General features: G+C 32.8%; 56 protein-coding genes and 1 other RNA gene (2 of these 57 cut by a window edge). 33 read left to right on the forward strand and 24 right to left on the reverse strand.

The window, feature by feature from the left end; genetic code table 11:
* The 4 genes from ACFFGA_RS15555 to ACFFGA_RS15570 form a co-directional block, all read right to left on the reverse strand.
* Positions 1 to 878, reverse strand: partial view of a DegT/DnrJ/EryC1/StrS family aminotransferase gene (locus ACFFGA_RS15555; protein WP_386065459.1) — the 5' portion only. The gene continues 247 nt to the left of window position 1, outside the view; only the first 878 of its 1,125 coding nucleotides appear in the window; the start codon lies at positions 876 to 878; the stop codon falls past the left edge of the window.
* Entirely contained in the window at positions 875 to 1,747 is an 873-nt protein-coding gene (locus ACFFGA_RS15560) for a GNAT family N-acetyltransferase (RefSeq protein WP_386065461.1), read from the reverse strand. The genes ACFFGA_RS15555 and ACFFGA_RS15560 overlap by 4 nt, the downstream gene beginning before the upstream one ends.
* A 183-nt stretch (positions 1,748 to 1,930) precedes the next feature.
* Complete coding sequence (locus tag ACFFGA_RS15565) at positions 1,931 to 2,872, reverse strand: glycosyltransferase family 2 protein (RefSeq protein ID WP_386065463.1); 942 nt, start codon at positions 2,870 to 2,872, stop codon at positions 1,931 to 1,933.
* A gap of 53 nt (positions 2,873 to 2,925) precedes the next feature.
* On the reverse strand, positions 2,926 to 4,629 hold the full coding sequence (locus ACFFGA_RS15570) for a hypothetical protein (protein WP_386065465.1): 1,704 nt from the start codon (positions 4,627 to 4,629) through the stop codon (positions 2,926 to 2,928).
* A 161-nt stretch (positions 4,630 to 4,790) separates the two neighbouring features.
* Between ACFFGA_RS15570 and ACFFGA_RS15575 the strand changes: the two genes are divergently transcribed.
* Together ACFFGA_RS15575 and ACFFGA_RS15580 are read left to right on the forward strand one after the other, a co-directional pair.
* Positions 4,791 to 6,092 (forward strand): hypothetical protein, encoded by a 1,302-nt coding sequence (locus ACFFGA_RS15575; RefSeq protein WP_386065467.1) that lies wholly within the window; start codon positions 4,791 to 4,793, stop codon positions 6,090 to 6,092.
* Positions 6,085 to 7,236, forward strand: a complete 1,152-nt coding sequence (locus tag ACFFGA_RS15580) for a glycosyltransferase family 2 protein (protein WP_386065469.1) — start codon at positions 6,085 to 6,087, stop codon at positions 7,234 to 7,236. The genes ACFFGA_RS15575 and ACFFGA_RS15580 overlap by 8 nt, the downstream gene beginning before the upstream one ends.
* Before the next feature lie 5 nt (positions 7,237 to 7,241).
* On the opposite strand, the gene ACFFGA_RS15585 is transcribed toward ACFFGA_RS15580, so the two are convergent.
* Entirely contained in the window at positions 7,242 to 7,796 is a 555-nt protein-coding gene (locus tag ACFFGA_RS15585; RefSeq protein ID WP_386065471.1) for a methyltransferase domain-containing protein, read from the reverse strand.
* Positions 7,797 to 7,890: 94 nt separating this feature from the next.
* Positions 7,891 to 9,690, reverse strand: a complete 1,800-nt coding sequence (gene typA / locus ACFFGA_RS15590) for a translational GTPase TypA (protein ID WP_386065473.1) — start codon at positions 9,688 to 9,690, stop codon at positions 7,891 to 7,893.
* 193 nt (positions 9,691 to 9,883) lie between these two features.
* On the opposite strand from typA, the gene ACFFGA_RS15595 reads away from it, so the two are divergent.
* The 3 genes from ACFFGA_RS15595 to ACFFGA_RS15605 are packed head-to-tail and all read left to right on the forward strand — an operon-like array spanning position 9,884 to position 11,625.
* Positions 9,884 to 10,243, forward strand: a complete 360-nt coding sequence (locus ACFFGA_RS15595; RefSeq protein WP_386065475.1) for a hypothetical protein — start codon at positions 9,884 to 9,886, stop codon at positions 10,241 to 10,243.
* 45 nt (positions 10,244 to 10,288) lie between these two features.
* The gene (gene kdsA, locus ACFFGA_RS15600; protein ID WP_386065681.1) at positions 10,289 to 11,092 is read left to right on the forward strand and encodes a 3-deoxy-8-phosphooctulonate synthase; all 804 of its coding nucleotides are present in this window, start codon (positions 10,289 to 10,291) and stop codon (positions 11,090 to 11,092) included.
* A complete protein-coding gene (locus ACFFGA_RS15605) occupies positions 11,092 to 11,625 on the forward strand; it encodes a hypothetical protein (protein ID WP_386065477.1) in 534 nt (177 codons plus the stop codon). Before kdsA ends, ACFFGA_RS15605 begins: the two co-directional genes overlap by 1 nt.
* A 2-nt stretch (positions 11,626 to 11,627) precedes the next feature.
* Here ACFFGA_RS15605 and ACFFGA_RS15610 read toward each other — a convergent pair whose 3' ends face one another.
* Together ACFFGA_RS15610 and ACFFGA_RS15615 are read right to left on the reverse strand one after the other, a co-directional pair.
* Positions 11,628 to 12,005, reverse strand: a complete 378-nt coding sequence (locus ACFFGA_RS15610; RefSeq protein ID WP_386065479.1) for a DUF1801 domain-containing protein — start codon at positions 12,003 to 12,005, stop codon at positions 11,628 to 11,630.
* Positions 12,006 to 12,012: 7 nt separating this feature from the next.
* A complete protein-coding gene (locus tag ACFFGA_RS15615; protein WP_386065481.1) occupies positions 12,013 to 12,366 on the reverse strand; it encodes a hypothetical protein in 354 nt (117 codons plus the stop codon).
* 110 nt (positions 12,367 to 12,476) lie between these two features.
* Between ACFFGA_RS15615 and ACFFGA_RS15620 the strand changes: the two genes are divergently transcribed.
* From ACFFGA_RS15620 to ACFFGA_RS15670, 11 genes are all read left to right on the forward strand, one after another.
* Complete coding sequence (locus ACFFGA_RS15620; RefSeq protein ID WP_386065483.1) at positions 12,477 to 13,088, forward strand: hypothetical protein; 612 nt, start codon at positions 12,477 to 12,479, stop codon at positions 13,086 to 13,088.
* Between the two features lie 12 nt (positions 13,089 to 13,100).
* Positions 13,101 to 13,358 carry a hypothetical protein gene (locus ACFFGA_RS15625; RefSeq protein ID WP_386065485.1) on the forward strand — a complete coding sequence of 86 codons (258 nt, stop codon included), beginning with the start codon at positions 13,101 to 13,103 and terminating at the stop codon, positions 13,356 to 13,358.
* Between the two features lie 25 nt (positions 13,359 to 13,383).
* Positions 13,384 to 13,677: a winged helix-turn-helix domain-containing protein gene (locus ACFFGA_RS15630; protein WP_386065487.1), complete on the forward strand. Its 294-nt coding sequence runs from the start codon at positions 13,384 to 13,386 to the stop codon at positions 13,675 to 13,677.
* A 73-nt stretch (positions 13,678 to 13,750) separates the two neighbouring features.
* On the forward strand, positions 13,751 to 14,428 hold the full coding sequence (locus ACFFGA_RS15635) for a DoxX family protein (RefSeq protein WP_386065489.1): 678 nt from the start codon (positions 13,751 to 13,753) through the stop codon (positions 14,426 to 14,428).
* Between the two features lie 3 nt (positions 14,429 to 14,431).
* Positions 14,432 to 15,190, forward strand: coding sequence for an oxygenase MpaB family protein (locus tag ACFFGA_RS15640; protein WP_386065491.1), 759 nt, complete (start codon positions 14,432 to 14,434; stop codon positions 15,188 to 15,190).
* A gap of 60 nt (positions 15,191 to 15,250) precedes the next feature.
* Positions 15,251 to 16,636, forward strand: a complete 1,386-nt coding sequence (locus tag ACFFGA_RS15645) for a DUF4153 domain-containing protein (protein WP_386065493.1) — start codon at positions 15,251 to 15,253, stop codon at positions 16,634 to 16,636.
* A 59-nt stretch (positions 16,637 to 16,695) separates the two neighbouring features.
* Positions 16,696 to 16,956: a hypothetical protein gene (locus tag ACFFGA_RS15650; RefSeq protein ID WP_386065495.1), complete on the forward strand. Its 261-nt coding sequence runs from the start codon at positions 16,696 to 16,698 to the stop codon at positions 16,954 to 16,956.
* A gap of 26 nt (positions 16,957 to 16,982) precedes the next feature.
* Positions 16,983 to 17,471, forward strand: a complete 489-nt coding sequence (locus ACFFGA_RS15655; protein ID WP_386065497.1) for a Coq4 family protein — start codon at positions 16,983 to 16,985, stop codon at positions 17,469 to 17,471.
* The gene (locus ACFFGA_RS15660) at positions 17,468 to 18,082 is read left to right on the forward strand and encodes a SanA/YdcF family protein (protein ID WP_386065499.1); all 615 of its coding nucleotides are present in this window, start codon (positions 17,468 to 17,470) and stop codon (positions 18,080 to 18,082) included. Before ACFFGA_RS15655 ends, ACFFGA_RS15660 begins: the two co-directional genes overlap by 4 nt.
* 4 nt (positions 18,083 to 18,086) lie before the next feature.
* Positions 18,087 to 18,485 carry a ribosomal maturation YjgA family protein gene (locus tag ACFFGA_RS15665; RefSeq protein ID WP_386065501.1) on the forward strand — a complete coding sequence of 133 codons (399 nt, stop codon included), beginning with the start codon at positions 18,087 to 18,089 and terminating at the stop codon, positions 18,483 to 18,485.
* Positions 18,448 to 19,110, forward strand: a complete 663-nt coding sequence (locus ACFFGA_RS15670; protein ID WP_386065503.1) for a DUF1361 domain-containing protein — start codon at positions 18,448 to 18,450, stop codon at positions 19,108 to 19,110. Before ACFFGA_RS15665 ends, ACFFGA_RS15670 begins: the two co-directional genes overlap by 38 nt.
* On the opposite strand, the gene ACFFGA_RS15675 is transcribed toward ACFFGA_RS15670, so the two are convergent.
* Positions 19,107 to 19,901, reverse strand: coding sequence for an SDR family NAD(P)-dependent oxidoreductase (locus ACFFGA_RS15675; protein ID WP_386065505.1), 795 nt, complete (start codon positions 19,899 to 19,901; stop codon positions 19,107 to 19,109). The genes ACFFGA_RS15670 and ACFFGA_RS15675 overlap by 4 nt on opposite strands.
* Positions 19,888 to 21,096, reverse strand: coding sequence for an NAD(P)-dependent oxidoreductase (locus ACFFGA_RS15680; RefSeq protein ID WP_386065507.1), 1,209 nt, complete (start codon positions 21,094 to 21,096; stop codon positions 19,888 to 19,890). The genes ACFFGA_RS15675 and ACFFGA_RS15680 overlap by 14 nt, the downstream gene beginning before the upstream one ends.
* A 323-nt stretch (positions 21,097 to 21,419) precedes the next feature.
* Here ACFFGA_RS15680 and ssrA point away from each other — a divergent pair.
* Positions 21,420 to 21,815, forward strand: a transfer-messenger RNA (tmRNA) gene (gene ssrA, locus ACFFGA_RS15685).
* Positions 21,816 to 21,873: 58 nt separating this feature from the next.
* Here the strand turns inward: ssrA and bglX are convergent.
* The 9 genes from bglX to ACFFGA_RS15730 form a co-directional block, all read right to left on the reverse strand.
* A complete protein-coding gene (bglX, locus tag ACFFGA_RS15690) occupies positions 21,874 to 24,234 on the reverse strand; it encodes a beta-glucosidase BglX (RefSeq protein ID WP_386065509.1) in 2,361 nt (786 codons plus the stop codon).
* Positions 24,235 to 24,247: 13 nt separating this feature from the next.
* Entirely contained in the window at positions 24,248 to 25,141 is an 894-nt protein-coding gene (locus ACFFGA_RS15695) for an endonuclease/exonuclease/phosphatase family protein (RefSeq protein WP_386065511.1), read from the reverse strand.
* A complete protein-coding gene (locus ACFFGA_RS15700) occupies positions 25,138 to 26,718 on the reverse strand; it encodes a family 16 glycosylhydrolase (protein WP_386065513.1) in 1,581 nt (526 codons plus the stop codon). Before ACFFGA_RS15700 ends, ACFFGA_RS15695 begins: the two co-directional genes overlap by 4 nt.
* Before the next feature lie 86 nt (positions 26,719 to 26,804).
* The gene (locus ACFFGA_RS15705) at positions 26,805 to 28,406 is read right to left on the reverse strand and encodes a RagB/SusD family nutrient uptake outer membrane protein (RefSeq protein WP_386065515.1); all 1,602 of its coding nucleotides are present in this window, start codon (positions 28,404 to 28,406) and stop codon (positions 26,805 to 26,807) included.
* A gap of 11 nt (positions 28,407 to 28,417) precedes the next feature.
* Positions 28,418 to 31,486 (reverse strand): SusC/RagA family TonB-linked outer membrane protein, encoded by a 3,069-nt coding sequence (locus ACFFGA_RS15710; RefSeq protein ID WP_386065517.1) that lies wholly within the window; start codon positions 31,484 to 31,486, stop codon positions 28,418 to 28,420.
* A 305-nt stretch (positions 31,487 to 31,791) separates the two neighbouring features.
* On the reverse strand, positions 31,792 to 34,554 hold the full coding sequence (locus ACFFGA_RS15715; protein WP_386065519.1) for a helix-turn-helix and ligand-binding sensor domain-containing protein: 2,763 nt from the start codon (positions 34,552 to 34,554) through the stop codon (positions 31,792 to 31,794).
* Between the two features lie 127 nt (positions 34,555 to 34,681).
* Positions 34,682 to 35,410: an MIP/aquaporin family protein gene (locus tag ACFFGA_RS15720; protein ID WP_386065521.1), complete on the reverse strand. Its 729-nt coding sequence runs from the start codon at positions 35,408 to 35,410 to the stop codon at positions 34,682 to 34,684.
* Between the two features lie 8 nt (positions 35,411 to 35,418).
* On the reverse strand, positions 35,419 to 36,921 hold the full coding sequence (glpK, locus tag ACFFGA_RS15725; protein WP_386065523.1) for a glycerol kinase GlpK: 1,503 nt from the start codon (positions 36,919 to 36,921) through the stop codon (positions 35,419 to 35,421).
* A 52-nt stretch (positions 36,922 to 36,973) separates the two neighbouring features.
* A complete protein-coding gene (locus tag ACFFGA_RS15730) occupies positions 36,974 to 38,539 on the reverse strand; it encodes a glycerol-3-phosphate dehydrogenase/oxidase (RefSeq protein WP_386065525.1) in 1,566 nt (521 codons plus the stop codon).
* Positions 38,540 to 38,684: 145 nt separating this feature from the next.
* On the opposite strand from ACFFGA_RS15730, the gene ACFFGA_RS15735 reads away from it, so the two are divergent.
* The 4 genes from ACFFGA_RS15735 (at position 38,685) to msrA (ending at position 42,165) form a co-directional block, all read left to right on the forward strand.
* Positions 38,685 to 39,440 carry a DeoR/GlpR family DNA-binding transcription regulator gene (locus tag ACFFGA_RS15735; protein ID WP_386065527.1) on the forward strand — a complete coding sequence of 252 codons (756 nt, stop codon included), beginning with the start codon at positions 38,685 to 38,687 and terminating at the stop codon, positions 39,438 to 39,440.
* An 8-nt stretch (positions 39,441 to 39,448) separates the two neighbouring features.
* On the forward strand, positions 39,449 to 40,933 hold the full coding sequence (locus tag ACFFGA_RS15740; protein WP_386065529.1) for a sulfatase family protein: 1,485 nt from the start codon (positions 39,449 to 39,451) through the stop codon (positions 40,931 to 40,933).
* 234 nt (positions 40,934 to 41,167) lie between these two features.
* The gene (gene msrB / locus ACFFGA_RS15745) at positions 41,168 to 41,620 is read left to right on the forward strand and encodes a peptide-methionine (R)-S-oxide reductase MsrB (protein ID WP_386065531.1); all 453 of its coding nucleotides are present in this window, start codon (positions 41,168 to 41,170) and stop codon (positions 41,618 to 41,620) included.
* On the forward strand, positions 41,620 to 42,165 hold the full coding sequence (gene msrA, locus ACFFGA_RS15750; protein ID WP_386065533.1) for a peptide-methionine (S)-S-oxide reductase MsrA: 546 nt from the start codon (positions 41,620 to 41,622) through the stop codon (positions 42,163 to 42,165). The genes msrB and msrA overlap by 1 nt, the downstream gene beginning before the upstream one ends.
* Here msrA and ACFFGA_RS15755 read toward each other — a convergent pair.
* From ACFFGA_RS15755 to ACFFGA_RS15775, 5 genes are all read right to left on the reverse strand, one after another.
* Entirely contained in the window at positions 42,158 to 44,158 is a 2,001-nt protein-coding gene (locus ACFFGA_RS15755) for a protein-disulfide reductase DsbD family protein (RefSeq protein ID WP_386065535.1), read from the reverse strand. The genes msrA and ACFFGA_RS15755 overlap by 8 nt on opposite strands.
* A 142-nt stretch (positions 44,159 to 44,300) precedes the next feature.
* Positions 44,301 to 44,708 carry a rhodanese-like domain-containing protein gene (locus tag ACFFGA_RS15760; protein ID WP_386065537.1) on the reverse strand — a complete coding sequence of 136 codons (408 nt, stop codon included), beginning with the start codon at positions 44,706 to 44,708 and terminating at the stop codon, positions 44,301 to 44,303.
* 11 nt (positions 44,709 to 44,719) lie between these two features.
* Complete coding sequence (locus tag ACFFGA_RS15765) at positions 44,720 to 45,034, reverse strand: rhodanese-like domain-containing protein (RefSeq protein ID WP_386065539.1); 315 nt, start codon at positions 45,032 to 45,034, stop codon at positions 44,720 to 44,722.
* Positions 45,035 to 45,161: 127 nt separating this feature from the next.
* Positions 45,162 to 45,773, reverse strand: a complete 612-nt coding sequence (locus ACFFGA_RS15770; RefSeq protein WP_386065541.1) for a thioredoxin family protein — start codon at positions 45,771 to 45,773, stop codon at positions 45,162 to 45,164.
* 33 nt (positions 45,774 to 45,806) lie between these two features.
* Positions 45,807 to 46,340, reverse strand: coding sequence for a TlpA family protein disulfide reductase (locus tag ACFFGA_RS15775; RefSeq protein WP_386065543.1), 534 nt, complete (start codon positions 46,338 to 46,340; stop codon positions 45,807 to 45,809).
* A gap of 102 nt (positions 46,341 to 46,442) precedes the next feature.
* Between ACFFGA_RS15775 and ACFFGA_RS15780 the strand changes: the two genes are divergently transcribed.
* The 12 genes from ACFFGA_RS15780 to ACFFGA_RS15835 all read left to right on the forward strand — a co-directional run.
* Complete coding sequence (locus ACFFGA_RS15780) at positions 46,443 to 46,898, forward strand: MarR family winged helix-turn-helix transcriptional regulator (protein WP_386065545.1); 456 nt, start codon at positions 46,443 to 46,445, stop codon at positions 46,896 to 46,898.
* A 5-nt stretch (positions 46,899 to 46,903) separates the two neighbouring features.
* The gene (locus ACFFGA_RS15785; protein ID WP_386065547.1) at positions 46,904 to 47,473 is read left to right on the forward strand and encodes a YceI family protein; all 570 of its coding nucleotides are present in this window, start codon (positions 46,904 to 46,906) and stop codon (positions 47,471 to 47,473) included.
* Positions 47,474 to 47,812: 339 nt separating this feature from the next.
* Positions 47,813 to 49,213: an anthranilate synthase component I family protein gene (locus ACFFGA_RS15790; protein ID WP_386065549.1), complete on the forward strand. Its 1,401-nt coding sequence runs from the start codon at positions 47,813 to 47,815 to the stop codon at positions 49,211 to 49,213.
* Positions 49,214 to 49,414: 201 nt separating this feature from the next.
* The gene (locus tag ACFFGA_RS15795; protein ID WP_386065551.1) at positions 49,415 to 49,984 is read left to right on the forward strand and encodes an anthranilate synthase component II; all 570 of its coding nucleotides are present in this window, start codon (positions 49,415 to 49,417) and stop codon (positions 49,982 to 49,984) included.
* 90 nt (positions 49,985 to 50,074) lie between these two features.
* On the forward strand, positions 50,075 to 51,070 hold the full coding sequence (gene trpD / locus ACFFGA_RS15800; RefSeq protein WP_386065553.1) for an anthranilate phosphoribosyltransferase: 996 nt from the start codon (positions 50,075 to 50,077) through the stop codon (positions 51,068 to 51,070).
* A gap of 308 nt (positions 51,071 to 51,378) precedes the next feature.
* Positions 51,379 to 52,167, forward strand: a complete 789-nt coding sequence (gene trpC, locus ACFFGA_RS15805) for an indole-3-glycerol phosphate synthase TrpC (protein WP_386065555.1) — start codon at positions 51,379 to 51,381, stop codon at positions 52,165 to 52,167.
* Between the two features lie 322 nt (positions 52,168 to 52,489).
* Positions 52,490 to 53,104 (forward strand): phosphoribosylanthranilate isomerase, encoded by a 615-nt coding sequence (locus ACFFGA_RS15810; RefSeq protein WP_386065557.1) that lies wholly within the window; start codon positions 52,490 to 52,492, stop codon positions 53,102 to 53,104.
* A 305-nt stretch (positions 53,105 to 53,409) separates the two neighbouring features.
* A complete protein-coding gene (gene trpB, locus ACFFGA_RS15815) occupies positions 53,410 to 54,591 on the forward strand; it encodes a tryptophan synthase subunit beta (RefSeq protein ID WP_386065559.1) in 1,182 nt (393 codons plus the stop codon).
* A gap of 84 nt (positions 54,592 to 54,675) precedes the next feature.
* Positions 54,676 to 55,437, forward strand: coding sequence for a tryptophan synthase subunit alpha (gene trpA, locus ACFFGA_RS15820; protein ID WP_386065561.1), 762 nt, complete (start codon positions 54,676 to 54,678; stop codon positions 55,435 to 55,437).
* 397 nt (positions 55,438 to 55,834) lie between these two features.
* Entirely contained in the window at positions 55,835 to 56,287 is a 453-nt protein-coding gene (locus ACFFGA_RS15825) for a tRNA (cytidine(34)-2'-O)-methyltransferase (RefSeq protein WP_386065563.1), read from the forward strand.
* A gap of 86 nt (positions 56,288 to 56,373) precedes the next feature.
* A complete protein-coding gene (locus ACFFGA_RS15830) occupies positions 56,374 to 56,802 on the forward strand; it encodes an EF-hand domain-containing protein (protein WP_386065565.1) in 429 nt (142 codons plus the stop codon).
* 101 nt (positions 56,803 to 56,903) lie between these two features.
* On the forward strand, positions 56,904 to 57,671 hold the 5' portion of the coding sequence (locus ACFFGA_RS15835; RefSeq protein WP_386065567.1) for a YitT family protein. It continues 123 nt past the right edge of the window; 768 of the gene's 891 nt are visible here — the first part of the coding sequence; the start codon lies at positions 56,904 to 56,906; its stop codon lies beyond the right edge, outside the window.

Raw genomic sequence — 57,671 nt, forward strand, 5'->3', positions numbered from 1 at the left:
ACATGATTATCTGACCCGTCATAAAAAGGTAACTTTAGTTTTGGGTTTGTTATACCTTCTAAATAATGTTGTGCAATGGCTCTTCTTTTTTGATTATCCGCATCTAAAGCTTTTAATTTAATCCTTAAAAACGCAGCTTGTACATCATCTAGCCTACTATTAAAGCCTATAATTTCGTGCTTGTATTTTTCTTTACTACCATAATTTCTCAACATTGAAATCGCTTCGAACAATTCCGAATCACTAGTAGTTACTGCACCACCATCACCTAAAGCTCCTAAATTTTTACTTGGATAAAAGCTAAATGCCGCAGCGTACCCTATGCTACCAACTTTTGCCGGATATGAAATTGGTCTCTCAATATTTAAAGTTGTTTCTGCTCCATGTGCCTGTGCGGCATCTTCAATCAGTAACAAATCATTATCTTTCGCAAACTGTAACAAATTTTCTACATCAGCCAGTTGACCATAAAGATGCACCATGATAATGGCTTTTACATCTTCGGTCGTTGCATTCTTCACCTCATCAATTGAAAGGTTGTATGTTTCTGGATTCGGCTCTACAAAGACAGGCTCTAAATCGGCATGCAATACTGATAAAATCGTCGCGATAAACGTATTTGCTGGTACAATAACCTTATCCCCTTTTTTTAATTTATCTAGTTGAATAAATCCTTTTAGAATTAATGTTAACGCATCCAAACCATTAGCTGTACCAACACAATGTTTAGTGCCGCAAAATTGGGCAAACTCATTTTCAAATTTTAAGCTATTAGAACCTAAAATATAATTTGAAGCATCCAAAGATTTACTAAAGGAATCCTCTAACTCCTTTCGGAATCTATTATTTATTTTATGAAGGTCTAAAAACTTAATCATATAAAGATATCTTCTAAAAGTTCATAGTTCTTTGTCTTTATAGTATAAAACCCTTGGGCTATGGAACGTGCACCAAAACCTTCTTTCCAGAATTGCAATCCTTGATTTATCTTTTGGCCAGCTTCAACATTAGATGTCCCAAAACTGAAATACAGTTTATTACTAAACACATTTTCTAATAAATAGATATGTAAAAAATCTAAACTCCCTAATTCATTCTTATCTGCATTTCCTGATATATACTGACAGTGTGCTACGTTATCGGTTTCAAAAATAGTTGTACCACCAACAATTTTGTCATTAAAATACACATTAAACTGTCTTATATTTTTTGGAAATCTAGACTTTAAAAGCGTTATTTCTTTTAAACTATGCACTGGCTCCACACCATGTTTAGATTTCAGGTTCGGAATCAAAATATGGTTCCAGAAGAGGTCAAAACTATCGGATTCCTCTACATTTAAGTTGTGTTTTTGCCCTCTTTTTAAACCTTCCTTTCTACTGCTAGAATAGGATTTAAAATTTAAATCTACTACAGAATGCATATCTGTTCTCACTAATTCTGCATTGGTTTTAAAATACAAATAAACCAATGGATTATTAGTTGCGTTATGCAGGTAAATACTTGGTAATTCTTTTATCCTAATAATAGAAATACCTTTTTCGTTAAGGTACTTTAAAATAGCTTTAAAAGCCTCAATTACATCTTCAGATTTTAAATTTTTAGCATAGATAAGCCCACCATAACTTAAACCTTGATGAGAATACACTTCATTATTAACTTTATTGGCTGGTAACAATGCTAATAATTTATCATTCTTATATACCATCAACGAGCAATCTACAAATCTATCGCTATGATAGTCCATAAAATCTCTTTGAAACAGAAAGGTGTCTTGGTTGCTTGTTAAGGTAAAGTCACTCCAAGAATTCTTATCACTACATGTATATAATTTAACTAGATAAATGAGTTGAAAAATTTAGAATTTGATTGGTGTGAAAGTACAAATTTTAAAGTATTTTTCTAAAACTCAAAAGACTTAGTCGATACTTTAATTTTCTTTGGAAAGATTTGTAGAGTCTAAAATATAAAGTGGTCTGTTTTTTACATTAGTATTTATTCTACTGATATATTCACCTATTACACCTATTGAAAGCAATTGAATACCACCTATAAATGCTGCGCTAATAATTAATGACGTCCATCCTGTAATGGTTTCTTTAAGTACATAATGTGAAAATATAGCATAAACAATAACCATAAATGAAAAGATAGAAATTACAAAACCTAATCGACTGACATATAGCAAAGGTTTATCAGAAAAACTGGTTATTCCATCAAAGGCTAGACGAAACATCTTACCATAAGAATAGCCACTTTTACCATGTTTTCTTACATCTCTATTGTATAATACATATGTTTGTTTAAAGCCCAACCAAGCTATTTGACCTCTCAAAAATTTATTTTGTTCAGGCATTGCATTAATAGCTTTAACTACCTTTTTTGACAATAACCTAAAATCACCAGCATCTAGCGGAATTTCAAACGACACCCAACGTTTTAAAAGTCTATAATAAAGTTTAGCCGTTAGCTTTTTCAGAAATGATTCACCTTTACGCTTTCTTCGTTTCGCATAAACCACATCAAACCCTTCTTTATGCTTGGCGTATAATTCTGAAATTAATTCTGGTGGATCTTGCAAATCAGAATCTATAATAACCGTACACTTAGCATTACAATGCTCTAATCCTGCTGAAACAGCTATTTGGTGTCCAAAATTTCTACTAAGATTCAGGTAAAATACTTTAGAATTTTCAGTAGAAAATTTCAAAATTCTGGTTAGAGAATCATCTTTGCTTCCGTCATTTACAAAGATAATTTGATATTTTTCTGAAATAGATTCAAGTGTTTTTATTGTTCTACTATAAAGCTCTGTAAGATTATCAGCTTCATTATAAACAGGTATAACCACTGAAATGTCATTTATTAACATATAACTTTCTATTTTAGGCTCTACTAATATAAGTGAAACTGATTGATCATACTTTATTTTTTTGATGCATAAATATTAAAGTAATCGTTACTCCATACTACTTCATAGTTATTTCGCTCTAAAAAACCATTCATTAAAGCATTGCGTTCATTACTATGAAAATCAGAATTTTCTTTCTTTGTAGACATATAATCATCTATTGGCTCAGAAAATTTATAGATGGTTTCAAACTTTTGCTGAACTACTATTGGCATTTCATTTATTTCATTCTCTGCTTTATTTAGCTTCTTTTCAAAGGAATTATAGTCATATATCCAAACCCAAGGGTTATACATATATGGTTTTGTTTCCGTTAAAAAATGCACCATAGGTATTTTATCGTAAGCCATTAAATAATCATTTGGCTCTACATATTTTTCTAAATTAACGAGTAATTCATTTATAATTTTCGCACGTTTCTCAGTAGTATAAATCCCTTTAGCTTTATCACTTTTAATAGCAAACTTCTTATCAAGCCTGCTACCCAAATCAAAATAAGTTTGTTGCGGAATATTATAAGCTTTAAGTGCTAAGAAAGAAATTATAATACACCACAAATATGCACTAGTATTTAAGTTTTCTGCTTTTTTTGTAAGAATAAGCTTTTGATTTATCAAATAGAAAAACAGTGGTAAACCAACCCATATTGCCATAAAACCACTATTATTTATACCTCCAGCCGATCCTAGCGATATTGTAATCAGCGTTAAAAAAGACATGAAGCTTATTACTTTAACTTCAAAAGAAACTCGTTTTTTTATAATAAGAAAAATACTTCCAAATAAACATAAGCTATAAACTGGATATATATTACCTGTATCAAACCAAACAAAAAATAAAATAGAAGCAATAAACATTGTGATTATTAACTTATTCTTTTTACTAACAGGAATATATTGGATTAAAACTATTACCAGTGATATTAAAATCAATTTCAAAAATGCTATAAAAATTGATATGTAATTGTAGACTGGCGCTCTAAAAATATCTATAAAATTATGAGAACTACCTTCAGTATTGCCAAGATCTACAATAGTTAATAGAGCATTCTTCATAATCTCTACCTGGCCTAAACTCAATAAAATTACATATATAGTTAAGTAGCCTAAAACTGAACCAATCAAAAAGAAACCTACAGGTTTTATAGCCTTTACAATTGGTTGCTTCTTTAGATAATAAGCAAATGGTATTGCTAAAATAAGAATATACAGTACAGCATTGGGAACTCTAGATAATACCGTAAAACTGAGAATAAAACCCGCTAAAATAAACTGATATATACTATTCTTTATAATCGCTTTATTTAAAATGTAAATTATAACAACTGTTAATAATGCAGTTAGTTGGTTGTGATAAAATGTTAGGTAACCATAATCATTAACAAACAAAACCATTACTAATGAAAACAACAGAAAATCTTTATTGATATGGTTTTTTAGTAATTTATAAGTCAATAGAAATGAGGAAGTATTAACAATTATAGCTAATATCCGAAACCATAAAATCCCTCCTTCTTCAAATAGTTGATACCATAATCCTCCAACAAAACCAGAAAACCAATACAAAAAATTATACTCCACACTTTCTGGGTTAGAAAAAATCTGCTGATAGAAGGTTAAAACAAATCCATCGTCACAAACATCAAAACCTTGAAAAGCCATTATCAGTTGTATGACAACTACAACTATTAAAATAATTTTAAATTTTGATATTTTCAAGATACTTCAATTTTTTCGCGGATGAAGATAATTAATCGGTTAATATTTCAACTCCAGAATCCATATAAAATTAGCGATAATTAATTCAGCATAGTTTTAATACTGAATAACATTGTAGAAAATAGTTTTGTTATTTTTACATCAACTGCCTAAAGACACATATGCTTAACATCAACTTTAAAAACCTAAGTACAGCAACATACATTTTGTTTATAGCTTATTTAAGCGTCTTCCTATTTTGCATATTCACAGAATCTATTTACTCACCAGACACCTATAGCTATTTAAGAGCAATGCCTTACAGACAGATGGGTTACGTGATTTTTTTAAAAATTTTCACTATTGTTTTTGGGTCGTATTTTGATATAGCAGTCGTTTTTACGCATACAGTATTTAGCCTCTTTGCTGTAAATTACTTTTTTAAAAAGGTAACTTCAATATTTAACCTCAATAGTATTTATAAGCTGATACTTATCTTAATATTATTATTTCCTTTTTTTCCACCACTATATATTGCTAATAACATATGCTCCGAAGGTCTTGGATATGGTTTGTACTTACTATTTGTGGCCATTGGATTAGACATACTCTTTAATAATAAAAGAGAAAATTTAATCTATTATCTTATAATATATCTTGTATTAGTCTTTATACGAAGTCAATTTATTTTTTCAACTTTAATTTTCGCTGGAGTTTACTTTTTAATATACAGAAAGTCTATTCTCAATCGAAAACACCTTATAAATATTATTGCGTTTTGTTGTATTATTATTGTTGCAAGTTTAACTGAACGTACCTACCACAAGCTAAAGGATGGCTTTTTTAAACCAACTCCGTTAGGGTTTATTAGTGCTTCTACTGCACCTATTTATGTTTCAGACAGAACGGATTATTCGCTTATAGACCAAAGAGAGTATAGAGAAATTCTTCAAATAAGCTATGATACATTAGCTAAAAAGGACTTACTCTTAAAGCTTAATGAAACACCAAAAGAGCACTATCGGTTTTTTCATGAAAATTTGCCAAAGATTTGCAATCAAACTGTTCTTGAACAAGCCGTAAAGTATTTTTCTTCAAAAAGCCCACCAATAGGTTTTACAGAGAAACAAGTATTGTCCTATCCTTTTTTTGAGGCTGAAGCAGCATGTAAAGTATATACTACAGTACTAATTAAGGACAACTTTAAAAAATGGATTCAACTGTATTATACTAACATTACTTATGGATTTTACGCGCCTATTATTTTTTACTTTGTTGTACTTATTTTTCTTTACAGCCTAATAAAAACCGTGCTTACCTATCAAAAAAAGTATGCTATTTTATTTTTGCTTTCATCATTAATCTTATCAAATGCACTTTTTATTGCATTTGCTAGCCATTCTATAATGCGTTATCTCTTTTATAATTATGCTTTGTTATTTTTGCTATTAATTAATACTCTCAAACTTCTAAAACGTGAATAATAATCCAGAGCTTTCTATAGTAATGCCATGCCTTAATGAGGCTGAAACATTAGCAATTTGTATTACAAAAGCAAAGTCGTTTTTGGATTTAAACCAAGTTAGTGGGGAAATTATAATTGCCGATAATGGTAGTACTGACAGCTCTATCGCTATTTCCAAAGCACATAATGTAACAATTATAAATGTAGAACAAAAAGGCTATGGAAGTGCCTTAAAGGCAGGCATCGATGTCGCAAATGGTAAATACATTATTATGGGAGACGCTGACGACAGTTACGATTTTTCCAATCTTATGCCCTACTTATCTGAACTTAGAAAAGGAAACGATTTAGTAATGGGAAACCGTTTTAAAGGAGGAATTGAAAAGGATGCTATGCCCTTTTTACATAAATACCTAGGTAATCCTGTATTATCTTTCATTGGACGTTTGTTTTTTAAGATTAAAATAGGTGATTTTCATTGTGGCTTAAGAGGGTTCTCCAAAAACGGTTATAATAAAATGAATCTGCAGACTTCAGGAATGGAGTTTGCTTCAGAAATGGTTGTAAAGTCCAAGTTAAATAATTTGTCAATTGTTGAAGTTCCAACAAAGCTTCATAAAGATGGTAGAACAAGAGCTCCTCATCTTAAAACATGGAGTGATGGCTGGAGACATCTACGTTTTTTAATGCTTTATGCACCTAATTGGTTATTTCTTTATCCCGGAATTTTATTAGGATTAGCTGGATTGGTCTTATCGATTTTATTAATCATAAATCCTATAAAAATTGCCGGACTTACTTTAGATGTACATACATTATTGTACGCTTCTGCATTTCTACTGGTTGGTTTTCAATTTATGATTTTTTATGGATTAACTAAGATTTTTGCCGTTGAAAATGAACTACTACCAAAATCTAATCGCTACCGAAAACTCTTTAAATTCATTAACCTTGAGAAAGGGCTTGTTATTGGTTTTGTATTGGTTTGTCTAGGATTATTTCTAAGTCTTAAAAGCTTATCTATTTGGCAAACCAAAGACTTCGGAAGTTTAGATACTAGCACAACTTTAAGATATGTAATTCCTGCAACCACTTCCCTTCAACTTGGTATTCAAACGATATTGTTCAGCTTCTTTTTTAGCGTGTTAGGTCTTAAGAAGTAACTTTTTTAACCCAATTTTTCAAAAACAAATAAATTATTTAATCCTAACTGAAATTTTTTATGTTTTATTAGTCTGAATTGTTTTGAATTAAAAATAATTGGTACGTCGGCAACTTTAAACCCATAATGCTCTTCTAAAGACATACCATCGATTAATCTCAGTTTAGAAAGTACCCATAAGATATGATCTACAAAAGGCGAAGGTACAGTAATAATAACACGTCCTGATGGTTCTAAGTATTTATAACAATCATTACTAAGTTGAAGTTGTTCTTTTTTTGGTATATGTTCTAAAACAGCAAGCATTGTAATACAATTAAACTTTTTATCCAGAGGAAGGTTATTAGGAAATTTGCCTGGTAACAAAGTATAATTTTCAGTTTCAATAGTTCTATTTAATAATGGATCTAAACCAATGCTGTGACTTATGGGCTTTGATGATAATTTATTAAATAAAGTATCGTCAAAACAGCCTATATCTAAAACTTTGTCATTCGCTTTAATATATGGAGCACAAACTTTAATCCGCCAATCCCTTAAAAATCTATCTAAAAACTTCATTGAAATTATTTGTCAAAATTATTGGAAGATATAAAAAAAGAGAAACCCATTTCTGAATTTCTCTTTTTATATAAAATAAATTAGTCTAAGCTAATTAAATCGTCTTATTACGTTTACGATCTACTTCTTTCAAATATATCTTACGTAATCTTAAGTGGTTTGGTGTTACCTCAACATACTCATCTTTCTGAATATATTCCAAAGCTTCTTCTAACGAAAACTTAATTGCTGGTACAATCTTAGCTTTATCATCTGCACCAGACGAACGCACGTTACTTAATTTTTTAGTTTTAGTGACGTTAACCGTCATATCATCTCCACGCGAGTTTTCACCAATTACTTGACCTTCGTAAATATCCTCACCTGGATCGATAAAGAATTTACCTCTATCTTGTAATTTATCAATAGAATAAGGAATTGCTTGACCATTTTCCATAGATACCAAAGATCCATTTTGACGTTCTGGAATACCTCCTTTTAAAGGCATATATTCTTTAAAACGGTGTGCCATGATAGCCTCACCAGCAGTTGCGGTTAATAACTGATTTCTAAGTCCAATAATTCCACGAGATGGCACTAAAAATTCGCATACCATACGCTCACCTTTAGCTTCCATGCTCAGCATTTCACCCTTACGCATTGTTACCATTTCAATAGCTTTACCTGATACACTTTCTGGTAAATCAATCGTCATTTCTTCAAAAGGTTCGCACTTTACACCATCAATTTCTTTGATGATTACTTGTGGCTGTCCAATTTGAAGTTCGTAACCTTCACGACGCATGGTTTCAATTAAAACAGATAAATGCAATACTCCACGACCGTAAACCATAAACTTATCTGCACTATCAGTTTCCTCAACTCTAAGTGCTAAGTTTTTTTCTAGTTCTTTAGTTAAACGGTCTTTAATATGACGAGAGGTTACATACTTTCCATCCTTACCAAAGAAAGGCGAATCGTTAATAGTGAATAACATACTCATTGTAGGCTCATCTATAGCAATGGTTTTTAAACCTTGTGGATTTTCAAAATCAGCAACAGTATCGCCAATTTCAAAACCTTCTAAACCTACAATAGCACAAATATCACCAGTTTGTACTTCTTCTACCTTTTTACGACCTAAACCTTCAAAGGTGTGTAATTCTTTAATTTTATTCTTAACAATAGAACCATCTCTTTTTACCAAAGAAATTTGTTGTCCTACTTTTAAACTTCCACGAGTTAAACGACCAATAGCAATACGTCCTGTAAACGAAGAAAAGTCTAACGATGTAATTAACATCTGTGTAGTGCCTTCTTCAATTTTTGGTTCTGGTATATGCTCAATAACCATATCTAATAATGGTTCTATATTGTCTGTTTCATTCTGCCAGTCATCACTCATCCAGTTGTTCTTTGCAGAACCATAAACCGTAGGAAAATCTAACTGCCATTCCTCGGCACCAAGTTCAAACATTAAATCGAATACTTTCTCGTGTACTTCATCTGGCGTACAGTTTTCTTTATCAACTTTATTGATAACCACACATGGTTTTAAACCTAAGTCAATAGCTTTTTGAAGTACAAAACGTGTTTGTGGCATTGGTCCTTCAAAAGCATCTACTAATAGTAAAACACCATCAGCCATGTTTAATACACGCTCTACTTCTCCACCAAAATCGGCGTGACCAGGTGTATCAATGATATTGATTTTTGTGTCTTTATAAATTACCGAAACATTTTTTGAGGTAATGGTAATACCACGCTCACGTTCTAGATCGTTGTTATCTAGAATTAAGTCTCCTGTATTCTCGTTCTCACGAAATAATTGACAGTGGTACATAATTTTATCCACCAAAGTTGTTTTTCCGTGGTCAACGTGCGCAATAATTGCAATATTTTTAATCTTAGCCATAACTATGCTGATTTTAAGCGCGCAAAGGTACGTCTAATTCTTCTCATTTCGTTAATTATATGTTATATTTTAATAAATCAACAATTTGAGTTCGTATCTTTCGTTATATAATTGATTAATAGTAAAAAGCCTTCCCTTAAAAAATCAACCGCTAATTGGGCTATTTACATCTGAACCCTAAAAATAACAACAGATGAATGCAATTAGTAAATACACCAAATTTATACCCTACCTCTATTTTTTATCGGTAATCATTTATTGGTTTACTCATATTAATAGAAGCGAAGGTATTTCAGCATATCCAATATTATTATTTGGTATTCCGTTTTTGTGGCAGTTGATTAAGCCAAACAGCAAGTTGAATTTCTCACTGGGAATTGTCTTTGTATGCTTGTCTTCGTACCTTATACTAGCGTACCTATCTAACATACTCAATATAGTTAATTGGTCTGAGTCATCTCAACGTTTATTATTTTATGGTGGTGCCTTAGTCGTTGGAAATTTTATTATGTCGCTTTGGATTATTAGAAACAGTATAAAAAAGGTATTTTAATACTATCTTTGCGACTTAATATTTAAGTCTTAAGCTTTGATAACAATTCCAAAATTAAAACACACCCAATCTGATAATTTCTTTTTGCTTTGTGGACCTTGTGCCATTGAAGGTGAAGATATGGCCTTGCGTATTGCTGAAAAGGTGATTTCTATTACTGATAAACTTGAAATTCCTTATGTTTTTAAAGGTAGTTTTAAAAAAGCTAATCGCAGTAGAATTGATAGTTTTACTGGTATTGGTGATGAAAAGGCTTTAAAAATACTAAAAAAGGTTTCCGATACTTTTGATGTACCAACAGTTACTGATATTCACGAAGTTTCTGACGCTACAATGGCTGCTGAATATGTGGATGTGTTACAAATTCCTGCATTTTTGGTAAGACAAACAGATTTAGTGGTAGCTGCTGCTAAAACAGGAAAAGTTGTCAACCTTAAAAAAGGACAGTTTATGAGTCCTGAAGCCATGAAACATGCTGTACAAAAGGTGAAAGATGCTGGTAATGACAAAGCTTGGATTACGGACAGAGGCACTATGTTTGGCTATCAAGATATGATTGTAGATTTTAGAGGTATACCAACCATGCGCCAATATGCTCCAACAGTTTTGGACGTTACCCACTCATTACAACAACCTAACCAAAGCATTGGTGTTACTGGTGGACGACCAGATATGATTGAAACCATTGCAAGAGCTGGAGTGGTTAACAATGTAGATGGCTTGTTTATTGAAACCCATTTTGATCCTTCAAACGCCAAAAGTGATGGTGCCAATATGTTGCACTTAGATAATCTTGAAGGTTTGTTGCGTAATTTGACAGCTATCCGTAAAACGGTAAGAGGTTTATAATGCAAAATAAGCTGCTTTTAGTACTTTATTTATTATTAAGCAGTTTTTGCTTTTCTCAGTCTGGAGAAACAGCCTCAACAAATGAACCAACAAAATTAGAATTGGTCTTCTCACCTGGAATGTTTGTCCAAAAGCAAATTTTCACAGAAATTAATATATCAGTTGGGAGAGTTAGTGCAGAATTCCCACCTAAAATGTTTCCTATTGTAGGGTTTGAAGGATTCAGAGCTGGTGTAGAAACCAATCTAAGGAGTAATGAAGATTTTATTATTGCTCCTAAATTAGGCTATGAAATTTCACTGACATTCTTCTCCGTTAGATTATCTGCCCTAAATTATTTTCACAATAAAGAATCAGAATTTAGGATATTACCTGAGTTAGGCGTAAGTCTCGGTGGCATGTTTAATTTAACCTATGGTTATGGTATAAGTTTTAAAAATCCTATCAATGATATATCCAATCATAGACTTTCACTCAGCATTAATTTAAACCGTAGATTATCTCAGGCAAACATTAAGTTACTTGGTTTGTAATTTTAAGATTTACGCTTTAAAATCAGCTTAAAAGGATTGGTGTTAATCTTCAATTGCTGTTCAATAACATAGACTACAACCTCATCGTCTATATCCTCAACAGACCTATAACGAAGTGACATAACGGACTTTCGATTTTCAGTGACAAAATGTGTTTTGTAGGTTTCCATCCGTTCTCCATGCCAAAATGCCAAATCCACATAATCTTTAGATTGATTAAAATAACAAAGCGGAATACCGTTACAATAGTAAAATGGTAAACGCCATTTGTAAAGTAACTCAGCATTAGGAGCAACTGCCTCAACAACAGATTGCAATTGAAGTAAAATGGACTTGTAAGGCTCTTTTTGTCTGAGTATGTAATCTTCTGCTGGATTCAAAATAAAACTAAAACAATTGAATAATACCAATAACAATCAACCCAATGCCAATAATAGCTTTAAAAGGCATGAGTTTGGCTGATAATTTTCTTAAACTAGTTTCTAAAGCTGGTACTTTACCAAAGGCGTGTGTTAACAATAAAATACCTCCAAGAATACTCACAATGTTAAAAAGTAATCCATCCCAAAATTCGAGTATTGCAAGGACAATTAAACCTATTCCGATAGCCGTCTGAAATGGTGCTAAAAACCCAGCTATTTTATTAAAAAAGTTGCTTTCGCCATCCCATTTATCTAAAGTAGCTAATCCTAATAATATTCCACCAGAAATATTAGCAATGGTCAATAAAAGTTCTATCATAATTTATAGTCATTAATTGTTTAGAACATAAATTTAGTTAATATCTTCTAAAATAGTTTTGTTCAATTGAAATAAAATAGTTTACTTTGTATTTCAAAGTACTTTTTATTATGAGCAACGAAGATTATTTAAAAGACATTAGTGAGATTAAAAATCTCATGAATAAATCATCGCGATTTATTTCCCTTAGCGGCTTATCTGGAATCTTAGCAGGCATCTATGCGTTGATTGGTGCGGCTATTGCGTATTGGTTGGTAAATACACATAGCGATGGAAAGCTATACATATTTCACGGCTGGGTATTTTGGACAAGTATGTTTGTTTTATTAATGATTGCTCTTTTAAGTGCTTTTACTGGTATAATTCTCACCACAAGAAAAGCGAAAAAGAATGATGAGAAGATTTGGGACAGTTCCTCAAAGCGTTTATTATTTAACTTTTTAATCCCACTCGTGGTTGGTGGCATATACTGCCTTATAATATTAAATCAAGGACGCTATGGACAAACAGGCGGATTAATGCTTATCTTTTATGGTCTCGCGTTGGTAAGTGCTTCAAAATATAGTTTAGGAAACATAAAATATTTAGGATATATTCAGATTATACTGGGATTGATTGCGAGCTATTATCCTGGCTATGGTTTTTGGCTTTGGGTTATGGGATTTGGCATTATGCACATTGTTTATGGGACTTGGATGCATTTTAAATATGATAGAAAATAGTCCATAATCTTGATGAAGACATTAAATAGAATAGGTTGGATTTTTACAATTATTGTAATTGACGTCGTGCTTTACATAACAATTGGATTAATTCTTATGAATTATGAAGATTTTTATAATGAAAGTGAAGGTGAATATTTTAGTTTAGCAAGTATGACTTTGATTGAAAAAATTGCATTTATTTCATACTATTTACTAATTGTCGCAAATATACTTTTAATCATATATGCTTTGTATAAAATTGTAACAAAGTATATAATTAAAAAATAAGATTCCTGCCTACGCAGGAAGTAATATGAGCATAATAACTAACATAAACAAACTTTTTGACCATAGGATAAGACTTGGTATCATGTCCATTCTTATGGTAAATGAGTACGCGGATTTTAATATGCTTAAAGAATTGTTGGGAGCAACGGATGGTAATTTGGCGAGTCATACAAAAGCATTAGAAAAAGCCGAATACATTTCAGTAGAAAAGCAATTTATTGGCAGAAAACCAAATACAAGATATAGTGCTACTAAACTTGGTAAAGCTGAGTTTAAAAAGCATATTGAAGCGCTTGAAAAATTAATTAAGAAGACCTAAAAACAAAATTTTCAATCTAAATTAAAGTTTACAAATGAATATGCTATCCAAATTCCATAACCTTTACTTTCATATGAAAGGCAACAGATGGTATTGGCTTTTTTATATTTTTTGTAGAATAACTTTGGCGTTTGGTTTCTTTTCAGCAGGAATGGTTAAAATTGTAGGGGAAAGATTTGCGAGCGGATTATCTGTGAGCCATCCTATGGGAGCCTATTTAGAGGCTTTGCATCATACAGGTTACTATTACACATTTATTGGCTTTGCACAGGTGATTGCTGCTATTCTCTTAATTATACCACGTACCGTGACACTAGGTGCACTGCTCTATTTTCCTATAATTATTAATATTTGGATATTATCTTTCGCAGTAAGGTTTGATGGCTCTTTTGTTTCATCTCCCTTAATGGTTATGGCAAATCTCTATATTTTGGTTTGGAACTATGACAAGTTAAAATACATATTACCATTTAAAACCTTTCCAGATTTTGGAATAATTAAACGTCCAGAAAAATATAACAATTCATTTCCTTGGGTATTCTTTTCTACGGTATTTATGATTTTTACTGCTATAGTATTATATTTTATTTATGGTAATTCCATAATGCCAAGAAACACTTTAAAAGATTGTAAAGTACAGTTCATCAATACAGTAAACGAAACAGCAGGATCTGAATTTTGCGAATGCATCCACAACCAAGGACAACCATTAGACCAATGCTTAGAAAATTATAAAAAAGCAACGAAATAGGCAATGAAATACTTTGTAGATAAACATTCAATAGTAAGAGAAATTTGGGGCAAAAGCGACACCATATTACTCGTCTTTGCTGGTGCCTCTGCTGAGTTTGCCCTAAACAAAGCTGTGGACTGGCTCTATTTTACTGGTATGTTACCTAAAGATCCTTTAGGACGATTGTTTTCTACCGTTAATTATGCTAGAGCTATTGTTTTTTCTGAAGAAAAGTCAGCTTTAAAAGCTATAGATAACATTAATGCTATCCATGGTTCGGTTGAAAAAAGCCGTGGACAAAAAATTCCGGAATGGGCTTATAAAGATGTTTTGTTTATGCTGATTGATTATTCTATCCGTTCGTATGAAATTCTCGAAAGAACACTTACACAAAGCGAAAAACAAGACGTCCTCAATGTTTTTAACAAAGTGGGAACAAGAATGGGATTGAATAACCTACCGCTCACCTACTCTGATTTTGAAATTGTACGTGAAGCGCATCTAAACCAAAACCTTAAGTACGGTGCATATTCCAAAAACTTATACCAACAATACAGAAAGCACTTAGGCATTTTTAGATATCGTTTATTATTGGAATCGCAAATATTGCTGCTTCCAAATACGGTGAGACAAATGCTTAACCTGAGAAAAATATCGTTATTAACTCCAATGATTTCTGTTTACAAACTATTTAGAAGTATAAAGCTAGATTGGATGGTAAAGGAATTGCTTTTGCCACCAGAATACAAACAAGATATAAAACGCATGAATGTTACCTAAACACTAATATTTTTTTAACTATTCACTTTGAAAAACAAAGTACTTTAAAATAAATTAATTATGAAAAAACTATTATTATTTATCGGAGCCTTATTGTTCAGCACATTGTTCTACGGCAAAAGCATTGGTCTCAACCTATTTCTTTTCAGTATCACAACACTTATCGTTTTGTTTGCAAACAATAAAGATGACTTTAAAAGTAAAAGAACGATCATCTACTCTAGTTTATATTTAGCAACAGGCTTAGCGGTTTTCTTTCACGATTCTTCGGTTGCAATCATAGCAAACTTCGTTTCTTTCTTTACACTTATTGGCTTATTATCTGAAAACAAATCTTCAATTTATGTCAATTGGCTCAATGGACTCTACACAACTATTGCAGGTTTATTTCATCGTAATTTTTCAATAAATGAAGTCACTCAAAAAGTGGAGTCAAAGAAGGATATTGATTTCATGCATTTGGCAAAACTTATCTTTATTCCTGCTGTAATAGTTATCATTTTTATTGCGCTTTATCAAAACGGAAATCCATTGTTTAACGATTTAATCGATAAGATAGATTTTAGTTTTATAAATATCCAATGGTTACTTTTTGCAGGATTGGGTTACTACCTATTTTCAAACATTCATAAACCTGTTGAAGTAGAACCAGCAACTGAACTAGATTTAAAAACAGGAAACACATTAACCCAAACTAGCAAATTTTCAATTCCAAAACTAAAGCAAGAAAACCAGTTGGGTATTATCCTTATTTCGTTACTTAATGTTTTAATCGTTATTTTCTTAATTACTGATATTACTTTCATTCTTACCAATCTAGATATTAGAGCATCTGTGTTTTCTACTCAGGTTCATAGTGGTATCAACGCACTTATTGCTTCTATTGTCATGGCTATAATAATTCTGCTGTATGTTTTTAGAGGTAATCTTAATTTCTATAAAGACAACAAAACCGTAAAAAGATTGGCCTTCACCTGGATTATTCTCAATGCAATTTTGGTGTGTAGTATTACTATTAAAAACGGACAATACATCTATTACTTTGGGCTCACATACAAACGTATTGGTGTCTTGATTTATCTAACACTTGCAATTACAGGACTTATAACCACATTACTAAAAATTGATAAAGTAAAAAACATCTGGTATTTATTAAGGTTGAATACCAAGGCTGCATTTGTTGTATTGATTTTAGCAAGCACAGTTAATTGGGATTATCATATCACCAATTACAATTTTAATTATGCCAAATCCATAGATTTGAATTACCTCATTGATTTGTCTAACAACAATACCTTTTTGTTAAAAGAAAAGGCTGAAGCACAATCATTAAACCAAGATAATATCCAACGTATTGAAAAAAAATATAATAAGTATGTCTATGAATTAAGAAACAATTCTTGGCAAGAGCTACAATATGATAATTTAAAGTTAGAAACAAAATGATAGTCTTGATAGTATTTGGATTCATGTTTATAGGACTATTAACATTTTTGGTAATAAGAATGAGCATTTCTTGCATCTTTTGGTCTTATCAAAGACCAGTAGACAAACAGCATGTTTTTAAAGTATGGTTTCCATATTACATTATCATTTTGACTGCCTTATGTCTTGCATTTATTGTAAAGTTTGATAGCCTATTAGCCATTTACTATTTCTCTTCAGTTTATCTCATAGCATTGTTAATCTGGAGAAGTGAACTAAAACCAAGTATAAAAAAACATGAAAATTTTGCCGTTGAACCAAATCATCCCAAACTACCATGAACAACCTATTTAACAAAATAAAGTCTTTGAGAAAGCAACTCATAATATGGCTTTTTGAACATTCGCAACGCATCTACACGTCAATGTTTAAAAATCATGAATCTTGGAATATCACTAAAAACGATTTACTAAGTCTACCACAACCTTCTTTTGGAAGGCATCTTGGAGAGTTTTTAGATAAAAATAATTTTGAATTAATTCCGAAAGTTGAACGACACGATTGCTACCATGTACTCTGTGGGTACAGCACAAAGGTTGAAGATGAAATAGCGCTGCAATGCCTTTGCTATGGTAATGGTAAACGGAGTCCGTATTTATATGGCGCCATAATTCTTGGTATTACAATTCTTCCAGATTATTACAGTTACTATTATAAATCCTACAAAACAGGAAAAAGTGCCAATCCATTTCATCATTTTAACTATAAAAAACTTTTGCACGTTTCTATAAAAGACTTTAGAGAAGCCATTTTTTCAAAGGCTGAATTATATAACCTCAACCTTATTAAATTATGAAGAAGATTAAGATTATAGTTTTATTAACCATACTTATTGGTTTTGGAGTTTTCACAACCTACCATTGGATAAGCTTTAAAACTAGGAATCTCGTTTATTACGATGTCAATAGCATTCCAAAAAACAAAGTCGGTCTGCTTCTAGGTACAGGAAAATATGCTGCAAGCGGCAACATCAACCTCTTTTATAAATACCGAATTGATGCGACAATAAAGCTTTACAAAGCTGGAAAAATCGAATACATCTTAGTAAGTGGAGACAATAGCAGAAAAGATTACGATGAACCTTCAGACTTTAAAAACGATTTAATAGCAAAAGGTATTCCTGAAGAAAAAATATTCCTTGACTATGCTGGTTTTAGAACTTTAGATTCGGTGGTTAGAGCCAAGGAAATATTTGGGCAGACGTCTTTAACGTTCATTTCGCAAAAATTCCATAATCAACGTGCTATATATATTGCCAATCATTTTGGTATCGAAGCCGTTGGGTTTAACGCTAGAGATGTTTACAAGTCTCATTTCAGGGAATATCTGGCACGATCCAAAGCGAGTCTGGATTTAGTTTTTAATGTACAACCCAAATTTTTAGGAGAGAAAATTACCATACAATAAGCAAATGAAACTACAATTCAACAAAAATTATTTAGTGCTAGCACATAGTCTATTTCTAATTGAATTAGCCATAGCCTTTATCATAAAAACCGGATTTATTCGCTACACATTTGGTGATTATCTCGTCGTTATTTTACTATATGCAATTATAAGAGGATGCACTAGCATGAGTGTGAGGGCCTCAGCTTTGGTCGTCCTCTTAATTGCTTATGGTATTGAGCTGCTCCAACTCACACCATTCTTAGCCTACTTTAATTTACAAAATAGCATAGCAGCTAACCTCATCTTTGGCAGTACATTTCAATTTGGAGATTTAATAGCCTATACGCTTGGAATAATTTCAGTATTAATAATAGAATATTACAATGGAAACTATAAAAACACTCATACAATCAAAGTTTAAAAATTTAGCACTAGTTACAGTTGCGTTAACATTTAGCATTATTGTGCTCATGGTTAGGATAAAACTAAACAAGTCCTTTTTCTATTTGTTTTTGGTTTGGAATATCTTCCTAGCTATCATTCCATACGCAATTACAATGTACTTAATCTCAAAACCATCTATAAGCAAGCTCAAACTCGGGTTTTGGGCTTTGGTATGGTTGGCGTTTTTACCAAATGCACCATACATTGTTACAGACTTAATTCATATTAAAATTGGTAATGATTCATTATTATGGTTAGATGTGTTGGTCGTAATGTCTTTTGCTATGAGTGGTTTGCTCCTCTTCTACCTATCTCTATTGGATATGCAAAAATTGATAGCTATGAGATTCAAGAAAATTCCAATAGTTACTTCTACTTTGTTCATTCTGTTCCTTTGCGGATTTGGAGTATACTTAGGTAGATTTCTGCGCTATAACACTTGGGAAATTATCAGCAATCCAGAAGTGTTAATGTCTGATGTTTTCAATATTATTGTTTCTCCATTTCAGAATGCCGACGCTTGGCTGTTTATAATTGGTTTTGGAAGTTTTTTAGTGGTTGGATTTTGGATGTTTAAAAATTTGAGAAAGTTAGCTGCTTAAGAATCTCTATTCTTATCTTGGATTTTCCTGACAATTTTTGTGGTTCTATTTCTAGTTAACATTCTTGGTAATACGGACAAAAACTTATTAAAAAGTCCTGGAATAGCAACAACCCTTCCGTTATGCATTGCTTTATAGCCATAAGCAGCTACATCCTTTGGGCAAGCCATGTTAAATGAAATTTTATTTTTCGTCGTTTTTTCTGAAACCACTTCCTGAAACGATGTTTTGGTAGGTCCAGGACATAATACTGTTACAGTAACTCCTGTGCCTTTTAACTCGTTAGAAATGGCTTGAGAAAAAGATAAAAGGTACGATTTAGATGCATAATACAATGCCATCATTGGACCTGGTTGAAATGCAGCCAAAGAAGATAGGTTTAAAATCTTTCCTGATCCACGCTTTACCATATCTGGCAATATTAGCTTTATTAAATGTGTAGTTGTGAGAATATGTAATTGTAACATCTCCGATTCGCGTTGCCAGTCTGTTTCATAAAAGGTACCAAACATGCCAAAACCCGCGTTATTAACAACGACATCTAAAGTAAAATCTTTGATCTCATTATAGATTTCATCGGCAATATTTATAGTACCCAAATCCTTTATTAATAAGGAAACCTCAGTATTGTAAGTTTTTTGAATATTAATTTTGGCCTCATTTAAACCTTCTGAGTCCTTATCGATTAAAATAAGATTATAGGCATCTTTTGCTAGCAGAAGTGCCAACTCATATCCCAAACCAGATGCAGCTCCTGTTACTAAAGCTGTTTTAATCTTATTTTTTACCATCTACATAATCCTGAAGATATTTAAAACGCTCTGTCAACTTACCATCTTCTGTAGTTATTCTAGCGCGTTTTAGAATTCCTCTTTCATCATCATTAAAAAAAGCAGGTATGACATGATCCACAAACGTTTCTCCAAAACCCTCACTAGCATCTTTTGGTAATTCGCAAGGTAAATTATCTACAGCCATTACCGTAATAGCACCTTTAGCATCAAAAGCAACTTCTTTTTCTGTTTTTGGGTCATAACCATAAAAAGGTTCTGCTATAGTTGAAGGTCTAATCGTACTAGCTACAGGCCCATCAATATCACAAGAAATATCAGCCACTAAATTGATTTTAAAATCTGGATGTTTAGCATCTTTCCTTGTGAATAAATAAGGTGCATTATTGCCATAAAAATGTCCTGCAATAAAGTAATCTGTTTCTTTAGCATAAGGCATAAAATTACTCTCATAACCTGTTGGGTCTTTATAAAATTCCCATTTATCACCCACTTTACCATCTATACGTTTTGCATATTCCATAACATCTGCCATAACATACACTGGCTCTGTAAATTGAGAGGTTAAGTACAAAGCATCACTTATTTCTTTTACACCTAAATGATCTAAAATCTCTTTAGCACCATAGGCAACCTTTCCGGTTCCTGTTAACAAGATTTTTATATTAGGAAGCGTAATTTTATCTAACGCTGCCTTAACAGCGTTTAAATCTGTCAATGTTTCCACTTTAGGCAGGTTAAACAACCCATCTCTTAATCCCAAAGCCCTAAATCCATTATACGCCCCAACCAAACCAGCATAGCGACCAAATCCAATTAGCCGCGCTCCACTTTTTTTAACTATTGTTTCATGGTCATACATTTGAATATTCTTTTCTAACATCGCCAAAAGCAGTTTTCTATTATAGGGCTGTTTTTTTATAGTATGAGAAAAGAAGAAATATTTTTTATTCGGAATCAAATGTTCAATTGGCACTTCTTTTACACCAATCATAACATCTGCGTCAGAAACATCGTCTGTAACTTCAAAACCGAGTTTAGCATATGCCTCATCTGGAAACACTCTAATATTAGAAGATTCAACCACAAACTCAGCATCAGGAAATCTTTTTCTGGCTTCGGCCAGAGTTTCTGGAGAAAATACCACACGTCTATCTGGTGGATTTTTACGTTCTTTTATGATAGCGAATTTCATGCAAATATGATTTTAAAGACTGACAAAAGTGTCAATTTACAAAATGGAATAATTTTTGCACGAAAATAATTGGATTTATGAGGTTGCGCAACTTTTTTTGTAAGTTTGCGGTCTTGAATCTGCCCATGGTAATTGTAAATTTCCATTGGCAGGTGCGTTAGGGATGGAAGCGGCATCCTTTTGCTTAAAGCAAAAGATATAGCGGACAGCCCGACACTTTGTGATCCTGCAAGGTTTTATAAACCTGGCAGGTATGAGCAAAGGGTAACGCCCAAAAGAAAAAAATATCATTTTATGAGATTCCTGCTTTCGCAGGAAGTTTTGGGGTCGACTGGTTTTGACAGCGAGATTAATTAAATGGTAAGCACGTCGTGTAATGGCATTGAAACACGTAAAAGGCTAGACCAAATTTTAAACGGCGAGAATAACTACGCTTTAGCTGCATAATCTGAATTATAGTAAGATTCGTGCTTATTCCTACTAGGTAGGAAGGCTAAATGTCTCCAGAAAGCCTTGGTTAGTGGCGTTCTTTTTAGAGGCATCGTAAAAATTGACCAAGATCGTGTAGCGCTTTGATGCACTTTCGAGATTTAGAAGCTAAGTTGTAAGTAGGTTGTCTTTAACCAGCTTACAATCGAAAAAACAAGAAAAGAATAAGCGTGTAGAAAGCTCTTTGGTTACTTGTTTGGACGAGAGTTCGATTCTCTCCGACTCCACAAAAAAGCCTTGTATTTACTATAAATACAAGGCTTTTTATTTACAAACTTTAAATTATGACTAATTAACAACACTAAAACTTCCTTTTAAGTCAGCAAGAGAACTACCACCAATCCAAACATTAAATTCCCCTGGTTCTACCTCCCATTTTTTGTTAGCTGTATAGAACTTAAGCGTTTCAGCATTAATTTTAAAAGTAACTTTTTTAGATTCTCCAGGTTTTAAGCTTAGTTTTTTAAACCCTTTTAATTCTCTTATTGGACGCACCAAACTACCAACCAAATCTCTGATATATAATTGAGCAACTTCTACCCCTTCTCTATCTCCTGAATTTGATAAGGTTACAGAAACGGTAATCTCACCATCAATTGGCATTTCAGTTTTATCTAACGTTAAATCACTATATGTAAATTCCGTGTAACTCAACCCAAAGCCAAAAGGGTACAATGCTGCTTTTGGAGCATCTGTATAACCAGAATATGTAACATGTTTAGGACTATACGGTCTGCCTGTATTCTTTTGATTGTAATACAATGGTTCCTGACCTACATTGTGAGGGAAAGACATTGGCAATTTACCCGAAGGATTATAATCCCCAAAAACCACATCTGCAATGGCATTTCCTGATTCAGAACCTAAATGCCAGCATTCTAAGATGGCAGGTACAACTTCAGATGGATAACTTAAATCCAACGGTCTACCATTCATAAGTACTATAACAATATTGTTGTTTACTTTTTTAATAGCGTCTAACAATTCTAATTGAAGTCCTGAAAACCCAATATCTACCTGACTTCTACCCTCTCCTGTTTGGTAAGCATCTTCACCTATTGCAAGTATAACCACATCAGATTTTTTTGCAACCTCTACAGCTTCTTCAATTCCCGATCGGTCTTCATTATTAAACTTTAAAGGATGTAAAAATTGATTTTCACCAGGTTTAACAGTAGGAATTGTTAACGCTACACCTTTTTCAAAGTACACTTTTGTATTTTCATCAACGGCTTGTTTTACTCCTTCTAATAGTGAAACAGCTGTATTGTATTCTCCTTTTCCTCTCCAGTTTCCTAAAGGTGTATTTTTATCGTCTGCTAATGGACCAATTACTGCAATACTTTTTAAATTTTTAGATAGTGGTAATAATTTATTCTCATTTTTTAGTAACACTATTGATTTTTTAGCTACATCTCTAGCGATTGCTAAATGCTCTGGTGTATATACTTCATTTTGCTCTCGTTCTTCATTACAGTACTTGTAAGGGTCGTCAAACAACCCTAATTGAAACTTAATTCTTAATACACGTCTTACGGCATCATCAAGATGCTTTATGGAGACTTTCTTTTCTTTTATTAAAGATTCTAATGCAGCTTCATAAGCATAGGATTCCATATCCATATCACTCCCAGCATTTAGTGCAATCTCAGCTGCATGTTTTTTATCTTTTGCATATCCATGAGCTATCATTTCACCTATACTTCCCCAATCTGACACCACAAATCCATTCCAACCCCATTTTTCTTTTAACAAATCTCGTTGTAGCACCTTATGTCCTGTTGCCGGAATACCATCAATATCATTGAATGAATTCATAAAAGTTGCCACACCTGCTTCTGCTGCAGCCATAAATGGCGGTAATATTGAATTATGCAATTCATGGTCACCAATACTCATCGTATTATAATCTCTACCTGCTTCAGCAAAGCCATAACCCGCAAAATGCTTTGCGCAAGCAGCAATTGTATAAGGGTCTGACAAATCATTACCCTGAAAGCCATTTATTCTTGCAACTCCTATTTCTGTGGCTAGATAAGTATCTTCACCAGCACCTTCCATTACACGTCCCCAACGTGCATCTCTTGAAACATCTAGCATTGGAGCAAAGGTCCAATTTAGGCCAGAAGCTGCCGATTCTTTTGCTGCAATGGCTGCCGACTGCTCAATAATATCTAAGTCCCAGCTTGCGCTTTCGCCTAAAGGAATTGGAAAAATTGTTTTATATCCATGAATAACGTCATAAGCAAAAATTAAAGGAATCTTTAATCTAGAATGCTCCATTACAATTTTTTGTGTTTCTCTAATTGAAGCAACCGAAGACACATTAAGCATGGACCCAACTTCTCCATTTTTTAGCTTATTTAATTTATGCTGATCTCCATTAGAAGAAGAAGGACCAGTAGCATCCCATTTACCACTGTATTGCACTAACTGCCCAATTTTTTCATTAAGTTGCATTAATGCTAAAACAGAATCCACCTTTCGTTCAATATCCATATCTATTAATGGATTATTTGAGGTTTCGGAATGAGGTTTTTGTGCCGCTTGAGACTCTTGTGCATTTGTTGGCTCACAACTAATGAGTAAAAGGTAACAAAGCTTTATAGCAATAACAATTTTAAACAATTTTGAAGGAGAAAAATTCATGATGATTAATGAATTATTTAATTTTTAACTCTACTAAAACAGGAAAATGGTCTGAAGGAAACTTTAAATCTACAGCACTAGTTAATACTGCATACTTTTCAACTTCGACATTTGAAGATTTAGATATTAATATATAATCTATACGTCTATTGGCAATTTCGGCATACTTAAAACCATTGAATGTACCGTTGTTTCCAAATTTAACTTTTGCTATTGCCTTAGCATCAACCATTTTACTTTGCGTTTCGGCAATAACATCACTATTAGGTTCAACATTGAAATCTCCCATTATTACCACAGGAAATCCTTTAACATTAATTTTATCTATTTTACGTAAAATTAACTTCATTCCTTCTTTTTGAGCTTCTGCTCCAACATGATCTAAATGCGTATTGAATACCCAGAATTTTTGCCCTGTATTAGTTGCAGTAAACAACCCATAAGTGCATATTCTAGGATATGCAGCATCCCAGCCTTTTGATATTTCGTTTGGAGTTTCAGACAACCAAAAAGTGGCTTCATTTTCTACTGAGATTTTTTTTGAATTATAGAAAATTGCTGAAAATTCACCTTCATTTTCACCATCACGACCAACTCCTACACTTTTGTAATCTTTAAGCGCTTTTCTTAAATCTTCCATTTGATTAGGTCTGGCTTCTTGAACTCCCATAATATCTGGAGCCAAAAACAAGACTTGAGATGTTAGGATATCTTTTCTATTTGGCCATGCATTCTCACCATCTGAAGCGACATCTAACCTAATGTTGTAAGTCATTAACTTTAAAGTTTCCTGTGTAATTTCAGAAACTTCACTAGTTCCGTTTTTCACTTCTTTTTTATGAGAAGTTTCACAGTTCATATAGCTTAAAAAAATAAGTGTTATAAAAAATATTCTATAGTATTTCATTCGCTTTCTTTTTGATAAACTCTTACGTAATCTACAGTCATTTTTTGTGGAAATATAGAATCATCAATACCGTGTAATCCTCCCCACATACCACCAACTGCAACATTTAATATAAGATAATATTTCTTATCAAAAGGCCATTCTGCAGTCGTTTTGTATTCATTTTCAATATGATTATAAACAACTCCATCTAGTATGAAATCCAATTTTTCAGGAGTCCATTCCAATGCAAAGACATGAAAATCTTCATTTGGATTATCGATATAAATAGTTTTACCCTTTTGAGTTCCCTTTAAATGATTGTATGCTTTTGTATGTATAGTGCCGTGAATGGTATCATTATCATAGCCGACATGCTCCATAATATCTATTTCTCCACTTTCAGGCCATCCAATATCTTTTCTATTATCGCTTAACATCCAGATGGCTGGCCACATACCTTTACCCTTTGGCAATTTAGCCCTCACCTCTATACGTCCGTACTGCCATGATGCCAGACCTTCTGTACTTATTCTTGCTGAAGAGTAATCTGCAGAATCAATTTCTGTTTTATATTTTGCCCAACCTTTAATATCTGGATTTTTATAATCCTTATTAGCAACTTTTTCTTTGTGCGCTTCAATGATTAAATGCCCATTCTCTACTCTTGCATTTTTTAAGCTGTCTAGATAATATTGCTTTTCATTGTTAGCTATAAACCCATAACTGTAGGTCCATTTCGTAGAATCTGGTTTTCCTTTATAATTAAATTCGTCACTCCATACCAATTTGTAATTGTTATTAGTTGGGGACATACTAAACCTTTTTAAAGCTAGCTCTGGTTGGTCAGTGGTAATGTAATCGAAGCTGTTAGCCAACATCCAATCAATATCCTCAAAAGTATTAGCCGTCCAAGCATTTAGCACTAAACCCAGGTCCTTGGCCTCAGCTATCCATTGTGGTCTTTTTTTAAGTTTATAAACCAAATAATCTAAACCATCAATGCCATCTTTTTTAAGTCTTTCTGGAGGTTTTGATCCATCTAGATATAAAACTTTAGCATCAGGATTTGTAGCTTTAATATGTTTTAAAATGGTATAGCTAAAACTGATGTAATACAAAATATGTGACTCTGCATTTAGCTCTTTCACTAAATCCATTACCTTATTTGCTATTTTTATATTTCGTCCTTCAATTTTTGACGGCTTAATTTCGCAAACAAGACCTGTGTGCAAATTATTTGTTAAACCAGCTAAAATATATTCCTCTAAAGTTGGAAGCTTTTCACCATTAGACAATTTATACTTTGCCAATTCTTCATAAGTAGTCTCTTCTATTACATGTCCATTATAAACGGTATCGTGCGCAACAATTAAAACCTCATCTGATGTCATACGAACGTCAAACTCAGATCCTGTACAATTTAGTTTAATAGCCTGCCTTAATGATGCTATTGAATTCTCGGGAATACCAGCAGTTTTCCATGCTCCACGATGAGCTATCACAGGATTATCGGAAAAAACAATTTTTGATGGACCAGAGTTAGCGTTGCATGATACCAATCCTAAATATAAAAAGAAGAAAAATAAATATCGCATAAATTAATAAGTGCTCTAGAGAATAACATTAAAGGGCAAGCAAGCTTGCCCTTTAATAATTAATAAAATTAACTCAAAATAATCTATTAATAACCGTCGTTCTGCGGGTAATTTGGCCCTAACAAGTCTAAATCTATTTGTGCTATTGGCCAATTAATATAATGTGGCTGCCAATTCTCTCTCGGATCTCTATCACCTAAATTGTTAGGAAAATATTCACCATCACCAGCATAATTAGTAATCTGAAAATTGATAACATCTTGTCCCATTCTTTTTAGCGTAAACCAACGTTGACCTTCAAATGCAAGTTCTCTAGCACGCTCATCTAAAATAGTTTGCTGGTTTACAGTAGTCACAGGATCAGCACCTGCACGTGTTCTAACTGCATTAATATAAGGTAATGGATCACCTGTAGATCTCATTATTGCTTCAGCAGCAATTAGATATGTCTCTGCCAATCTATAAACTAAAATATTGCTTCTGTTTAAATAAGAATCTGGATTATCATCTTCCTGCGCAAATTTTATACACGATGGGTGCATTCTTTGATAATACTGCGTATAATTACTACTTGGATTATTTAAATCTGTTATTGGCGCATAATTATCCACTTCTTCCCCAATTCGATCACCTGAAGTATAATACCATTTTAATCTAAAATAGGTATTATCATCTCTTGTATCGTTTGGATCTTCAGCTAATAAATTTAATAAATAAAGATTTGGTAACACACGTGAAAATCCTCTACCACCTTGTTCTATATTTGCCTCGATACCAGATATCTGAAAATATTGTGTAACGTAGTTGGCATTCATCATAGTAGCGTTACCACCACCTAGTAAATCATCTTGTGACTGAATTACAAATAAAGCTTCAGAATGATTTCTATCTCCTGCAAAAACATCTGCAGTAGTAGGCACTAAACTATGAGGCCCTTCTTCAATAAGAGATACCGCTTGATTTTTGGCTTCTATCCAATCTCCTTGCCACATAGCAGTTTTTGCTCTTACATGTTTAGCTGTGCCTTTAGTTACACGTCCAAATGTATCTGTCCAATCTAAATGTTCTATAGCAAAATCAAGATCACTATTGATAAGTGCAAAAATTTCTTCTTCGGATGATTTATCATCTACAACATCAAATGCGTTTTCTACAGTAACCGTTTCTGTAGTCACATAGATATTATTAAACATTCTGTATAAATAAAAATATGAGTGTGCTCTAAAAAATTTAGCTTCTGCCAGCACTTGGTTTTTTACATCTTCATTAATGCCTTCTATCTCTTCTGCAGCATTAATAATTGCTGTAGCTTTATTGGTCATATTATAAAAATGTTTCCAAAATAAAGAAGACACAAAGTTAGCGCCTTGGTCTACGGGAGAAACACCTCTTTGGTATCTACCCATTAAACCCGTGTAACCTGTTCTGGAAAAAGCTAAATCGCTTCGTGAAGACATGAGTACAGCTCCCATATAATCTTCTGTACCAGCGTCGTAACGATCTCTTTCAAATTTATATAAACTTACTACACCAGATTTTAACCCTTCTTCAGTAGTAAAAATATAATCTGAATCAATTAACGTACTTGGTTGCTCTTCCAAATAATCCTGACATGACACTGCAAAAAGCAATATCGTAAGAAGCAAACCTTTTCTTTTTAAATTTTTGTAAATATTTTCTGTATTCATAATTTCTTTTTTTAAAATTTTACTCTTACTCCAAAGGTGAAACTTGTTGCATCCGGATAACCCGTATCTGCATTTGAAAATGTTGGTCTAATATTTACTTCTGGACTATAACCAATATAATCTGTGTCTGTAAATAAATTGGTTCCAGTGACATATAGTCTAATCTGATCAAAATTTAACTTTTCAGTTATTTTGTCTGATAATGTATATCCTAAACTCACTGTCCTTAATCTTATATAAGAAGCATCTCTAACTGCTAGTGCATTAAGGTATAATGGCGCAGTATCAAAATTTGGTCTTGGAAATGTTGTAGATGGATTTTCAGGTGTGTAATAATCTACTTTAACACCGTTTAATTTTCCAGACAATGTTCCACCATTATTAAAATCTGATAAGAATGGATTTACTTTAGTCGCTCCTTCTACTACGTAAAAGTCTACAAACAGATCAAAGCCTTTGTAAGCTAAGGTTGTTGAAAACGACCCAAACCAATCTGGATTAGGATCAATAAATACTCGATCTTCAGGTGTAATTTTTCCATCTGGACCAGGAATTATATTCCCCTCATCATCTACTCCATTAACGTCTTTAATTCTTATATCACCAGGTCTTAAGTTATCTTGAGTCAATGTTGACTCTGGGTTTGCTTGTGGTGCATTTGCAAAATCGTCTCCTTCTTGCCAAATACCATCAAATGCATATTGATATATAACACCAACTGGCTGACCTACATAATAGTTATATGTATCATCTCTAGTAATAGCATCTCCATTACCATCATTATAAAGCTCTACAATCTCGTTTCGGTTATTAGACCAATTTGTAGACACTGACCATTTAAAATCTTCGGTATTAAATATATTGGCTGTTAAGCTTAATTCTATACCTGTATTTTGTAATTCACCTGCATTGAAGAAGGTGTATTGAAATCCTGTGGTTGATGGTACACCTCTACGCAATAACAGATCTTTTGTTCTAGCATCATACCAGTTAACATTCCCTGTTAAAGCTCTATTGAAAATTGAGAAATCCAACCCGACATTGGCTGTAGTAATTGTCTCAAATTTCAAGTTAGTATTTGGTAAAATAACCGAAGGAGAATAACCTGAAGCAGATTCACCATCGAAAATGTAATTTTGTCCTTCTGCTGTAAATAATGATGTATAGGCACGTCCTAAATCGTTAACTAAAGAACCGTAACTTAATCTTAGTTTTAATTCTTCTATGGCATTAACCTCTTCTAAAAAACTCTCATTATGAATTTTCCACGCAAAAGAAGCTGCTGGATTAAAACTCCATTTATTATCTTCAGAATTTACGGAGGCTCCATCTGATCTTACAGTAGCAGTAAATAAGTATTTATTCATAAGATTATAACGTGCTCTTGCCATAAATGAGGCTAATCGTTGTCTATTTTTATCTCGCTCTACAGTAACATTGCCTATTGCATTTGTAATACCGTTATAACCCAAACTCTCATTAGTAAAACCCTGGCCTTCGGTAAATGTTCTAGAGAATGTGTTTTCTTGAGCAGATTGAACTAATGTAACATTTAACTGATTGTTATCATTAAAGGCTTTATCCCAAGTTAAAATATTTTCAAATAAATAAGATTCTGATAATTGATTTTCTATTCTGGCAATACCATTAACATCATCACCTGCTGAACTTAAAGACGATTGGTACTGTCCTCTTTCAGTTGTTCTTCTAGTAAAGTTAGTTTTTAGTTGGTATTGTAAGTTATTAGTTATTTGCCAAATAGGCGTTATATTTATTACAAAATCATTTCCTTTTACATCATGATCTTGCTCGCGTAAATTCCATAATGGATTTACTGCTGATAGTTCTTCACCACTCGGAAATTGAGTAAGGTTACCATCTTCATCATAAGCACTACCAAGTGGAGAGAATGTAATAACATTAACATTTGCTGCACGGTTGGTATCATCGTTTAAAAAGTTTAAATCAAAATTTACAGAGATTTTATCGCTGATCTTTTGATCTACATTTAAACGCAATGTCTTTCTTGTATAGTTTGAAGTTGGAATTATACCGTCTTCCTTAAAGTAATTGATGCTACCAAAAACCTTAGTTAATTCAGTACCACCGCTTATACTAATGGCTTGGCTATTTACAAAACCATTTCTCATTAGCTCATCTTCCCAGTCTACAAAATTATTGTTTGCTATATTTTCTAATTCTATTTCTGAAAAGATGTCCTCATCATTTGGGTATGAATCATCCGCTATATTAGCTCTTACAGCTTCACGTCTTAATTGGGCAAACTCAGCACCACTATATACGTCAAAGTTTCGTTCTATACTTTTTGTTGTAATAAAACCATGATAACTCACGCTTACTTTACCTGCCTTACCACGTTTAGTTGTGATTAAAACCACACCATTAGCACCTCTAGATCCATAAATAGCTTGAGCTGAGGCATCTTTAAGAAATTCTATAGACTCAATATCGTCTGAATCTATATCCTCAATACCACCATCTCTAATAATACCATCAACAACATAGATTGCACTTACATTTCCTTCTATAGAACCTTGGCCTCTAAAAATGATATCTGATGTACCACCTGGCCTTAAAGTACCACCACCTACATCTACTTGCAAACCTGCAATTCTACCTCTCAACATCTCGTTAACATCTGATGTCGGTGTTAACGTTGCTTTGGATAAATCTGTAGAAGCAACTGCATTTACGATATCACTTTTCTTTTGTGTTCCGTATCCTACAACAACAACTTCATCTAGCGCAGAATCATATTCTAAGGCAATTATCATATCACTTTCTGAAACAGGAAGTTCTTGACTTTTAAACCCTACATAAGACACAACAATAACACTAGATGTACTAGCTACATCAATGGTGAAATTACCATCGAAATCTGTAACCGATCCATTAGTAGTTCCTTTTTCAATAATAGTCGCTCCAGGTAATGGCATATTATCTACAACGGAAACTACCTTTCCTGTTACAGTTGTTTGTGCCATTACAGAAAAAGAACTACAAACTATAAAAAGGCTAAAGACTACTGTAATTCTTAATTTTTGAAATTTTAATTTCATAAATGATTGATTTAGTTATTTTTTTTCGAGCTCAAAACTATTGCTTATGTAACACATAGAAACAACAACACTTATTAAGCTTTTGTAAATTTAAGCTTCAATTATTGTTAAATTGATAATTTACACCTCGATAAAAAACGAACATCGCAATTTTTAACATAAATAACATACTAATAAACCCTAAAAACTATTGAATTCACTGCAAATAACATCATTGTATTAATTTTACGTAAACCCCTTTAAAAATAAGGATAAATTAAAGTTGTAGTGGTAAAGTCTAGGTAAAAATTAGACTTGTAGAGGTGTTAGAATTTTAAGATATAATTAACTAAGCTTTCATCATGGTTTAAATTCAATCTTTTCCTTAATCTGTAGCGTTTAGTTTCAACACTTTTTGTAGAAATATTTAATAAAGGAGCCATTTCTTTTGATGATAAATTGAGCCTTAGATAGGCACAAAATTTTAAATCATTTGGTGTTAAATCCGGATGTGCTGCTTTTATCTTATCCATAAAATCCTTATCCGCATTATTAAAAGCTTGCTTAAAGAATTTCCAGTCTTTATTGTTATTTAAGTTATTGTCTATTAATTCTATTGCACTAGATGTATCTTCTTTATTCTTTAATTCTTTCTTGATTTTTCGAAGTAGCTCATTCTTTTTAATAATACTCATCGTAGATATGGCTAACTCTCTATTTTTACCCTCAATATCTTGATTTAATTTTTCGTTTTTAATCTGAATTATTGTGCGCTCATTCTTAATTTGTTCATGCTTTAAAATTCTTTCATAATAAAACTTATAGGCTTTATGGACAAAAAAGCCAATAGCTATAAGTATAATAGCATAAACAAGTAAGGATAAATTGGAAATATACCATGGCCTGTTTACCATAAAATTATACACTACTGTGTTTTCGGTAAGTTGATTTCCCACCTTTCCTTTTACTTGAAACTCATAATCACCAAATGGTAAATTTTCAAATTGAACTGTTGAGTTTTTTGACCACTCACTCCATTTATCACTATGCCCTAAAAGCCTGTATTGGTAATTAACGTCTAAGTACTTATTAAAATCTGGCACTGAATAATTAAATGACAAAATCCCTCGCTTATGATCAAACTCACCTTTTTCAGACAATACCAACCATTCATCATCAGATTCTAATTCTTTCTTTTTTACTGCATTAAGATGTATTGTGTATTGGGTATTATTCTCTACTTCTGCTAAGTCCAAGATAAAATAACCACTAACAGTACCTATGACATATTTTTCATTATTGATGTGCTGTATATTTTCAAATCCCAAAACACCTTTACTTAAACTTGAAGGAATAGAAATATCTGTAATTTCGGGAGTGTTGGTAAGATTATCGTTAGTAATAAAACTAATATTATCTTGAGAAAACATCCATAACTTTCCTGTTGTGTCATAAACCATTTTACCTGAGGTATACACTTTAGGTTTTACCAAAGCGCTTAATGCAGCGTCTTTTTTAAATTTACTTTTTGATTCATCATATACGTACACACCATCTTTAGATGTATATACTATGTTTTCTTGATAAGTAGCTAAACTCGAGTTTTTACCAATGGATAATTCTTCACTCAATTTTACTTCATCTACTTTAGTTAAAGCTTCATTTAAGCGAATATCAAAAACACCTTTGTATTCATGATTTACCAATACTTGATAGGCTTCGTTTATTTCAAAAAAACGTGATGAGTTTTTAAAACCATCTATTTTATTTCTAAACAACCAAGTATTATTTTTCTTTTCCAACACATACAAACCATCATAATTACCTTGAAGAATTAAATCTTCTCGATTTGGCACTTTCTTAAAATTCCAAGTTCCTAGAATTGGGCTAATATTTTTCGCAATGCCTTTATTAATTATAAACGTCCCTAAATGATGACCACAAAGTAAGTTTTCATTATTATCATTGTACAAGCTCCATACTTGCCCAGCAGTTCCTTTTACAAAAGTAAAATCCTGATTTGTCCATTTTAAAGGTCTATAAAACAAACCTTGATTGGTACCAACATAAAGTAAATCATCAAATATTATTGTAGAATATACCGTTCCTAAAACACCATCATAATCTATAAAAGTTTTAATAGGAGACGTTAAGTTTATACAATCAATGCCATTATCTAAACCTACCCAAACATTACTCTTTTCGTCTTCAAACAAAGAGAGTACAGTGTTATTACTTAGCCCTTGCTTTTGATTAATGGTATATTCAATTTCGCCTTTTGAGTTAATTTTTACCAATCCATTAGAGATAGTTCCTAAGACAAAACTATTGTCTTTAAGTTTTATACTATTAAAAATGCTTAGTTGTTTTAATTTTTCATTCGCTGGGATTTCCCATGGTACCAATACTTCATTATCAAATTGAAAAAAACCAGAGTTCCTAGTAAGCACAATTAATTTTTCTTCGTTTTTAAAAACGCTAATAACTCTATCCTTTAAAACAAGACTATCGTTAATAAGCAGTTTAGACTCACCTCTCTCAATCATGTAGACACCTTCTTCAGCAACATGATAATAAATTTGATCATTGACTTTAAAGACTTTATAGATAATATTTGCCGAGGAAATAGTTCTAAATTTTTCAGTTTCTTTATTGAAAAAATATAATGCATGACTCGTTTGGAATAAAATCCATTCGTCATAATCAATGATATTCCACACCTGATTATCCTTAATATCTGTCGTTGGCAATTTAGACACCAAGGATATATACTCTAATTTACCATACACACTTCTCTTCCAATACCCAAATTCTTCATAACAGCCCGTATAAATTCTATCATCAATAACCTTAACCGCTCTTAAAATTGAATTATTAGGAGATAAATAAGTGTTCCAAACAGAGCCATTATACTCTAGCAAACCCTTATTATTTGCAACATATATAAAGTTGTTAGCATCTTGAGAAATCATCCAGTTTTGATTATCTCCGCCATAATCTGAAGTTGTAAATTTTTCTATAGGAGGTAACTCTTGGCCGTTAACAATCCATCCAAAGAATAAAACCACTACATAACAAAAAAATCTCATCACAACTTCAAACAATTTATACTAAAACAATATGGTATCGGTAAATATAATCTTAGATTATGAGTAAACAAAATGCCAACCCATAATGAATTGGCATGATTAATTTTAAAACAATGCTTTCAACTCTTTAAGATAGCACTAACATTAAAAATGCCGCTAATGATCCACCAACCAATGGTCCCAATACTGGTATCCAAGCATAAGTCCAATCACTATTTGCCTTGTTTTTTATAGGAAGGATGGCATGCATAATCCTTGGCCCTAAATCTCTAGCAGGATTAATGGCGTAACCAGTAGTACCACCTAAAGACAACCCTATTGACCAAACTAACAATGCCACAGGCAATGCTCCAAGAGAACCTAAGCCCACAACTGTTTCTGTATCATTTATACCAGCATCTGTAAAATATAGTATGGTAAACATTAACACAAAGGTTCCAATTGTCTCGCTGAAAAAGTTAGAAAAAGTATTTCTAATTGCTGGCGCTGTGCAAAATACAGCCTTTTTAGTATCAGCATCTTCAGTTTCATTAAAATGATTTCTATAAGTTAACCAAACCGTAGTAGCACCTATCATTGCTCCTATTAATTGCGCTACCACATACAATGGCACGTCTTTCCATGGAAATTTACCAGCAAATGCCAATGAAACTGATACCGCTGGATTGATATGCGCTCCACTATATGGTCCAGCAATAACTACAGCAACGTAAACTGCCAATGCCCATCCTGTTGTAATTACAATCCAACCGCTACTATTACCAATAGTTTTATTTAAAACCACATTGGCAACAACACCTCCACCCAATAAAATTAAAATTGCTGTTCCGATAATTTCTGCTACAAATGGTGTCATAATAAGTGTTATTTAGTGTTATTTTTTGTCCAATACTCTAACGCATCTATTGCACGGTACCATCCTTTTATATTGGTTTCGGTTTCAGTTCGGTCTGCTATTGGACTAAAGGTTTTATCTGTTTGCCATATATTTTGAATTTCTTCAGGATTTTCCCAGTAACCAACTGCTAATCCTGCTAAAAATGCAGCTCCCATTGCTGTAGTTTCAACAATTTTTGGTCTTACTGTAATGGTATTTAGCACATCCGACTGAAACTGCATGAGCATATTATTAATTGTCGCTCCACCATCCACACGAAGTTCCTTAACTGATATATCAGCGTCAGCTTCCATTGCTTTAAGGATGTCCATAGTTTGAAACGCAATAGATTCTATAGCTGCTCTTGCAACATGCGCATCTGTACTCCCTCTAGTCAAGCCGAAGAGCGTACCTTTTGCATGCTGATTCCAATGTGGAGCTCCTAATCCAGCAAAAGCTGGAACAAAATACACGCCATCAGAACTTTCAACTGATGATGCTAATGCCTCTACATCTGAAGAATTTCTAATAATCTTTAAACTATCACGCAACCATTGCACTACTGCTCCAGCGATAAAAACACTACCTTCTAATGCGTATGTTGTTTTACCTCCCACTTTCCAAGCTACTGTAGTTAACAAGTTGTTTTTAGAAACAATAGGCTTGTCTCCAATATTCATTAACATAAAACAACCGGTACCATAAGTATTTTTTACCATGCCTGGCTTTGTACACATTTGCCCAAACAATGCCGCTTGCTGATCACCTGCAATACCAGCTATTGGAATTTTAGTATCATAAAATGTAGATTTAGTATGCCCATATATTTCACTAGACTGCTTTACTTGAGGCAGCATGCTCTTTGGAATGGTCAGTAAGTCCAATAACTCATCATCCCATTGCATGGTATTAATATTAAACATTAAAGTTCTCGAAGCATTTGTAACATCTGTAATATGCTGATCTCCTTTTGTGAAATTCCATATAAGCCATGTATCTATAGTACCTAGGATTAACTCTCCTTCTTCTGCTTTTTTTCTTGCTCCTTCAACATTATCTAGAATCCACTTTACCTTAGTTCCAGAGAAATACGAATCAATTACCAATCCTGTTTTTTGCTTTATCTCATCATTTTTCCCTTCACTTTTTAATTCATCGCAGTAATCTGAAGTTCGCTTATCCTGCCAAACTATAGCATTGTAAATAGGCTGCCCAGTTTTTTTGTCCCAAACTACAACAGTTTCTCGTTGATTGGTAATACCTATTGCAGCAATATCATCTGCTTTCAACCCCTTTTTTGCAATAGCCTCAGCAGCAACACCAGTTTGGGTTGACCAAATCTCTAACGGATCGTGTTCTACCCATCCTGGCTTAGGAAAATGTTGTGTAAATTCTTTTTGAGCCAAGGATACGATGTTGCCATTTTTATCAAATACAATGGCTCTAGAACTTGTAGTACCTTGATCTAGTGCTAAGATATATTTTCCCATGCTTTAAATATTAGATGTTAGTAGTTCTGAAGAAAAATCTTCAGACAATATATTAGTTTAATATGTATTGCTCAGCTGTTTTAATAAACTGAGAAATTTGTTGTTGTCTCCATTCTTCAGTTTGATTTAGCTCTTCTCGAATTAACTCACCAACCATAGGCGCTATCTCAATTGCCGCTTTTGCATCTAAAAACAAAACCCTAACACGTCTTGCTAAAACATCTTCAATAGTTCTAGCCATTTCGTGCTGTACCGCAAAAACAATTTCAGCTTTAGTATGCTCTAATCTAGGATGCAAACGCTCAGCTAAACTTGGACGTTCCGAAATTATATTTTCTATTTTTTTCCGATCTGTTCCATAAATATACAAATGGTCAGTACGATCAATACTACCATTAGCTCCATGAATTAATAAATCCTGGGTTTTACAATCGGCTGATGGCAATTTGTTTAGCGCTATCATTTTATTGACCGTGTCTTGAGCCATTCGTCTGTAAGTAGTCCATTTACCACCAGTTATGGTTATCAATTCAGAATCTGAAACAATAATCTTGTGACTCCTTGATATTTCTTTGGTTTTTTCCGATTTATCTTTAGGAGCTGCCAAAGGACGTAAACCTGCAAAAATGCTTCTTACATCATTTTTAGTAACCGGCTTATTTAAGTACCTGTTTGCTGTTTCAATAATAAAATCCACCTCTTTATCTAAAGGCTTTGGCTCTAGACTATGACTATCTAACAATGTATCTGTAGTACCCACAACTACTCTATCGTGCCATGGAACTAGAAATAATACACGACCATCATCTGTTTTAGGAATCATTATAGCATCATCTCCAGGCAAAAATGACTTATCAAAAACCAAGTGAATTCCTTGACTCGGACGAATTCTATTTTTAGCATAAGCATTATCCATTTTTAAAACTTCGTCTGTAAAAATACCTGTTGCGTTGATAACTGACTTGGATTGCAAATTGTATTCCTTGTGTGTTTCTGTATCCATAGCCACTACTCCATTTACAATTCCACTGTCATCTTTAAGAAGATTTTTTACCTTAAAATGATTCAGTACTGTTGCACCGTACTCGATAGAACTTTGCGCAATGTTTAATGCCAGTCTCGAATCGTCAAATTGTCCATCATGATACACTACACCAGATTTTAAGCGATTAGCTTTTAGGGTAGATAATCTTTGTATCGCTTCCTTCTTACTAATGCTTTTAGATTTGCCAAAGCTCAATTTCCCTGAAAGAATATCATAAACTTTTAGTCCTACAGTATAAAATAAAGTATCCCACCATTTATAGTTAGGAATTATAAATGATTGGTTGCTCACTAAATGCGAAGCATTCTTAAGCAGCAATCCTCTTTCATAAAGCGCTTCTCTCACCAAATCAATATGACCTTGCGCCAAGTACCTTACACCTCCATGCACCAATTTTGTGCTTCTACTCGAGGTTCCTTTTGCAAAATCAATTTGTTCCAATAATAAGGTTTTATAACCTCTAGTTGCACAATCCATTGCCACGCCTAGACCTGTTGCACCACCACCAACGATAATAACATCCCAATTTTTGGTTGTTTCTAACTGATTTATTAAAGTTTCTCTTTTAAACAAAACACTTTCTATTTGTAACAATTAGTTTCAAATATACTTATTTTTATATTATACGAAAGCAAATGAAACTTTATTTTTAAATAAAAGAAAATAATTAAAATTTTAACTTTCATTTACTTTCGTTTTATTATATTTGTCAAAACTCATGAAAAGACATCAAGACATATTAGAGAGACTAGCTAAAGAAAAACACCTTGAAGTTTTGGATTTATGTGAAATTTTAGGCGTTTCTGCAGTTACTATTAGAAAAGATTTAAAATTTTTAGAGCAGAAGGGTCTATTATACAGAACCCATGGAGGTGCTTCTTTAGATAATCCTTATATCAACGAACGCACGGTAATTGACAAAGAAAAAATTTCTGTAGAAGAAAAGAATGGCATTGCTCAAATGGCTGCTAGCAGAATCGTAGAAAACGATTCAATTATGATTGCTTCAGGTACAACCGTACAAGCACTTTCTAAATTTGTTCAACCAAAAAATAAATTAACGGTAATTACCTCGTCGCTCAACGTAGTAATGCATCTTATACATGATAAAAACATAGAAATTTTACAACTTGGAGGTTATATTAGACATAGTTCTGCTTCAGTTATTGGTAATTATGCCGAATACATTTTAAAAAACATTTCTTGCAGTAAGCTTTTTCTGGGTGCTGATGGTATTGATTTGGAATATGGATTATCTACAACCAATCTAGAAGAAGCCGAATTGAACAAAAAAATGCTTAAAGCTGCACAAAAAATCATTGTTTTGGCTGATTCTTCAAAATTTGGAAAAAAGAGTTTTGCCAGAATTTGCGACCTATCTAGAGTTCATGAAATTATAACAGACAATGGTGTTTCTAGCTCAATACGTAAAAAACTTGAAGAACGAGACATTAAGGTAACCATTGTAAATTAAACTTTTGTATGAGACATTTCTTATTATTTTCCGTTTCAATTACACTACTTCTTTCCTGTAATTCAAAAAAAGAAGACAACCAAACATCATCTTTTGATAAACCCAACATATTACTAATAGTTGTAGACGACCAAGGTTATGCCGATTTCTCTCCTTTTGAAGCACATGACAAATCCATATCCACTCCAAATATTACAAGATTAGGAAAATCAGGAACAGTGTACACACAAGCTTATGTTACAGCTCCAGTTTGTAGCCCTTCAAGAGCTGGTATCCTTACTGGAAAAAATCAATTTCGTTGGGATAAGCCTGCAAGTTGGGGACCAGGACTACCAGATAGCGTTAAGACAATAGCAGAATATTTAAAAGAAGCAGGTTACCATACTGCAAGAATCGGAAAAAATGATCTGGGTCGTAAATTTCACAGAAATGACGTTAGGGAATATCCTCTTAATCATGGTTATGATGAATTCTTAGGGTTTTCTGCGCACGCACATGATTATTGGGCAAACTCCCAAAGTATTAAAGACAGAACACCAGACCCTTATGGAACAAGTGCTTTGCTTGGACCATTAATGCATAATATGGGCGAAAAGAGTTATGATGAGGGTTATCTTACAGACATCTTTACAGATGAATCGATTGACTATATAAAACGCAAGCACGAAAAACCTTTTTTCTTAACAGTTTCCTATAACGCAGTCCATCATTTAATTCATGAGGTACCAAAGAAATATTTAGACAAGTACAATGTAAAGGAAATAGCAAATTACGACCCAGATAGCTTAGTAGCTTTTGGCAAACACAAAGCAGGAAGCTACTCGGCTTACTATGATAAATATTCAAGAGTTGGAGCTATAAATACCGAAGATTTAAGAAAATATTACTTAGCCAACCTTAATTGCCTCGATGACAATATAGGAAGACTATTAGACGCACTAAAAGAAAGAGATTTAGAAAAAAACACTCTAATTGTATTTATTTCGGATAACGGAGGCTCACCTCTTACTGGAGCCAACAACTCTCCCTTAACTGGTGGAAAATACTCACTTTGGGAAGGCGGCATTAGAGTACCAATGGCTGTGAGTTGGCCAAATAAAGTTGAAAAAGGTAAAGTAGAAACACGTTATGTATCTGCTACTGACATTTTACCAACCTTAGCAAAAGCCGCTGGAGCAAATGTAACTGACACAGAGATTGATGGCATAAGTCTATTTGAACCAAAAGAAGAACGATTACTGGTTTGGAAATGGCAAAAAACATGGGCCGTTAGAAAAGGCAAATGGAAGCTAACAAACACAAAAGAAAATCATTGGAAAAGTGAACCTTCAGCTCAATATATTGCACCAATACGTGATGATTTAACCTTAAAATTATTTGATATTGAAGCTGATCCAGGTGAACGACATGATTTATCTACTGAACATCCAGAAATAGTTAAAGCATTGGAAACCGCATACCAAAAATGGTGTCAAGCTAATATAAAAGCATAGTAAAGTTTTACCCTAAATTGATTAATAGCCCTTTAACCAAGAAAACCTGTGAAGTTTAATTCACAGGTTTTCCCTTTTTTAATAAGCAACAAAACTATTATTTGAATAATCAAAAAGAACAATTCATTCAGTAAATTTGTTTCTAAATTTATATTGTAATTATTTAAAAAAGAATTCGACTATCTTTATGTTGAAAACACACAGACTCATTAAAAAAACAAAGGACAATTAACTATGTTAACTTGGAAGGAAGTCATCAACTTTTCTGTAAACGGAAATCCAACTCCAGACAGACGTGTTGAAAAAACTGAAGCTGAATGGAGGGCTCAATTAACTCCAGAACAATATAGAATTACAAGACAGAAAGGCACAGAACGACCACATAGCGGAGCACTTTGTAGTACCTACGACGAAGGCAAATACAATTGTGTTTGCTGTGACACTCCTTTGTTTGATTCTACCATAAAATTCAGCTCTGGTACTGGTTGGCCAAGCTTTACACAACCTATAAAAGAAAACGCAATTAAATACGAACGTGATACTGCTTTTGGCATGGTACGCGTAGAAGTGATGTGTAATACTTGTGATGCGCATTTAGGTCATGTCTTCCCTGACGGACCAGAACCAAGTGGCTTACGCTATTGCATAAATTCTGAATCAATGACCTTAGACAAGGAGACTGTTTAATGAGTACTATAAATCTACAAATCGCCACAGTTGGTGGAGGCTGTTTTTGGTGTACAGAAGCAGTTTTTCAGGAAGTAAAAGGGGTTGAAAAGGTAGTTTCGGGTTATTCTGGAGGTAATGTTCCAGGACACCCAACCTACAGAGAAATCTGTTCAGGCTTAACTGGTCATGCAGAAGTCGTACAAATTACTTTTGATGCTAATGTAATTTCTTATGAAGATATCCTTGTCATTTTTATGACAACCCATGACCCTACAACACTTAACAGACAAGGTGCTGACCGTGGCACACAATATCGTTCTGTAATTTTTTATCATGATGCTAAACAAAAAGAAATCGCAGAAATTGTAATAAAAGAATTATCACAATATTACGAAGACCCAATAGTTACAGAAGTTTCGGAAGCTGTTACTTTTTATGAAGCCGAAAAAGAACATCAAGATTATTACAAAAATAATCAAACCCAAGGCTATTGTAATTTTGTAATAACACCAAAACTTATGAAGCTAAGAAAACTACATGCGGATAAATTAAAAACTAATTAAAAATATTCTGCTCTGCTTTTTGCGACTGAAAATTCTTCAAACCTGTTTTTAGCCATTCTAAATATGCATCTGCATTAGACTCGTAGGCGTTAGTAACATTTAGCAATTCCATATTATGGTTTAATAACACATAATAAGGCTGAGAATTATCTTCAAAATTTGCGGTTTGTAAAGCTGTCCATTTGTCACCAATAGTCTCAATAGTTTTTACTGTTCCATTAGCCCTTAAATAGTCAAACTGATCCGACTCTTGCAGCATCTTTCTATCATCCACATAAAGCGATATAATAATATAGTCTTCAAGTAATACATCATAAACTTCAGATGTACTCCACACCTGCTCTTCCATCTTCCTACAGTTAACACAAGCCCAACCTGTAAAATCTAACAAAATAGGTTTATTTTCCGCTTTAGCAGCAGCAATACCGTCTTCTAAATCTTTATAACAATTAAGGTCTAAAGGACACTCTGATGCTTTATCATACAAACTATAAAACATTGGAGGCGGGAAACCGCTTAAAAGTTTCAAATTAGCATGCTCTGTATTGGTTAAACCTGGTATTAAATAAATGATAAAAGCAACCACTAAAATACCTGTAGTGATTCTGCCTTTACCTAATTTATTCAATGGTCCATCATGGGGAAATTTAATTTTTCCGAAAAGATATAAAGCTAAGCCTATACCTATAATAATCCAAATACCAATAAAGACCTCACGTTTTAATAGTCCCCAATGCTCTACCAAATCTGCATTAGATAAGAATTTAAGTGCTAAGGCTAATTCTATAAATCCTAAAACTACTTTTACTGTATTTAGCCATCCACCAGATTTCGGCAATGAATTTAACCATTTTGGAAACATTGCGAATAAAGTAAAAGGTAAAGCCAACGCCAAACCAAAACCACTCATTCCCATAGTTAACTGCATTGCTCCTCCATCTGCTGTTAAAGAACTACCCAACAGTGTACCCAATATTGGCCCTGTACAAGAAAACGACACAATTGCCAAAGTCAATGCCATAAAAAATACACCTATAAAACCGCCTATTTTATTGGCTTTACTATCCATAGCAGCACTCCAAGACTGTGGTAATGTTAACTCGTAATATCCAAAAAATGAAAAGGCAAAAGCAATGAAGATGACAAAGAATATTATGTTCAACGTAACATTAGTTGAAATGTTATTTAAAATTCCCGGATCTAATGAATCTAAAAGATGAAAAGGAATACTCAATAACACATAAATCAAAAAGATAAAAAAACCATACAATACAGAATTAAACAACCCCTTTTTAGGATCGCTCGCACTTTTTGTAAAGAACGATACTGTTAAAGGTATCATTGGAAACACACATGGTGTAAGTAATGCTATAAGTCCACCTAAAAAGCCTAAAAAGAATATAGAAAGATTACTTTTCTCTTCTACAGTTTGCTTTTCGTATTTATCCCAGCCCGTAACATTTAGATTTAAAGCTTCAGACATTTGTTTACTACGTTCGTCTATAGACACAGCTTTCTTTTCTACTACAGACCCATCTAGAGAGATATTGAATACCTTGTCTTGCATGATGCATTTTGCATCGTCACAAACTTGAAAATCAACTCTAGCTTCAATAACCCTATAGTCTGTATTTATTAATTCTATACGTTGAGTAAATTTAGCCTTACCATCAAACTTCTTTACATCAATTTCAAAAACCTTATCATATTTTGGCTTTACATTTGGCTCTATAGTTTTCCCTATAAGCTTATAATTGTCTTCTTGGTTTTGGTATTCAAATACTGTTGGTAATGGCCCAAGGCCTTCGGCCTCTTCTTGAGAGTACATATACCATCCATCTTCTATACTCGCTATAAATATAAGCTCGTACTCACTTTCAGAAATTTTATTTAACGACTGCTCCCATTTTACAGGTTCTAATATTTGGGAAAATAAATTGAAAGAAAATCCTATTGCCAATAGGCAAAAAAGTAACGTTTTTTTAATTGTCATAAATTAAAGCATTAAAGCACAAAAGTAATTGATGTAAACTTATTAATGAATAACAGACGACTAATTTATAAATTCCTTAAGAATTAAGGATGAATTTTTTTGTAGTATAAAAAAACCGAACGTCTTGTTCGGTTTGAATATTTTAAGATTTTGCTTCAATCTTTATTTTATCGGAATGTTTCCATTTGGATATACCACCTTCGAGTTCGTATATCTTTTCAAAACCGGCATCTTTGAGTTTTTTAGCACATTTTGCGCTTCTATTTCCTCCTTTACAATAGAGTATTACAGGCTTTTCTTTATCTAATTTATCAATATCTTCTTCAAAAGTTGGTGAAGAGTAATCAATGTTTTGAGAATTTGCAATTCTAATTTCGTCATGCTCTTCTGGTGTGCGCACATCTACCAATTGTACATCTTCTAAATCTATTATGGATTTCATTTCATCTGCCGTAATTAATTTTACTTCGATATTACTATTAGAATCCATACAACTTGTACTGAAGCTTAATGCTAATAAAAGACAACAGATAAATGATAGTTTTTTCATAATTACATACTTTATTGACTCGCAATCTCGCCTTCCCACTCGTTGAAACCTCCAACAAGATTAAACGCATTTTTAAATCCTAACTGACTCATAACAGAACAGGCTTGACCACTTCTTGCACCAGACCTACAGTACACATAATAGTTTTTGGTTTTATCTAATTCTTCAACCTCATCAATAAAACCTTGACCTTTATATATATCTATGTGAAGCGCATTAGGAATCATTCCTAACTCAACCTCTTCTTGTGTTCTAACATCTAAAACCACAGAATTATTGTCTTCTGCGACTTTTTTTGCCCATTCTTCTTGTGATAAATCTGCCATTTAAAAATCTATATTAAGATTGCAAATTTAACATTTCCTTATGATATAGACGAAAAAAAATCCGAAGTGTTACACTTCGGATTAATTTTTTAACATTTAATTGCTGATTAAATTAATAATCAATTAGTTAAACCTTTATTGAGCATCCTATAGCTCGTGTTTCTTTTACCTGAATTTCTTTATTTTCTAATAATGCATCTACTGCATTTTCTACATACTTTTCTTTAACAGCATTGGCATCTTTGTAGTTATCATCAATTGCACCAATATATTTTACAACATTACCTTTTTTCGACTTCTCTAAAATATAAATATGAGGAGTCTTAGTAGCACCATACTGTGGATAAATCTCTTGATCTTTATCCATTAAGTAAGGAAATGTAAAACCTTTTGCTTCTGCTCTTGCTCTCATCGCCTCCATGTTATCTCCTGGCTTTACATCAGTATTATTTGGCATAATAGCTATAACTGGATATCCTTTTGGTGCATACTTTTTATTCAATGCCTCTATTCTATCTTCATAAGCAACTGCGTAAGGACACGTATTACAAGTAAAAGTAATTATAAAACCTTTTGCATCTTTGTAATCTGAAAGCGATACTTTTCTGCCATCAATATTCTCTAAACTAAAGTCAGTTGCAATATCACCAATCTTGTAGCCTTCACCATCTGTAATTGTTGTAAAAGCAGATAGCGTTAATACAAACACTATTGCTGTAAGTAATTTTAATGTTTTCATAAGTTAATTAATTTAAATAATTGTTTTTCTTTATTAGAGAAACCTTTTGATTTCGGTTTCTAATTCTTCTTGTGTAAATGACCTTTCGTAAAACTGCCTTTTATCACCTTTGTATATTATCGTTGCAGGTATTGCACCAGACCAATTTTCATTTATGGCTGGTATCCATCTATTTTGATTAGTATCATCAAAAGCAACTACAGTAGACTTTAAACCGTGTTTATCTATATATGGTTGAAGCTTTGAATCGTAATCTTTAGGAAAATCTAAACTCACCAATAACACTTCTACATTTTCATCTTTATAATTCTCGTTTACAGCTTCAAAATATGGAAGTTCCTTTATACAAGGTGCACACCATGTTGCCCAAAAGTTAACCACATGGACCTTATCATCCTTTTTATTAATTAGGGGTTCTAAGCCATCATAATCATAAATTTCGAACTGTCTATTGGTTGTTACTTTTTCTTCTTTAACTGTAGTGCTAGATTCAACAACTTCTTTGCTTGTTGTGTCATTTTTGCACGACATAAAAATTACTAAAAAAATAAGTGTTATATACTTCATGATATAAATTTATTAATCCATTTGTTTAACTCTTATTTTTTAACAAAACATTAATTGTATATTAGAATTAAAAACATACATTTGTATATACAATTGTTGTATATGAAAGATTTAGAAGAAAGATTAAAAACGAATGCTAAGATACCACTACACAAAGCGGCGATGCTTAACATATATTTTTCTCACAATTGTATTAAGGACAAATACTTAAATGGGCTAAAGCCATTTGATTTATCGCTGGAACAATTTAATGTCTTGAGAATTCTGAGAGGTCAAAAAGGAAATCCAATAAACCTACAGGATATTCAGGAGCGCATGGTAAGCAAAATGAGTAATACAACAAGATTAGTAGACAAATTGATTAAGAAAAAGTTTGTAAAAAGAACCATATGCAAAACCAATAGGCGAAAAGTAGAAATTTTAATAACAGATTTAGGTCTTGAAACCTTAAAAAAAGTTGATCCCATAGTAGATTCAACTGAAAGAAATGTAACAAAAAATTTAACTCAAGATGAGTTAATTCAATTAAATAAACTTTTAATAAAACTTCGAAATTAATACTTATGAAAAACAAAAATTCAAAAATTGCAATGCTAATTGTTTTAGCACTATCTTTTATGTCTTACACTACACTTACTGAAAAATCAGTGAAAGTAGATGAAAGTTCAGTAACATGGAAAGGTTACAAAGTTGGTGGTGAACACAGCGGAACAATAGATTTAAAAAGCGGATCTTTATCTTTTGATGGAGAAACATTAACTGGTGGGTCTTTCGTTATAGACATGACTACAATTAACACTACTGACCTTAAGGGAGACTACAAAGGTAAACTAGATGGTCATTTAAAATCTGACGATTTTTTCGGTGTTGAAGAATACCCAACAGCTACGTTAGACATCATTTCTGCAACTAAAAAGGATGGCAAATACAATATTAAAGCCAATATTACTATCAAAGGAATAACAGAAGCCATTTCGTTTCCAATGACAGTGAATGATGATACTGCAACTGCAAGCCTTAAAATAGACCGAACTAAGCACAATATCACTTACAAATCACCTTCTCTTTTAGAAACTTTAAAGGATAAGGCTATCTATGATGACTTTGATCTAGATGTAATATTAAAATTTTAATTCCCTAAGAATTATTAATAGCAACATTTAGATTTTGATTCCTGTTGAGATTCCCTAACATCAATGCAGGAATCTTTTTTTTAAATAAAGTTTGAATAACAAAATATCATTTCTATATTTGACATTCAATATGAAAACAACAAAAAACAATACTTGGTGGTGGAATTTCTCAAACTTACGTTCGTGAAATAAACCTTGGTATGTATAATATAAAAAAAGGCTTGTCATTCACGACAAGCCTTTTTTGTTCTGAATTGTTTCAGAATATAATAATTAAGGTACTAATAAAAAGATACTGAAATACTGAAATAAATTCAGCACAAGTAAATTCAGCATAAAATGAAAACTTTTAGTTTATATACGCATTATAAAAAAATCCTAGCAGACACTATAACTCCTGTTAGCATCTATCTTAAAATTAGAGATAAATTTCCTAATAGTATTTTATTAGAGAGTAGTGATTACCATGCGAACGATAATAGTTTCTCCTATATCTGTTGCAACCCTATAGCTTCAATAAGTGTTAAGGATGGTGTTATTTCACAAAACTATCCTGATGGCAGTTCTAAAAACAACTATACAAACACAGTTGGTGTTGTTGAAGAAATTCACAAATTCACACAACGTTTTAAGGTAGAATCCAATGAAGATTTTAAATTTATCTACAATGGAATATTTGGTTATACGGCTTATGATGCGGTAAAATATTTTGAGGATATTACAATTTCTAAAAAAGAGAATTCAGTAAATATTCCAGATATATACTACGCAGTATATCAAAATATCATAGCTATAAACCACTTTAAAAATGAAGCCTACATTTTTGCACACTGCTTTGATACCGAAAATAACATTGACGAAATCCTGCAACTTATACAAACCAGACAATACGCATCATACGACTTTAACACTAAAGGTGCTATAGACTCAAATCTTACAGATGAAGAATACAAAAGTCATGTTGAGCTTGCCAAAAAACATTGTGCTAGAGGAGATGTTTTTCAATTAGTGCTTTCTAAACAGTTCTCACAAGAATTTAGTGGAGACGAATTTAATGTTTACAGAGCATTGAGAAGTATTAACCCTTCACCTTACCTATTTTATTTTGATTATGGCAATTTTAAAATTTTCGGTAGTTCCCCAGAAGCACAGTTAATTGTAAAAGATGGCAAGGCAGAAATTCATCCCATTGCAGGCACATTTAAGCGTACAGGCAATGATCTAAAAGACGCTGAATTAGCAGAGAAATTAATAGCCGATGACAAAGAAAATAGTGAACATGTAATGCTAGTGGATTTAGCTAGAAATGATTTAAGCAGACATGGAAGTAATGTTACTGTTGAAAATTATAGAGAAGTGCAATTTTTCTCCCACGTTATCCACTTGGTTAGTAAAGTTACAGGCACAGTAGATAAAAATACAGATACCATGCAAGTCGTTGCAGATACATTTCCTGCTGGTACTTTAAGTGGAGCTCCAAAGCATATGGCTATGCAACTTATAGAAAAATATGAAAAAACAAGTAGAGGCTATTATGGTGGTGCAATTGGGTTTATGGATTTTGAAGGTAATTTTAATCAAGCCATAATGATAAGGACTTTTTTAAGCAAAAATCATAAACTTTTTTGGCAAGCAGGAGCAGGTTTAGTCTCAAAATCTAATCCAGAAAGTGAATTACAAGAAGTTTATAATAAGCTTGGAGCTTTAACAAAAGCTATTGAATTGGCGAAAGAGATATGAGTTAGTGATTAGTGATTAGTGATTAGTGATTAGTGATTAGTGATTAGTGATTAGTGATTAGTGATTAGTGATTAGTGATTAGTGATTAGTGATTAGTGATTAGTGATTAGTGATTAGTGATTAGTGAAAAATAGATTTTAGAATTAAAACAAAAAAAGACAAGTTTAATTAATAAGATTCCTACATACACAGGAAGTAAACATGAAAAAAGTATTAGTTATAGATAATTACGACAGTTTTACCTACAATCTAGTCCACTATTTAGAAGATTTAGATTGTGAGGTTACAGTAAAACGAAACGACAAACTTTCATTAGAAGAAGTCGATGCCTTCAATAAAATTGTACTGTCACCAGGCCCAGGAATTCCAGAAGAGGCTGGTCTATTAAAAGAGATTATAGAAACCTACGCATCTTCTAAAAGTATTCTAGGTGTTTGCCTTGGTTTACAAGCTATAGGAGAAGTCTTTGGTGGCAAACTAGACAACTTAGACAATGTATATCATGGTGTCGCCACCAATGTAACACTTACAGTAGATGATGAAATTCTTTTTAAAGGATTAGAAAAGACTTTTGAAGTTGGTCGTTATCACTCTTGGGTTGTAAATAAAGACGACTTACCAAATAGTTTAGAAGTTACCTCGTTTGATGAGAATGGTCAAATAATGTCTTTAAGACATAAAGAATATGATGTAAAAGGAGTACAGTACCATCCTGAATCGGTGTTAACACCAAATGGTAAAATGATTTTAGAGAATTGGGTGAATAGTTAGTGGCTATCAGTTAGCAAAGAATGATTATAACTAGAATTAATACATAAATAAAAAAAATATTAAAGTCCTGATTTCGCAGGAATAACTAATATGAAACAACTATTAAACAGATTAATAAATCAAGAAAGCATCTCTAGCGAGGAAGCTAAAGATGTATTAGTAAACATATCACTGGGCAAGTACAATCAAAGTCAAATAGCATCATTTCTTACGGTTTATATGATGCGAAGCATCACCATTGAGGAATTACGTGGTTTTAGAGATGCACTATTAGAACTTTGCATTCCTGTAAATTTAGAAGGCTACAATACCATAGATTTATGTGGTACAGGAGGTGATGGTAAGGATACGTTTAATATATCAACTTTATCGTCTTTTGTCACAGCTGGCGCAGGTATTAATGTTACTAAACATGGCAATTACGGTGTTTCCTCTACCTGTGGCTCATCAAATGTTATGGAATATCTAGGTATTAAATTCACTAATGATATGGACTTTTTAAAGCGCAGTATAGATGAAACTGGCATCTGTGTTTTACACGCACCTCTTTTTCATCCAGCAATGAAAAATGTGGCACCAATTCGTAAAGAACTAGGAGTAAAAACCTTTTTTAACATGTTAGGCCCAATGGTAAATCCAGCATTTCCTAAAAATCAGATGGTAGGTGTTTTTAATCTTGAACTACTAAGACTTTATGGTTATTTATATCAAGAAACCGATAAAAATTATGCTGTTGTACATGCCTTAGACGGTTATGATGAAATCTCATTAACAGGAAAAACAAAAGTTATATCCAACACCTCAGAAACCCTATTTGCACCGGAAGATTTAGGTGTTAATCAAATAGAAGCATCTTCAATTTTTGGCGGAAACACAGTCAAAGAAGCTGCTAAATTGTTTCAAAATATTATAAAAGGAGAAGGAACTAATGCTCAAAATAATGTGGTTTGTGCCAATGCAGGTTTGGCAATAGCAACTGCTAAGCAGATTTCTCATAAAGAAGGTTTTGAGTTGGCTAAAGAGTCACTATTAAGTGGAAAAGCAAAAGAAAGTTTAGATAAACTAATTGAATTAAGCAGCAGTTAGCAAAAAACTAGAAATAATTGAAATAATAAATGAAAATAATAAAAATTAAAATCCCAACTTCCGACAGCGTCGGAATCAACGATTTTCAGAAATAAAGAGCGAAGAAGCGGAACTGCGAAGCGCAGCTTCAAGCATGCAGCTTTGAAAGCGAATGGTGCTTTAGCAATTTCCTAATAAATCGTTTTGAATTTTTGGTTTAGTATTAAAAAAAAATGTCCACCGGACAATTTTCATTTAATAGTGTTTCAAGACAAAATGAATAAGAGAAAAAGTATAACAAAAGATTCCTGCGTGCGCAGGAAATGAATATGAACATTTTAGATAAAATAGTAAGAGATAAACGCAAGGAAGTTGATTTAAAAAAATCTATTATACCTTTTGCTCAACTTGAAGCATCAGTGCTTTTTAATAGTGAAACAAATTCACTCGCCAATAATTTAAAGCAAAGCTTATCCGGAATTATAGCTGAGCACAAGAGGCGTTCACCATCTAAGTCTGTAATTAACCAAAATCTTAATGTCCAGGATGTTGCCATTGGCTATGAAAATGCTGGAGTAAGTGGTATGTCTGTATTAACAGATAATAAATATTTTGGTGGATCTTTAGATGATCTAATCTTAGCTAGAGCTAGTTGCAACCTACCACTATTAAGAAAAGAGTTTATAATTGACACTTATCAGATAGTAGAAGCAAAAGCTTATGGAGCTGATGTTATTTTGCTCATTGCAGCAATCCTAACTAAGGAAGAAATAAAGCAGTATTCAGAATTAGCAAAAAGTTTAAATCTTGATGTCTTATTAGAAGTTCACAACCAAGAAGAATTACAAAAATCGATTATGCCAAGCATAGATATGCTCGGTGTAAATAATAGAAATCTTAAAACTTTCGAAGTTAGTTTAGAAATTTCAAAAACATTAAGTCAGCAGATACCAGATGAGTTTATAAAAGTTTCTGAAAGCGGTATCAGCTCAATTGAATCCATAAAAGAATTACAACCTTATGGTTACAAAGGTTTTCTGATTGGTGAAAACTTTATGAAGACAAACAATCCTGGTGAAAGTGCTAAGGGTTTTATCGGAAAATTAAATAAAGACTAGTAATATTATTGAAAAATAAATTATGAATTAAACTTGAAATTCCGACAAAGTCGGAAACAACGATTTTCAGAAATAAAGAGCGAAAAAGCGGAACTGCGAAGCGAAGCTTCAGGCATGTAGCTTTGAAAGCGAATGGTGCTTTAGCAATTTCCTAACAAATCGTTTTGAATTTTTGATTCGTTTTGTTTCAAGACAAAATGAATAGAAAAAGAATTAACAAAATAGATTCCTGCCTTGCTTTTCCGCTAAAACTAAGGCGACAAGCGGACGCAGGAATGACAAAAAAAGAAGCGAGGTGAGATTCCCGCTTTCGCGAGAATAGATGAAACTAAAAATCTGCGGCATGAAATATAATACCTCTGAAGTTGCACAATTGCAACCAGATTATCTTGGCTTTATATTTTATGACAAATCACCAAGAAATTTTGAAGGTACTATTACAAAATTACCAAAAGGCATTAAAAAAGTAGGTGTTTTTGTAGATGAAAAAGTAGAAGTTATAGTTAATCATATTGAAAAACATCAACTAGATGCAATACAACTTCACGGTCATGAATCACCAGAAGTTTGTCGTCTATTAAAAACCACTAGAAAGGAAATCATAAAGGTGTTTTCTATTAAAAATGAATTCGATTTTAGTATTCTAAAAGATTATGAAGACGTAGTAGATTACTTTCTTTTTGACACTAAAGGAAAATTACCAGGAGGCAACGGTTATACTTTTAATTGGAATGTTCTAAACAATTATCCATCAACCAAACCATACTTTCTAAGTGGAGGTATTGGATTAAATGAAACTGAAAGTATCCTATCATTCCTGAGTAAGCAGGAATCTAAATATTGTCATGCCATAGACGTGAACAGTAAATTTGAAATTGAACCTGGATTGAAAAATATTGAAGACTTAGAAAAGTTTAAGACTGAATTATATAAATAGTATTCAGTTACTATGCGTTGAAAATAAAAAGATTAGAAGATTTAGACAAGAAATAAAAACAACAAAAATGAAAGTCCCGAGTTCCGACAGCGTCGGAATCAACGATTTTCAGAAATAAAGAGCGAAAAAGCGGAACTGCGAAGCGTAGCTTCAAGCCTGTAGCTTTGAAAGCGAATGGTGCTTTAGCAATTTCCTATAAATCGTTTTGAACTTTTGGTTCGTTTTGTTTCAAGACAAAATGAACAGAAAGTAAAAATTTAAGTAAAACTAAAATAGATTCCTGCCTGCGCAGGAATGATAAAATCATGAGCTACAACATCAACAACAAAGGCTATTACGGAGAATTTGGTGGAGCATACATTCCAGAAATGCTATATCCAAACGTTGAAGAACTGCGCCAAAACTATTTAAAAGTAATGGCAGAACCATCGTTTCAAAAAGAGTTTCATCAACTACTCAAAGATTACGTAGGCAGACCATCACCACTCTATTTTGCCAAACGCCTTTCAGAAAAGTATAATACAAAAGTTTATCTAAAACGCGAAGATTTAAACCATACTGGCGCTCATAAAGTCAATAATACCATCGGTCAAATCCTTATGGCAAAACGTCTTGGCAAAACCAGAATTATAGCCGAAACAGGAGCTGGTCAACATGGTGTAGCTACAGCAACCGTTTGCGCATTAATGGGCATTGAGTGTATTGTTTATATGGGAGAAATTGACATTGCCCGACAAGCACCAAACGTAGCACGAATGAAAATGCTCGGTGCAGAAGTACGACCAGCATTATCGGGTAGTAGGACTTTAAAAGATGCCACCAATGAAGCTATTAGAGATTGGATTAACAATCCAGTAAATACACATTATATTATTGGCTCTGCCATTGGACCTCATCCATATCCAGATATGGTAACAAGATTTCAGTCTATAATATCAGAAGAAATAAAGTGGCAACTCAAAGAAAAAGAAGGTAAGGAAAATCCTGACTATGTTGTTGCCTGTATTGGTGGAGGCAGTAATGCTGCAGGCACTTACTATCATTTTTTAGACAATAAAGATGTTGGTATTATTGCTGTAGAAGCTGCAGGAAAAGGGATTCATTCTGGTGAAAGTGCAGCTACTTCTGTTTTAGGAAAAGAAGGTATCATTCATGGATGTAAAACGCTATTAATGCAAACCAAAGACGGACAAATTACTGAGCCTTATTCCATTTCAGCAGGATTGGATTATCCAGGAGTTGGTCCTTTACATTCGCACTTATATAAAACTGGTCGTGGTGAATTTTATTCAGCCACAGATAATGAAGCTATGTTAGCTGGCTTAGAGTTATCAAAGTTAGAAGGTATTATTCCTGCTATTGAAAGCTCACATGCCTTAGCTATTTTTGCACATAAGACTTTTAAGCCAGATGATGTAGTTGTGATTAGCTTATCAGGTCGAGGAGATAAAGATTTACAGAACTATATTGATTATTTTAAATTATAAAACGTCATGCTGAACTTGTTTCAGCATCTTATAAATTAGAAATTAAAGTTTAATTAAAAAGATACCTGCCTACGCAGGCATGTTATGAACAGAATAAATCAAAAACTAAAAGAAGACAAAAAAATTCTATCCATATATTTTACAGCAGGTTACCCAGCAATTAATGATACTGCAACTATCATTAAAAATCTAGAAAAAAATGGTGTAGATATGATAGAAATAGGTTTACCATTCAGTGACCCTTTAGCTGATGGTCCAACGATACAAGCTAGTTCTACAGCTGCTCTAAAAAATGGAATGACTACAGAAAAACTCTTTGAGCAACTTAAAGACATCAGACAAACTGTATCTATTCCGTTAATTATAATGGGTTATTTTAATCCAATGCTACAATATGGCATTGAGAATTTTTGCAAAATATGCCAGGAGGTTGGTATCGATGGCTTAATAATTCCAGACTTACCTGTAGATGTCTATAACGAACAGTACAAAGCCATTTTTGAAGCCTATGGTTTAATCAATGTATTTCTAATAACACCACAAACTTCTGATGAAAGAATTCGTTATATAGATTCTGTATCTAATGGTTTTATTTATATGGTAAGTTCTGCCAGTACAACAGGAGCAAAAGTAGGTTTTGGAAATGAACAAACGGAATACTTTGAACGCATAGCTAATATGAATCTTAAAAACCCTCAAATTGTAGGTTTTGGAATTTCAAACAATGAGACCTTTACACAAGCCACAAAATATGCTAAAGGAGCAATTATAGGAAGTGCATTTGTAAAGCATGTTACTAATGAAGGGATTGATAGCATTGGTACCTTTGTAAATACTATTTTATAGAATGAGAGTTACAAAGGATTGGCATATTCTATTATTCTCAATTATATATCTATTATGCTTTCCATTGATTTATGCTCTAATATATGGCGACTTTAATGGCTATCTACTTTATTTATTGATATGGATGATCATAAATATACCATCATTCCTAATCGTACTGATATTATTATTTTGCGAATCCTATAAAGGTAAAAAAGTGCCAAATTATATTTATCACTTATTATCGATAATTTTAACTTCTATTATCTTCTTATTTTTTTTAAATACAGATGGAGATCCAAAAAATATTTATCCCATTTTCCAAGAAAATCAATTTATACTTATACTATTCTCTGGTATTTCACATTTAATAGCTTTTAGTACTATTGAATTCATAAAAAAATAATAGCTTTAAAAAATGCCTCTTAACATAGTCCTTATAGAACCCGAAATTCCAAACAACACTGGTAACATTGGTCGTTTAGCATTAGCAACAGGCTCTCGCCTACATTTGGTAAAACCCTTTGGTTTTGAAATTGATGATAAACGCCTTAAACGTGCTGGCTTAGATTATTGGCAGCATTTAGAAGTTATCTATTATGATTCCATAAATGATTTCTTCACGAAAAATAAGGATGCCAAAATGGTATTCTTATCAAGCCATGGTAAACAATCGCATTGGGACATAACCTTTGAAAATGATATGTTCTTAGTATTCGGAAAAGAATCTGTAGGCTTACCAAAACGATTAATAGAAAAGCACCAAGATCAACTTTTTAAAATTCCACTATATAGTACAGAAATTAGGAGCCTTAATCTTGCCAATGCTGTAAGTATTATTGTCTATGAAGGTTTACGACAACTTAGTTAATATTTTCACAAAAACGATTTACCCTTTAAACCTAATTAAAACGAAAAAGTCATAGTAGTGTTCGTTAATTAAAAACACACAAAATTATGATTTCAAAAACATTAAAATTTAGTTTATTAGTAGTTGCAATATGTTCAATTTCATTTGTAACTGCACAAGAAAGAAAAGAGAAGAAAAAAGCTAATCCAGAAGAGGTATTTAAAAAACTTGATGCAGATGCAAACGGTTCATTGTCCTTAGAGGAGTTTAAAGCTAAACGTTCTCGAAAAGGTGACACAGAAGCCGCAGATGCTCATTTTAAGGCTTTAGACAAAGATGCTAATGGTGCATTATCTTTAGAGGAATTTAAAACAAGAACAAAACCATCTAAAGAAGAACGTTTAAAGCAACGCTTTGAAAAAATGGATGCTAACGCAGATGGAAGTATCGACTTTTCTGAATACGAAGCATTTTTTGAGAAAAGTGAAAAACAAAGAAAAGAGCGTAAGCCAAGACCTCGTAATAAGAAAGATTAAGCAAAATATATCCTCTAGAGTTTCTAGAGGATTTTTTTTTGGATTAAAACCCACGTAAATGGTTTTCGTTTTGTAACTTTTCAAGAAAGAAAACAAAACCTGTGAAGCACTCTAAAACTTATAACTTTTTTTCGGAATTTTTACAAATCGTATTTGGAATTACGCTTGCTAGTATAGGTCTAAAAGTATTTTTGCTACCCAATGGTTTTTTAGATGGAGGTGTCACAGGGATGGCGCTTTTGGTAGGCAGTCAGTTTGATATTGACATTTCGGTTTTATTAGTTCTTTTTAGTATTCCGTTTTTAATTTTAGGATACTTTACCGTATCAAAATCCATAGTTATAAAATCCATCCTCAGTATTATAGGCTTAGCACTCTTTATACATTATGAAACTTTTGAAACTGTAACCAATGATAAACTGCTTATCTCAATATTTGGTGGTTTGTTTTTGGGAGCTGGCATCGGAATTTCAATAAGAAACGGTTCTGTTCTTGATGGTTCTGAAATTTTAGGTATTTACATCAATGATAAATTTGGCATCAGCATTGGCCAAGTGATTCTATTCTTCAATATTATTCTTTTTAGTATTACGGCTTGGGTCATTTCTACAGAAGTTGCCCTCTACTCTATTCTCACTTATATCGTTACGGCAAAAGTCACCGATTTGGTTATTGAGGGTTTTGAGGATTTTATTGGTGTTACTATTGTCTCAAAAGAATATAGAACCATAAAACTTGCCATTATGAAAGATCTCGGAGCAGGTTTAACAACCTATAAAGGGTCTAAAGGTTTTGGCAGTAAGGGAGAACAAGAAGATTTTGATATTATACACACCGTTATTAACCGTATCGATATTAAAAAAATGCAT

Origin of the sequence: Winogradskyella pulchriflava, assembly GCF_042434315.1 — a bacterium.
Lineage (GTDB): Bacteria > Bacteroidota > Bacteroidia > Flavobacteriales > Flavobacteriaceae > Winogradskyella > Winogradskyella pulchriflava.

Coding starts and splice junctions, on each gene's coding strand:
- trpD (WP_386065553.1), top strand. CDS start 50,075: ATGAAACAACTATTAAACAGATTAATAAATCAAGAAAGCATCTCTAGC.
- ACFFGA_RS15755 (WP_386065535.1), bottom strand. CDS start 44,158: ATGACAATTAAAAAAACGTTACTTTTTTGCCTATTGGCAATAGGATTT.
- ACFFGA_RS15640 (WP_386065491.1), top strand. CDS start 14,432: ATGAAATACTTTGTAGATAAACATTCAATAGTAAGAGAAATTTGGGGC.
- ACFFGA_RS15715 (WP_386065519.1), bottom strand. CDS start 34,554: ATGAGATTTTTTTGTTATGTAGTGGTTTTATTCTTTGGATGGATTGTT.
- ACFFGA_RS15775 (WP_386065543.1), bottom strand. CDS start 46,340: ATGAAGTATATAACACTTATTTTTTTAGTAATTTTTATGTCGTGCAAA.
- msrA (WP_386065533.1), top strand. CDS start 41,620: ATGAGTACTATAAATCTACAAATCGCCACAGTTGGTGGAGGCTGTTTT.
- ACFFGA_RS15770 (WP_386065541.1), bottom strand. CDS start 45,773: ATGAAAACATTAAAATTACTTACAGCAATAGTGTTTGTATTAACGCTA.
- ACFFGA_RS15760 (WP_386065537.1), bottom strand. CDS start 44,708: ATGAAAAAACTATCATTTATCTGTTGTCTTTTATTAGCATTAAGCTTC.
- ACFFGA_RS15735 (WP_386065527.1), top strand. CDS start 38,685: ATGAAAAGACATCAAGACATATTAGAGAGACTAGCTAAAGAAAAACAC.
- msrB (WP_386065531.1), top strand. CDS start 41,168: ATGTTAACTTGGAAGGAAGTCATCAACTTTTCTGTAAACGGAAATCCA.
- trpC (WP_386065555.1), top strand. CDS start 51,379: ATGAACATTTTAGATAAAATAGTAAGAGATAAACGCAAGGAAGTTGAT.
- ACFFGA_RS15670 (WP_386065503.1), top strand. CDS start 18,448: ATGGAAACTATAAAAACACTCATACAATCAAAGTTTAAAAATTTAGCA.
- ACFFGA_RS15645 (WP_386065493.1), top strand. CDS start 15,251: ATGAAAAAACTATTATTATTTATCGGAGCCTTATTGTTCAGCACATTG.
- ACFFGA_RS15705 (WP_386065515.1), bottom strand. CDS start 28,406: ATGAATACAGAAAATATTTACAAAAATTTAAAAAGAAAAGGTTTGCTT.
- ACFFGA_RS15795 (WP_386065551.1), top strand. CDS start 49,415: ATGAAAAAAGTATTAGTTATAGATAATTACGACAGTTTTACCTACAAT.
- ACFFGA_RS15575 (WP_386065467.1), top strand. CDS start 4,791: ATGCTTAACATCAACTTTAAAAACCTAAGTACAGCAACATACATTTTG.
- ACFFGA_RS15635 (WP_386065489.1), top strand. CDS start 13,751: ATGAAAGGCAACAGATGGTATTGGCTTTTTTATATTTTTTGTAGAATA.
- typA (WP_386065473.1), bottom strand. CDS start 9,690: ATGGCTAAGATTAAAAATATTGCAATTATTGCGCACGTTGACCACGGA.
- ACFFGA_RS15740 (WP_386065529.1), top strand. CDS start 39,449: ATGAGACATTTCTTATTATTTTCCGTTTCAATTACACTACTTCTTTCC.
- ACFFGA_RS15720 (WP_386065521.1), bottom strand. CDS start 35,410: ATGACACCATTTGTAGCAGAAATTATCGGAACAGCAATTTTAATTTTA.
- ACFFGA_RS15675 (WP_386065505.1), bottom strand. CDS start 19,901: ATGGTAAAAAATAAGATTAAAACAGCTTTAGTAACAGGAGCTGCATCT.
- ACFFGA_RS15785 (WP_386065547.1), top strand. CDS start 46,904: ATGAAAAACAAAAATTCAAAAATTGCAATGCTAATTGTTTTAGCACTA.
- ACFFGA_RS15810 (WP_386065557.1), top strand. CDS start 52,490: ATGAAACTAAAAATCTGCGGCATGAAATATAATACCTCTGAAGTTGCA.
- ACFFGA_RS15700 (WP_386065513.1), bottom strand. CDS start 26,718: ATGCGATATTTATTTTTCTTCTTTTTATATTTAGGATTGGTATCATGC.
- ACFFGA_RS15825 (WP_386065563.1), top strand. CDS start 55,835: ATGCCTCTTAACATAGTCCTTATAGAACCCGAAATTCCAAACAACACT.
- ACFFGA_RS15695 (WP_386065511.1), bottom strand. CDS start 25,141: ATGAAATACTATAGAATATTTTTTATAACACTTATTTTTTTAAGCTAT.
- ACFFGA_RS15565 (WP_386065463.1), bottom strand. CDS start 2,872: ATGTTAATAAATGACATTTCAGTGGTTATACCTGTTTATAATGAAGCT.
- trpA (WP_386065561.1), top strand. CDS start 54,676: ATGAACAGAATAAATCAAAAACTAAAAGAAGACAAAAAAATTCTATCC.
- ACFFGA_RS15780 (WP_386065545.1), top strand. CDS start 46,443: ATGAAAGATTTAGAAGAAAGATTAAAAACGAATGCTAAGATACCACTA.
- ACFFGA_RS15765 (WP_386065539.1), bottom strand. CDS start 45,034: ATGGCAGATTTATCACAAGAAGAATGGGCAAAAAAAGTCGCAGAAGAC.
- ACFFGA_RS15615 (WP_386065481.1), bottom strand. CDS start 12,366: ATGATAGAACTTTTATTGACCATTGCTAATATTTCTGGTGGAATATTA.
- ACFFGA_RS15595 (WP_386065475.1), top strand. CDS start 9,884: ATGAATGCAATTAGTAAATACACCAAATTTATACCCTACCTCTATTTT.
- ACFFGA_RS15680 (WP_386065507.1), bottom strand. CDS start 21,096: ATGAAATTCGCTATCATAAAAGAACGTAAAAATCCACCAGATAGACGT.
- ACFFGA_RS15650 (WP_386065495.1), top strand. CDS start 16,696: ATGAGCATTTCTTGCATCTTTTGGTCTTATCAAAGACCAGTAGACAAA.
- ACFFGA_RS15660 (WP_386065499.1), top strand. CDS start 17,468: ATGAAGAAGATTAAGATTATAGTTTTATTAACCATACTTATTGGTTTT.
- ACFFGA_RS15710 (WP_386065517.1), bottom strand. CDS start 31,486: ATGAAATTAAAATTTCAAAAATTAAGAATTACAGTAGTCTTTAGCCTT.
- ACFFGA_RS15560 (WP_386065461.1), bottom strand. CDS start 1,747: ATGGACTATCATAGCGATAGATTTGTAGATTGCTCGTTGATGGTATAT.
- glpK (WP_386065523.1), bottom strand. CDS start 36,921: ATGGGAAAATATATCTTAGCACTAGATCAAGGTACTACAAGTTCTAGA.
- trpB (WP_386065559.1), top strand. CDS start 53,410: ATGAGCTACAACATCAACAACAAAGGCTATTACGGAGAATTTGGTGGA.
- ACFFGA_RS15790 (WP_386065549.1), top strand. CDS start 47,813: ATGAAAACTTTTAGTTTATATACGCATTATAAAAAAATCCTAGCAGAC.
- bglX (WP_386065509.1), bottom strand. CDS start 24,234: ATGAATTTTTCTCCTTCAAAATTGTTTAAAATTGTTATTGCTATAAAG.
- ACFFGA_RS15630 (WP_386065487.1), top strand. CDS start 13,384: ATGAGCATAATAACTAACATAAACAAACTTTTTGACCATAGGATAAGA.
- ACFFGA_RS15830 (WP_386065565.1), top strand. CDS start 56,374: ATGATTTCAAAAACATTAAAATTTAGTTTATTAGTAGTTGCAATATGT.
- ACFFGA_RS15605 (WP_386065477.1), top strand. CDS start 11,092: ATGCAAAATAAGCTGCTTTTAGTACTTTATTTATTATTAAGCAGTTTT.
- ACFFGA_RS15625 (WP_386065485.1), top strand. CDS start 13,101: ATGAAGACATTAAATAGAATAGGTTGGATTTTTACAATTATTGTAATT.
- ACFFGA_RS15665 (WP_386065501.1), top strand. CDS start 18,087: ATGAAACTACAATTCAACAAAAATTATTTAGTGCTAGCACATAGTCTA.
- ACFFGA_RS15620 (WP_386065483.1), top strand. CDS start 12,477: ATGAGCAACGAAGATTATTTAAAAGACATTAGTGAGATTAAAAATCTC.
- ACFFGA_RS15585 (WP_386065471.1), bottom strand. CDS start 7,796: ATGAAGTTTTTAGATAGATTTTTAAGGGATTGGCGGATTAAAGTTTGT.